The following is a 57671-nucleotide window of genomic DNA, read 5'->3' as shown; positions in this document are numbered from 1 at the left end:
GCAGCCTCCGCAACGCGGGTTTCCTCTTGCGAGGCGCCGCGCTGCACTTCTTCGCGCAGGTCATTCCAGATGGTGCGCGAGATATCGATGAATTTCTCGTCGTAGCGGATCTCGCTGGCGACGCGCGGGCGCGGAATGTCGATCGTGTAGACCGACTTGACCGTGGCCGGACCGGACGTCAGCACGTACACCTTGTCCGCCAGGGTGATGGCTTCCTCAAGGTCATGCGTGACGAACACCACCGATGCCTTCGACTGTGACCACAGGCGCAACAGCTCGTCGTGCATGAGCACGCGGGTCTGCACGTCCAGCGCCGAGAAAGGCTCGTCCATCAGCAGGATCTGCGGGCCGTTGATGAAGGTCTGCGCCAGCGAGACGCGCTTGCGCATGCCGCCCGAGAGCTGGTGCGGGAACTTGGTCTCGTGCCCGGCGAGGTTCACGCGCGCCAGCCATTGGCGGGCGCTGGCATACGCTTCCTCCTTCGACACGCCGCGAAACAGCGGCCCGGCGACGACGTTGTCGATCACGCTGCGCCACGGAAAGAGCGCATCGGTCTGGAAGGCGAACCCGATACGACTGTCGATGTCGTTGATCGGGCCGCCAAACAGGCGCACCTCGCCGGCCGAGGGTTTGGCCAGGCCGGTGATGAGGTTCAGCGTGGTGGACTTGCCGCAGCCGGTCGGGCCGACAACGGCAACGAACTCGCCGCGTTCGACGGTCATCGTGAAATCCCGGATGGCCGTCATCGACTTGCCGTCGGGCGTCAGGAAGCGACGGCTGACGTTGATCAACTCGATGGCTGGCGTGGAGGTGGTTGCCGTTGTTGCGCCCATGATCACTTCACCTTCGAGACGAACTCGGTCGTGTAGGTCTTCGCCAGGTCGACCTTCTTGCCCTTCACGTTCGGCGAGAACGTGCTCAGCACCGACAGCACCGTTTCCGGGCCACCCTTGGGCATCACGCCGTCGGCGGTGAACATGCCCTTGCCGCCGTCCAGGGCCTTGATGTAGCCGTCCTTGTCGCCCACGTAGAAGTCCTTGGGCATCTTCTCGGCGATCTCCGCAGCGCTATGGGTGTTGATGTAGCGCAGCGTCTTCACGAAGGCGTTGGCGAGCTTTTGCACGGTGGGCTTGTTCTTCTCGACCCAGTCGGTGGGCATGTACAGCGAGGCGGCCGGATAGGTGCCACCGAGCGCCTCCTTGGTCTTCTCGGCGGTGCGCAGGTCCACCAGCACGCGCGCCTCGCCGGTCTTGAGCAGGCGCGTGATGGTGGGCTCGGTGGTCATGCCGCCCTGGATCTTGTCCTGCTGTATCGCCATGATGAAGGTCGTGCCCGCGCCCACCGGCAGCGAGGTGAACTGGCCCATCGGCACGCCGGCCTTGACCATCAGGTACTGGGTGAGGAAGTTGGTCGACGAGCCCAGGCCCGTGACGCCCAGCGTCTTGCCCTTGAGGTCGGCCATGCCCTTGACCTGCGGGTACTTGTTGGACACGAGCTCGACCTCGCCCGGCGCGTGTGCCAGCTGCACCACCGACTCGATGTACTTGCCCTTGGCCTGCAGGTCGACACAGTGGTCGTAGAAGCCGACCACGCCCTGCACGGCGCCGGCGAGCATCTCGTTCTCGGCATCGACGCCTGCGCCTTCGTTGAGCAGCTCGACGTTCAGGCCTTCTTCCTTGAAGTAGCCCAGACCCTCGGCCAGCTTGGCGGGCAGGTAGATGATCTTTTCGTAGCCGCCGACCATCAGGGTGACCTTGTCGGCCGCCTGCGCGGCAGGGGCTGCGGCCATCATGCTGGCGATAGCGGAACACAGCAGGAGTTTGTCTCGGATTTTCATGAGTTCTGGGTCCTTACGTTGCAAGGTGTCAGGTGCTGGCCGGTTCATCCCGACCGTGGTCATACACTAGTCACCGAGCCTTGCTCGAACGTGAACTCTTCCTGAAAGCGCGTTCAGGTCGCACCGGATTGAGGTGGGGATTTCCCCAGGGGGACGGGGAAAATCGTCCCGCAAAGCTTTGCGCTACGGGACGGGCGCGGGCTCCACATGCCCGCTACCCCGGGGGCGCCGCAGGAATCTCGATCACCACACGCAGGCCGCGGCCGACGTCGCGGCTGGTCGCCCAGATCCTGCCCTTGTGCATCGACACGATGCTGCGCGAGATCGCCAGCCCCAGGCCGCTGCCGCGCTGGTCCTGCATCGGCGAGGGCAGGCGCACGAACCGCTCGAAGATGCGCTCGCACTCCTCCGGGGTCAGGCCCGGCCCCTCGTCGACCAGGCTTACGCGCCATACGCCGGCGGCCAGGGTCGAATCGAGGTGGATCACGCCGCCCCGCGGCGACACCCTGAGCGCGTTGGTCAACAGGTTCAGCAGCACCTGGCGCAACCGTGGGCCGTCGACGTTCACCTCGCCGTTGCCGCGGTGGCTCCAGGCAAAGACCTTGCCGTCATGCTCGGAAAGGGCCGACGCATCCTGGGCGAAGGCGCTCAGCAGCGCCACCGGGGACTGCGCCCGAAGCTCGACCAGCACCGCACCGGCGTCCGCGCGTGAGAGGAACAGCAACTCGTCGATGATGCGGTTCACGCGCCCGAGCTCTTCCAGGATGACGGCCACCGAATCCCGCTGCTGCGGGGTCAGCCCCTCGCTGACCAGCAGCCGCTCGGCATGCAGCGCCACCAGCGACATGGGCGTCTTCAGCTCATGCGACGCCTCTGCCGCGAAGCGCCGGATTTCGGCAAACGACATCTCCAGGCGGTCGAACATCTGGTTCAGGAAGGCCGCCAGCTGCGAGACCTCGTCCTTGACGTTGCCCACCGGAATGCGCTGGCTGAGGTTGTCGGAGCGGATCCGGTTGGCGGTGGTCTGGATCACGCGCACCGGGTGCAGGATCAGCCGGCTCAGCCCGTAGCCGACCACCACGCTGAGCACGAGCGCCGTGCCCAGCAGGCCGAAGAAGACGAGCCGGTAGCCCGTCATCAGTTCGCGCACCGGCGCGAGCGGCGTTGCCACGATGACATCGAACGGCGCGAGCTGGAATTCGCTCACCCGCACCTCGCCGATGTTGTCGATGGCAACCGAATACGCGCGCTCGCCGGCAATGTCGGGGATGGCCTGCCCATGCAGGTTGCTCGACTTGAAGAAGCGGTTCGTCATCGGGCCGTGCATGTCGATGTAGAACAGCGACGAGGCCGATTCGGTGGCCTGGCGGATGCGGTCGTCGATCTCCACCGGCGTCAGCTTGGCGTAGTCCCGGCCCAGCGTGGCCTTGAGATGCTTGAATTGCGCCTCGTTGAGTTCGTCGAGCTGCCTGAGCAGGTAGTGGTCGAGCAGGAAGTGGCCGGCGATGAACAGGCAGGCGAGCGTCGCCGTGAGCGTGGTGGCATACCAGAGGGTGATGCGGCTGCCGATCGACTTCATGCGGTGGCTCCCGTCTCTTGGCGCGGCGACGATCCTTCGCGCCCGGTTGAGGCAATGCGTGGTCTCGTGATGCTATGCGATCGCGCCGCCAGCTGGCTGAACGAATTTTAAGAATCACTACAGGAAGCGTACAGAGTCCGCTTCTAGACTCCATTCACGCTTCCCCTAACGGATGCGACGAATCCCATCTCAAGATTCCAACCCCAAGAACGGAGACAACCCATGAGCAAGTTCCTCAAGTGCGCGCTGGCAACAGTCATCACCGGCGCTGCCGCTTTCGGCGGCACCGCCGCCTGGGCCGCGGACAAGAACTGGACGCCGCCGACGCACAAGATCTACGGCCAGAAGCTGTCTGACGAGACCATGGCCAAGCATCCGGAGCTGCTGAGCATCACGCTGCACGGCACGCCCCCGGGCGCGACTGACGTTTTCACGATGTTCGCGGGCTCGTACCCCGAGCGCATCGGCAATGCTGATGATCCGGATGACATCGACGTCATCAAGAAGGGCATCACCATCGTCGACCCGCGCTGGAACCGCACCAAGGACAACCCGAAGAAGTTCGTTGTGCTCATGCCGATGCGCGACGCCACGGGCAACAACATCGGTCTGGTCGTGTACGCGTTCAAGAATCCGCCGGCCAACCCGAACACCAGCAGCCAGGAAATGTCCTTCTTGAAGAAGTCGAACGCACTGCGGGATGCGTTGGCCAAGAAGATCCCCAGCTACAACGCGCTGTTCGACGAAGCCAAGTGACAGTTCGCCCGGTGTGAACATCCAGAAGAGAGGACGTCAATGAAGACGAACATCCGGGCGCTGGTCGCCGCGCTGGTGCTGGCGGCGCCCATGCTGTCTTTTGCCGACACCGCACCGCTGCGGCTGCTTGGCCGCGCCGACCTGCCGACGTATCAGGGCGACTTCGACCACTTCGGGGCCGACGTCAAGGGTAACCGCCTGTTCCTTGCCGGCGAGGACGGCGGCACGCTGGAGGTCTTCGACCTGCGCAGCGGCGCGCATCTGAAGACCGTCGAGGGCATGGAGACGCCGCACGCGATCCACTACGAGCCGAAGACGAACCGCCTGTTCGTCAGCAACAGCGGCGCCAGCCTTAGCAAGGTGCTCGACGGCAAGAGCTACGCCGTGCTCGACACCGTCAAGCTGGCGCCAGGCGCCGACGTGATGAGCTACGACGCTTCCTCGCGCCGCCTGTGGTTCGTCACGGGCGGCAAGAATGCGCCCACCAAGATGGCGACGACCACGGTAGCGCGGGTGGACGTCGACACCGGCAAGATGCTCGGCGCCACCACGTTCGACACCGACTTCACCGAAGGTATCGTGGCCGAGCAGGCTGGCTCGCGCGTGTTCGTCAACGTGGCCGGCAAGGCGGAGGTTGCCGTGCTCGACAAGCGGACGGGCCAGCTGCTCGCCACCTGGCCGATCAAGGAAGGGCAGGACAACTCGCAGATCGACCTCGACGAGAAGCACAAGCGGCTGTTCCTGATCACGCGCAAGCCGTTCAAACTCGTGGTGGTGAACACGGAGACGGGGCAATCGGTGGCGAGCTTCGACGCGCCCGCCCGCACCAACGGCATGATGTTCGACGCGAAGAACCGGCGCATCTACGCCGCCGGCGACGACTACGTTGCCGTGTTCCGCCAGCGCGATGCCGATCACTACGAGGAGATCGCGCGCGTGCCCTCCGAGAAGGGGGCGAAGACGGCCTTCCTGGTGCCCGAGCTGCACCGGCTGTATGTGGCGGTGGGGGGCTCGGCGCAGACCAAGGCCGGCCTGCTGCAATACGAAGTGATGCCCGCCGACGCGAAGTAGCGCGGGCCTGCCACGGCGCGCTCGGCACCGATGCTGGAGCCGGAGCGCGCCGGCTTTCCAAGAACCCTTCGAGAGACGTTTATGCAGAAGCAGATTCCGGCCGGCCGCGCCATGCGCTGGCTGGCGTTGGCCGCGGCCGTGGCGATGGCCGGCCCCGCGCTCGCGCAAGGCGGGCCGCCGATGGTCACCGACGACCCTGAAACGCCCGGCGACGGCCATTGGGAGATCAATCTCGGTGCCATCGCCACGCGTACGCACGGCCGGCTCGAGCTGGCCGCGCCCGATGCCGACATCAACTACGGCTGGGGCGACCATGTGCAGCTCAAGGTCGATATCCCCTGGACGTTTGCGCGCGAGGATGGCCAGCGCTGGAAGTCCGGCGTCGGCACCGGCGACTTCGGTGTGAAATGGCGCTTCATCGACCAGGAGCAGGCGGGGTTCGCGATGTCGACCTACCCGCAGTACAGCCGCAGCGTGCTGGATTCTTCCACCCGGCGCGGCATTACCGGCGGCGGGCACGAGTTCTTCCTGCCGGTCGAGATCGCGACCGAAGTCGGGGGCTTCGGGGTATCAACCGAGTTCGGCCGCAACTTCATCTCGGGCGGTGCGGACAACCAGTGGATCGCCGGCGTCGTGGCCGGCCACGAGTGCGGCGATGGGCGCGAATGCATTGTCGAGGTCCGCAGGGCGCAGAGCCCCGGCGCGCGCGTGACGCTACTGAACCTCGGTATGCACTGGAAGCTCAACGACACCTACACATTGCTGGCCGCGGTGGGCCGTGAGTTTGGCGCGGCTTCCGATGAGCGGCGGCAGGTGTTGGCCTATCTGGGTGTGCAGATCACGCGATAGGCGGTACGCGCTGGTGCGCCGGCACCAATTTGCGGATGCCGCGTTCGAAACGCTGCCTGGAGGGTTTCGCCGCCGTGGCTTTCCCCGATATCGGGAGGGGATCGTCCGGCTGCGGCCTGCCGAGGCGGGCAGCATCCATCCCGGCCAAATGGAGCGTATCGGCAAAACTTGCCGGGGCGGCTGAAGCCCAGGTTGCCCCCATTGCCAGCCATGGGCACGCGGCGTAGCATGGGGAGGCCCATTTTCGGGAGACGCTCCATGTCTGCCCAGCTCGAAGACAAGGTCCGCCAACACATGGCGGATGTAGTGGCCCTCGCACGCGGACGTGCGCCCGATATCGCCGTGCTGTTCGAGCCATTCGTGCGGCATTACTACGAGCTGGCCGACCCCGAGGACGTGGTCTCGCGCAGCGTCGCCGATCTCTACGGCGCGGCGATGGCGCACTGGCAACTCGGCCAGAAGTTCGTGACCGGCCAGCCGCGCGTGCGGGTCTACAACCCGAGCCTTGAGCAGCACGGTTGGTATTGCGGCCACACGGTGGTCGAAATCGTCAACGATGACATGCCGTTCCTGGTCGATTCGGTGACCATGGAAATCAACCGGCAGGGTCTTGCGCTGCATTCGGCCTTCCATCCGGTCTATCGCATGCAGCGCGATGCGTCCGGCACGCGTGTGGCCGTGGCGGCCGGCGGCGGCGTGCAGCGCCCAGCGGCGCTCGCCGGCGACAAGCGCGCGACCACCGCCGAGGCCGATCCAGACGACGGGAGCGGCGGCACCATGCGCTTCGAGTCGTACATCCACATCGAGGTCGATCGCTTCTCCGAGCCGGAGCGGGTGCAGGCGCTGCACGACGGCCTGGTGCGCGTGCTGGGTGACGTGCGCGCGGCTGTGGAGGACTGGAAGCCGATGCAGGGCGCGGCCCAGGCCGCCATCGATGCGCTGGGTGTGCGCGCCGCGCAAGCATCGACGGGCGAAGCCGAACGCGCGGAGATCGCCGAGACGCAGGCCTTCCTGGCGTGGCTGCTCGAACAGCATTTCACGCTCCTCGGCTATCGCGACTATGCGCTCGTCACCCAGGACGACGGCCTCTACCTGCAGGGCATGCAGGGCACGGGGCTTGGCGTGCTGCGCGAGGCGCTGCGCGATCCCGCCGCCCCCGACATCTCGCGGCTGGCCCCGGGCGCCGCGAGGATCATCGACGAGCCCGCACCGGTGTTCCTGACCAAGGCCAACTCACGCGCCACCGTGCACCGGCCCGGCTATCTCGACTATGTCGGCATCAAGCTGTTCGACGCCGAGGGGCGTGTGTGTGGTCAGCGGCGTTTTCTCGGGCTGTACACGTCCAACGTCTACATGGTGCCGGCCGAGGACATCCCGTTGGTGCGGCGCAAGGTTGCCAGCGTGATCCGGCGGACGGGCTTCCTGCCCAAGGGGCATCTGGCCAAGACGCTGGTGACGATCCTCGAACAGTATCCGCGCGACGAGCTGTTCCAGATCGACAGCGAGGCGCTGCACGACATCGCGCTTGGCATCCTGCGGCTGCAGGAGCGGCAACGCACGCGTCTGTTCGTGCGGCGCGACCCGTTCGACCGCTTCGTATCGTGCCTGGTATTCGTGCCGCGCGAGAAATTCAACACCGACCTGCGCGTGCGCGTCCAGGGCCTGCTGCAGGCGGCCTACCACGGCACCAGCGTGGAGTTCACGCCGCTGCTGTCGGAATCGATGCTGGCGCGCATCCACATCACCGTGCGCACCCAGCCGGGCAACGTGCCCGAGGTGGACGTGGCCGAGCTGGAAGAGCGCATCGTGCTGGCGGCGCGGCGCTGGCAGGACGACCTGGCCGAGGCGCTGCTCGAGCGCGGCGGCGAGGAGCGCGGCAACCGCCTGCTGCGCCGCTATGGCGATGCCTTCCCCGCCGGCTTCCGGGAGGACTACGCGGCGCGCCTTGCAGTGCGCGACATTGAACTGATGGAGCCGCTGCTGGCCGAAGACGCTGCAGGCGCGGTGGAGGCTCCGGAGGCCTCTGCGGGCGGCGCGCTCACGATGCAGCTTTACCGGCCACTCGAGGCACCCGCCGGGGCGCTGCGTTTCAAGATCTACCGCACGGGCCAGCCGATCGCGCTCTCGCGCAGCCTGCCGATGCTCGAGCACCTCGGTGTGCGCGTCAACGAAGAGCGGCCCTATCGCATCGAGCCGGCCGACGCCGCACCGATCTCGGTGCATGACTTCGGCATGGTCACCGTCGACGGCAGCGAGGTCGACCTCGACGAGGCCCGCGTGCGCTTTGAAGATGCCTTCGCGCGCATCTGGAATGGCGACGTCGAGAACGACGATCTCAACCGGCTCGTGCTGCAGGCCGGCCTGACCTGGCGTGAGATCCGGATCCTGCGCGCCTACGCGCGCTACATCCGCCAGATCGGCTCGACCTTCAGCAACGCGTACATGGAGAGTGCGCTGACCGGCAATCCGTCGATCGCGCGGGCGCTGGTGCATCTGTTCCTGGTGCGCTTCGACCCGGCGACGGACGACGCTGAGCGCACGCGCCGCAGCGATACGCTGCGCGCGCAGATCGCCGAGGCGCTCGAAGAGGTGCCGAACCTGGACGAAGACCGCATCCTGCGCCAGTTCCTCGGCGTGCTGGAAGCCACGGTGCGCACCAACTACTTCCAGAGCCTGCCGGGCATTGGGCAAGCCGGGCAGGCTGGCCAGTCCAAGCCGTACCTGTCGTTCAAGTTCGACCCCGCGCGCGTGCCAGGCTTGCCCGAGCCCAAGCCGATGTTCGAGATCTGGGTGTATTCACCGCGGGTCGAGGGCGTGCACCTGCGCGGCGGCAAGGTCGCGCGCGGCGGGCTGCGCTGGTCGGACCGGCGCGAGGATTTCCGCACCGAGGTGCTCGGCCTGGTCAAGGCGCAGATGGTCAAGAACACTGTCATCGTGCCGGTCGGCTCCAAGGGCGGCTTCGTCGTCAAGCAGCCGCCGCCGGCGAGCGATCGCGATGCCTATCTGGCTGAAGGCGTGGCGTGCTACCAGACCTTCCTGCGCGGGCTGCTCGACCTGACCGACAACTACGTCGAGGGCCGCCTCGTGCCGCCGCGCGACGTGGTGCGCTACGACGGTGATGACCCGTACCTGGTGGTCGCCGCCGACAAGGGCACGGCCACGTTCTCGGATTACGCCAACGCCATCTCTGGCGAATACGGCTTCTGGCTGGGCGATGCCTTCGCCTCCGGCGGTTCGGTCGGCTACGACCACAAGAAGATGGCCATCACCGCGCGCGGCGCGTGGGAATCGGTCAAGCGGCATTTCAGCGAGATGGGCGTGGATACGCAGGCCACCGACTTCACCGTGGTCGGCATCGGCGACATGTCGGGCGACGTGTTCGGCAACGGCATGCTGCTCTCGCGCCATATCCGCCTGCTGGCGGCGTTCGACCATCGGCATATCTTCCTGGACCCATCGCCCGATGCCGCCACGAGCTTTGCCGAGCGCGAGCGCATGTTCAATCTGCCGCGCTCGAGCTGGGCCGACTATGACAAGGCGCTGATCAGCGCGGGCGGCGGGGTGTTCCCGCGCTCCGCCAAGGCGATTGCGCTCTCGCCCGAGGTGCGCGCGATGCTTGGCGTCACGGCGACCGAGATGGCGCCGAACGACCTGCTGCATACCCTCCTCAAGGCCCCCGTGGACTTGCTCTACAACGGCGGCATCGGTACCTACATCAAAGCCAGCACCGAGACGCACGCCCAGGTGGGCGACCGCGCCAACGACGGGCTGCGCGTGGACGGCGCCGAGTTGCGCTGCAAGGTCGTGGCCGAGGGTGGCAATCTGGGCTGCACGCAGCTCGGGCGCATCGAATACGCGCAGCACGGCGGGCGCATCAACACCGATGCGATCGACAACTCGGCCGGTGTCGACTGTTCGGACCACGAGGTCAACATCAAGATCCTGCTGGGGCTGGTGGTGGGCGACGGCGAGATGACGCTCAAGCAGCGCAACGTGCTACTGGCCGAGATGACCGACGAGGTGGGCGAGTTGGTCTTGCGCGACAATTATTTCCAGACGCAGGCGCTGTCGCTTGCGCGCACGCGCATGGCACAGTGGCTCGACCCGGAGGCGCGGCTGATGCGGTATCTGGAGCGTGCCGGCCGCCTGAACCGCACCATCGAATTCCTACCCGCCGACGAGGACATCGACGCCCGTCGCGCCGCCGGCGGCGGCCTCGCCACGCCCGAGCGCGCGGTGCTGATGGCCTACAGCAAGATGTGGCTGTACGACGCGCTGCTGGCCAGCGACTTGCCCGACCAGCCCTTCGTGGCCGACGGCCTGCCGGCGTACTTCCCGCAGCCATTGCAGGCACGCTGCGGCGCGACCATGCCGCGGCACCCGCTGCGGCGCGAGATCCTGGCGACGATGCACGCGAACGCGCTCGTCAACCGTGCCGGCGTGACCTTTGTGCACCGGCTCGCCGAGGAAACCGGCGCCGAGCCGCTGGCCGTGGTGTGGGCGAGCCTGGTGGCGCGCGCCGTGTATCGGCTCGATCCACTCTGGCAAGAGGTCGATGGGCTGGATGCGCAGGTGCCGCACGAGATGCAGGCCGCCTTGTTTGCGGCGTTCGCGCAGTTGCATGAGCGTGCCACGTTGTGGTTCCTGCGGCAGCGCGTCTCTGATGTGCCGGCCACGGTGGAGCGCTTCCGCGCGGCGGTCGATGCGCTCGCGCCCGAAGTCGATGGCTTGCAGGCGGAGGAGTCCGGGCACGCGGCTGCGCAACAGCAGCAGACGTTCGTGGACGCCGGGGTGCCCGAAGCCCTGGCACGGGCGGCGGCTGGCGTGTCGGCGCGTGTATCGCTGCTCGATATCGCGGAAGTTGCCGTTGCGAGCGGCTGCGATGCCAAGCTGGCCGCGCGCGTGTACTTCGCGCTCGACCAGCCGCTCGGCTACGGCTGGCTGCAGGGCGGCATCCTCGCCCTGCCGACGCAGACGCATTGGCAGATGCTGGCACGCGCGACCCTGCTTGAAGAGCTGGGGCAACTGCGCCGGCGGCTCACCAGCTCGGTGCTGCATGACGCAGCGGCTGGTGCCAGTGCCGGGGCGTTGGTCGAAGCCTGGCGGGCGGCCCGGCAGGAAGCGCTGGCACGCTACAACCGCGTGGTCGCCGACCAGGTGGCCGCCGGGTCGGCCGATCTGGCGATGCTCTCGGTGGGGCTGCGGGCGTTGGCGGAAGTGGATGCTTGAGGGGCCCAGGTGCCGCGAGATCCGTGGCCGTGCATGCGCGATGCTCTTTTGCAGTCATGCCCGAGCGGATACCATACGGCCCGCCAAGTCCACCGACCAACCCACGGAGTGTTTTCAGTGATTTCCGAGATTCAGCCGAGCAACGTATTCAAGGACAACCTCGCCCAGCTGCCCGCCATTGACGGCATCGAGCGCATCGATCTGGTCGACGGCAACGGCGCCGTGGTGGCCGATATCGAGAACATGCCCGGCAAGCAGGGATCGTTGGCGGTGTATCACTACCTGCAGCAGGCGTTTGGCCAGTTGGATGCCAAAGCGGCCGAGCACGGCCTCGCGGTGTTTGCCGAGCATACGGCCGATGCGCGCAACCGCCCGGGGGCGCACCCGAACGTCGACCGTCTGCTCGCGATCGCGGCCGGTGGGCAAGCGCTGCGCATCAACGTCATCGCCAAGGCCTGACCGTTTTGCCTGCGGCACGCCTTGATATCGCCGCAGCCGGCCGGTTCACCCGCCAGTGATGCCATGACCGACTCGGCCGACCTGCGCTTTCTGCTGGCGATTCGCGATAACCAGAGCCTAGCCGCCACGGCCAGGGCGCTCGGGCTCACGCCGTCGGCGGTGTCGCAGCGGCTGCAGCAGCTTGAGAAGAAGCTGGCGACGCGGCTGGTCGACCGCACCGCGCGCAGCCTGCGCTTTACCGACGAGGGCACGTTGCTGTGCGAGCGCGGGGCCGAGCTGGTCCGGCAACTCGATGCACTGGCGGAGGATCTGCAGACGCGGCGCGGCGGTCTGGTCGGCACGCTCAAGATCAACGCACCGCTGGGTTTTGGGCGGCGCTACCTGGCGCCCGTCATCGGCGATTTCCAGCAGGCCTACCCGGAGGTCGACATCGAGTTGACGCTGTCTGACGAGCCAATGACCGAGGCCGCCGACCGCTTCGACGTGGTCGTGCACATTGGCGCGCTGCAGGTGTCCAACCTGGTCGGCTACGCGATTGCGCCGAATGCGCGCTTCGTCTGCGCGTCGCCGGAGTTCGTTCAGCGCTTCGGGCTGCCGCAGGCGCCGGAGGACTTGGCCGCGCTGCCGTGCATCGTGCTGCGCGAGAACAAGGAAGACGTGACGCTGTGGCACTTCAGCAAGGGCCGCACGAGCCGCAGCGTGCGCGTGTCGTCCAAGCTCGGCTGCAACGACGGCGACGTGATCCGTCGCTGGGCGTGCGAGGGGCGCGGCGTGATCCTGCGCTCCGAGTGGGATGTGGCCGACGACCTGCGCGCCGGCCGCCTGGTGCGGCTGCTGCCCGGCTGGAAGGCGCCTGACGCAAACGTGATTGCGCTGACACACCACCGCGCGGGGCTGCCGCAGCGCACGCGCCGGTTCATGCAGGTGCTGCAGAGCCGCTTCAAGCCGCAGCCGCCGTGGCGCGCATGATGCAGGCAGACTGAATCTTTGAATCAATCCGGTTAAACCGAAAGCCGTGTCGCGCTGCCTACAATCCGCTGCATCGATGAACGTCGCTTGCAGGTGATTGCGTGACCCATTCCCGTGCTTCTTCCGGCTATCCCAAGGCCATCCTGTTCGATCTGCTGACCGCGCTGCTCGATTCGTGGTCGCTGTGGGACCGCGCCGCCGGTTCGCAACAGGCGGGCCGCACCTGGCGCGCGGAGTATCTGCGGCTGACGTATGGCTGCGGCGCGTATGTCGCCTATGAAGCGTTGGTGCGGCAGGCCGCCGGGAACGTCGGCCTGCCCGCCTCGGCGCCTGATGCGCTGGAGGCCGGTTGGCTGCAACTCGCCCCCTGGAGCGGCGCCATCGAAGTCCTGACGCGGCTGCAACCACACTGCAAGCTGGCCGTCGTCACCAACTGCTCGGAGCGCCTTGGGCGGCAAGCGGCCGCGCTGCTGCCCGTCACGTGGGATGCCGTCGTCACCGCCGAGCAGGCCGGCATGTACAAGCCCCACCCGAAGCCGTACCGGATGGCACTGGACCAGCTTGGGGTGGAGGCAGCCGATGCGGCTTTCGTCGCCGGTTCCAGCTACGACATGTTCGGCACCGCTGCGGTCGGTCTGCGCACGTATTGGCACAACCGTATCGGCCTGGCGCTGGTGGACGGCGCCCAGCGGCCCGAGATCGAACTACAGACCTTGGATGGGCTGTTGCCGTGGGCCCGCCGTTTTTACGCAGGTCACGCATAACGATGGAAACCACCATGACCCTGGACACGCTTGAATCGATCGACACCCCCGCTGCGCTGATCGACCTGCCTCGCATGCAGCACAACATCGCGCGCATGCAGCAACGCATGAACGCATTGGGCGTGACGTTTCGCCCGCACGTGAAGACCACCAAATGCCTCGACGTGGTACGCGCGCAGGTGGCGGCCGGCGCGCGGGGCATCACCGTGTCGACGCTGAAGGAGGCCGAGGCGTTCTTTGCCGCTGGCATCACCGACATCCTGTACGCGGTCGGCATCGTGCCGTCCAAGCTGCCGCGCGCGATGGCGCTGCGCCGGCAGGGCTGCGACCTGAAGCTGGTGGTGGACAACGCCACTGCGGCGCAGGCCGTCGTCGATGCCTGCCGGGCCGCCGGCGAAAGCCTTGAAGTCTGGATCGAAGTCGACACCGATGGCCACCGCTCCGGCATCACGCCGGAGGAGGGCACCTTGCTGGAGGTTGGCCGCATCCTGCAGGCGGGCGGCATCGGTGTCGGTGGGGTGTTGACCCATGCCGGTTCCAGCTATGAACTGAGCGATCAGCCTGCGGTGGCCGCGTTGGCCGAACAGGAACGCGCCGGCTGCGTGCGCGCGGCGCAACGGCTGCGTGAGGCGGGCATCCCGTGCGCGGCCGTCAGCGTCGGCTCCACGCCCACCGCGCTGGCGGCGGAGCGTCTGGAGGGCGTGACCGAGGTGCGCGCCGGCGTCTACGTCTTTTTCGACCTGGTCATGCATAACGTGGGCGTCTGCGCGCTGGATGAGATCGCCCTGAGCGTGCTGACCACCGTGATCGGTCACCAGCCGGACAAGGGCTGGGTCATCGTCGACGCCGGCTGGATGGCCATGAGCCGCGATCGGGGCACGGCCAAGCAGGCGCACGACTTCGGCTACGGCCAGCCTTGCGCGCTCGATGGCACGCCGTTCGACGGGCTCGTGCTGATCGGCGCCAACCAGGAGCACGGCATCCTGGCCGCGCGTGATGGCGTTGCGCAGGGGGATCTTGCCGCGCGCTTCCCGGTGGGGACGCGGCTGCGCATCCTGCCGAACCACGCGTGCGCTACGGGGGCGCAGTTTCCGGAATATCGCGCGCTGTCTGCGCGCGGCAGTATCGAGACCTGGAGCCGATTCCACGGGTGGTGAGCCGCGTCGAGATCACGACAGGGTCCGCCGCGGTGTGGGTCTTTTGCTGCCTTTTGTGTGGCGATCGATCGGCTACTGAAGCGTCGAATGGGTGCGCGCTGGCGGTGGCGTCTGGCACGGGAAGGACATGTCGGCAGACGATGTGCTCCGAGATTTCCTTGTGGTCAGAGCAACTTGCAGGCTTCGTCAAAATCCAGGCGTGGGCTGCGCGGGAACAATCCTGCCGGATCTCCGTAGCCCAGATTGCAGAGGAAGTTTGACTTGACGTGGCTGTCAGGGAAGTACTCCTGCTGGAAGGCGCCCGCCTGTCCGCTCGCAGGAAAGAACTCATGGTCAACCTTGGCATTGTCAAAACCCGACATCGGACCGCAATCCAGTCCGAGCGAGCGGGCCGCCAGGATGAAATAAGCCCCTTGTAGCGAGCTGTTGCGCCGTGCCGTGACTTCGGCCAGTTCCGGGGTATCGGCAAACCAGGCGCGCGCGTCGACGTGCGGAAAAAGCTTGGGCAGCTTGTCGTAGAACTTGCCGTCATACGCGATGATCGCGGTCACCGGCGCGCTCATCGTCTTGTCGATGTTGCCGGGTGCCAGTGCCGGCAAAAGCCGTTGCTTCGCTTCCTTTGTGCGCAATAACAGAATGCGTGCCGGGCTGCAGTTGGCGCTGGTCGGACACCATTTCATCAGTTCGTAGAGTTCGCGCAGCGTGTCGTCACTGACAGGCTTGGCCAGCCAGCTGTTGTGCGTGCGTGCCTCACGAAACACAAGGTCCATTCCTTCGTTGCTCAATCTCTTGTCCATATTCGCCTCCCGGATGAAACGGAGATTGCAGGTGCGAACGTCACGGAACGCGTCGGCCGCGTCGTGGGCGCAACCTGCTCAGACGTTATAGATTCGCGCGCAACGGTCGTGGGAAAAGTTTGGCGTGTCGGGCTCGATGCGCATCGCGCGTCCTCCGGCTGCCGTGCGATCGCTGCCTGGTCAAATCGACGCGTTGGCTCGGGTGGGGGTGGTGTGGCTGACTATCGATTGCGCGAGCCGGAGCTTCCTGTCGGCCGCTGAGAGGCTGACTTCATTGAACGCTGCATGAAGGTCCGAAGCTGGCCCAACCACGATCCGTAAAAATAAAGTCTGTCGGGAGGGGGATTTCTAACCCATTGATTTATAAAGGGTCGCCGTGCCCAAAAAAAAGCAACAAGTCTGTCGGGCACTCTCAATTTGACTCCGTGGCCCGTGCGAAATGTAGCAATAGTCTGTCGAGGCTAGGCGTGACAAGCCTTTGCGGGGAAGCACGATTGAGAAAGTGCCCCTCCTTCGCGTTCTGAGCGTTTGCTGCCACCACGGGTGTCCGAAGCGGGGCAGGAAGTCTCCACCGGCAGCGGCAGCGTCACGCAGGCGGCAGGCGACCGCATGCTGGCCGCGGGAAACTTGGCCATGAGCCACCAGGATGCCGTTGCCGGTGGGACCCAGGCCACCAGCGCGAGCGTGCGGCGCCTGCCGTGCCATACCCTCCCGACCGATGACGGCGGCAAAGGCCCGCGCGACGTCGCCGATCAGTGTGTCCCGCCGCGAGCGACAGTCGTGATCGCTGGGTCGAGGGGCGGCTCCCGCCGCCGCAGGTCCAGCAGACACTCCCCGAGCGCCGCGCGCCGACCGGCCTGTGCCCAGTGCATCGGGGCAATAACGCGCACCTGCGTCGCGTGACGACGCGCCGGCACACCAGGCGCGCAGCGGCCAGTGACGCGACTCCGCTATGGCGGCGATGGTTGAAGAATCCTGTATCGAGGCTGTCGGTCCATACCCCAGAAATGCGCCTCGCCGACGGCGCATGTTGGTGACCCAAAGATCCCTCGTGCTCGAGCCCGTTCGCGTCTGGTGGCTGGTCAACGACCATCCACAAGTTTGGCAAACGTAACGGGATACGTGCCACTCGGCCAAGCCGTCAATTCATGTGCCGGTGGGGCGAGGTCTCCAGAACGTTCAGCGTCGCGTTGGCCGGCGTTGGTGAGACGTCTCCCCCTTCCGGGATTCCCCTAGGCTGACATCTGTGTCGATATGTAATTAAATAAATCAAGATGATTTATTTATTGATGCCGGAAAACGGCGCGGCCCGGAGGAGACAGCATGAGAAGTCCGCACATCGGCCAGGGCAGCAACTCAGTCAACGTGCGCCGCTACAACGAGCGCCTGCTGCTCAAGGCGCTGCGGCGCGCTGGCAGCGCGTCGAAGGCTGACCTCGCGCGCCTGGCCAATCTCACCGGGACTGCGGTCGGCAGCATCATCACGTCACTTGTTGACGCGAAGCTCATCGAATTCACCGGCCGCCGCGTCGAAGGCCAGCGCGGCCAGCCTGCATCGCTGATCCGCCTCGATCCGCGCGGCGCGTTTGGCATCGGCGTGCGTCTGGACCGGATGCGGATCGAGACGGTTCTTGTCAACTTCGTGGGCGAAGTGCTCGGATGCCGCTCGCACGATACGCTGCTCCCGTCGCCCGCCACCGTGCTCGAAATCGTACGCCAGGACATCGACGCAATGCAGCAACTGCTGTCCGCGAGCGAGCGCCAGCGGCTCGCCGGCGTCGGTGTCGGGCAGCCATACAACCTGGGCAGCTGGCTGCGCGAGATCGGCCTTCCGGCCGACGCGTTCCGCGCATGGGCCGAGGTCGACTTCGCCGCCGAGCTTGGCCGTGCGATTGCGTTGCCAGTGTTCAGCGAGAACGACGGCAACGCAGCCGCGATTGCCGAGCTGTTCTACGGCTGCGGCCGCCAGCACGACAACTTCGTCTATCTGTTCCTTGGACCGGTGATCGGCGGCGGCATTGCGGTCGACGGCGATTGCCTGCGGGGGGGCACCGGCAACGCCGGCGACTTCGCGGTGATGCCCGTGCTGCCAAGCTGCCTGCCGTCCGCTCCCGCGCCAACCGGCGCGTGGGACATCCTGCTCACCCGCAGTTCGTTGAGCGCGCTGATTCGCCATTTGCGCTATTGCGGCGAGACTGTCGAGACCCGCGCGGATCTCGAAGCATGCATCACGCGTGGCGCGCGGGCCGTCGACGAATGGGTCGACGACTGCGTTGACGCGCTTGCCCCCGCGCTGCGCTCGGTGCTGTCGGTGATCGATTCGTCGGTCGTCGTGTTCGACGCCGACACCGACGCGGGCCTGATCGACACGCTGATGCGACGCCTGTTCGAGGCGCTTGCGGCCATCACGCCGGAAGCGCGCGGCATGCCGGAATTCGTTCGCGGTTCGTTTGGCCCGGACGCCGGCGCGATTGGCGCCGCGACGCTGCCGATGTTCTTCAACTTCTCGCCGCGTGCCGGCATCCTCCAAGGTGCCAGCGTGCAAACGCAGGAGGTCAGCTATGTTGCATTCTGAGGCGCTGCGCCCCTTGCTGGAGATGCGGGGGATCAGCAAGACGTTCCCCGGCGTGCGCGCGCTGGACAACGTCAGCCTGACCGTCTACCCCGGCGAAGTGCATTCGCTGATGGGCGAGAACGGCGCCGGCAAGTCGACGCTGATGAAGATCCTCTCGGGCGCATACCAGGCCGATCCGGGCGGCGAAATCATGATCGACGGCAAGCCGCTCGTCGTTGACGGCCCTCTCGCCGCACGCGACGCCGGTATTGCGGTGATCTACCAAGAGCTTTGTCTCGCGCCGAACCTCACCGTGGCGGAGAACATCTACGTTGGCCGCGAACTGCGTCGCGGCAACAGCCGTTGGGGCATGATCGACCGCCCCGCGATGGCGCGTGGCTGCATGGATGTACTCCAGCGCCTGGGCGCGAGCTTTGGGCCCGAAACGCTGGTCGGTACGCTGTCGATCGCCGAGCAGCAGCTGGTCGAGATCGCGCGCGCGGTGCACACGAAGGCGCGTGTGCTGGTGATGGACGAGCCCACGACGCCGCTATCGTCACGCGAGACCGAACACCTGTTCGCGCTGATCCGCCAATTGCGTGTCGAAGGCCTCGCCATCATCTACATCAGCCACCGGATGGACGAGATCTACGCATTGTCCGACCGCGTGTCGGTGCTGCGCGACGGCGCCTACGTCGGCTCGCTGGACCGCGAGTCGCTGTCGGCCGAGCGGCTCGTTGCCATGATGGTCGGCCGCGACATCTCCGGCTTCTACAAGAAGGAACACGCACCGTACGATCGGGGCCACCTGCTCTTGTCCGTGCGCGACGTCGCGGACGGCGCCCGCGTGCGTGGCTGCGACCTCGACCTGCACGCTGGCGAGGTGCTCGGCATCGCGGGCCTGGTCGGCGCGGGCCGTACCGAGCTTGCGCACCTGATCTTCGGAGGGCAACCGCGCACGCGCGGCGAGGTGAAGCTGGGCGACAAGACGTTCGGCGCACATTCGCCGCGCGATGCGATCGATGCAGGCCTCGTCTACTTGACGGAAGACCGCAAGCGCCAGGGCCTGTTCCTCGATATGAGCGTGCGCGACAACATCAATATTTCCGTCGCCAACCGCGATGCGCAAGGCGGCGTACTCAACCTCGCACGCGGCGCCGAACGCGCACGCGATGCGATCTCATCGCTGTCGATCCGTGTACCGCATGCAAATGTGAACGCTGGCGCGCTGTCGGGCGGCAATCAGCAAAAGGTGCTGCTGTCGCGCTTGCTGGAAACGAAGCCGCGCGTGCTGATTCTCGACGAGCCGACGCGCGGCGTGGACATCGGCGCCAAATCGGAAATCTATCGAATCATCAACCAACTCGCGCGCGCCGGCGTCGGCGTGATCGTGATCTCCAGCGAATTGCCCGAGCTGATCGGCATTGCCGATCGCGTGCTCGTGATACGCGAAGGCACGATTGCCGGCGAGCTCGGCGGTTATACCGGCCAGCCGATCACGCAAGAGGCAATCATCGCACTGGCCACCGGCTCGCAAACAGCGTTGGCGCAAGCGCACTGAATTGCGCCGCGAAGCGCCATCCCACCTACAGGTGAACGATATGAATCAGATCAAGCAGCGCGACCTCGCGCCCGCGCCCGCGCCCGCGCCCGCCGCCGCGGCCCCCGACCGTGCGTTGCAAGCACGCCTTGTAACGCATCGTGCTCGCATGCAATCACTGATGCGCACGGCCGGCATGCTGCCCGTGCTGATGATTCTCTGCATCGGCTTCGGCGTCATGACCGACGGATTCCTCACATTGCAGAACCTGTCGATCGTCACGCAGCAGGCGTCGATCAATATCGTGCTTGCCGCTGGCATGACTTTTGTGATCCTGACGGGTGGCATCGACCTGTCCGTCGGTTCGGTCCTCTCGGCCGCCGCGGTCGCCGCGCTCATCGCGTCGAACATCCCCGGCTGGGGCGGCCTTGGGGTGCCGGCGGCACTGCTCGTCGGACTCGGGTTCGGGCTCGTCAATGGCGTGCTCGTTGCGTTCCTTCGCCTGCCGCCGTTCATCGTCACCCTCGGTGCGTTGACCGCCGTACGCGGCATCGCACGCCTGATGGGCAACGACACGACCATCTTTAACCCGAAACTGCCGTTCGCTTTCATCGGCAACGACTCGATTCTGGGCGTGCCGTGGCTCGTCGTGATCGCCGTCGCGGTGGTTGCGGGCTCGTGGTTCATCCTGCGCCGCACCGTGCTCGGCATGCGCATCTACTCGGTCGGCGGCAACCCCGAAGCCGCGCGCCTAGCGGGCATCAACGTGCGGGCGATCGAACTCTTCGTCTATGCGACGTCGGGCCTGCTCGCCGGGCTCGGCGCGCTCATGTCGGCGGCCCGCCTCTATGCGGCAAACGGCCTGCAGCTCGGCCAGTCGTACGAGCTCGATGCGATCGCTGCGGTGATCCTCGGCGGCACGAGTTTCGTCGGCGGCGTCGGCTCGATCGTCGGCACGCTGGTCGGCGCGCTGATCATCGCCGTGCTGTCGAACGGCTTGGTGCTGCTGGGCGTGTCCGACATCTGGCAATACATCATCAAGGGCCTCGTCATCATTGGCGCGGTCACGCTGGACCGCTACCGTCGGCGCGAATCGGCTCGCACCTGATCGACTGCCCAATTTTTTCAATACCGGCGCCCACGCACGTCCACGTGTGCGTCTTAACCATGGACGATCCGGAGACAACAACATGCACAAGTTCAAGAGTAAGGTTTTGCAAGCTGGCATCGCATGCGCGATGGTGTTTGCGGGCGCCGGCGCTCACGCGGCAGATAAGCCGCTGAAGTCGGTCGGCGTGACGGTCGGCTCCCTCGGCAACCCGTACTTCGTCACCGTTGTAAAGGGGGCCGAGGCGCGCGCGAAGGCAATCAACCCGAACGCGAAAGTCACCACCGTCTCGGCGGACTACGACTTGAACAAGCAGTTCACGCAGATCGACAACTTCATCTCCGCGCACGTCGACCTGATCCTGTTGAACGCGGCCGATGCGAAGGCGATCGAGCCGGCCGTGAAGAAGGCGCAGGCAGCGGGTATCCCGGTCATCGCGGTCGACGTGGCGGCTGCCGGCGCCGACGCGACCGTGCAGACGAACAACGTGAAGGCCGGCGAGATGGCGTGCGACTACCTGGCGAAGAAGCTGGGCGGCAAGGGCAACGTGATCATCGAGAACGGCCCGCAAGTGTCCGCCGTCATCGATCGGGTGAACGGCTGCAAAGCGGTGCTTGCCAAGAATCCGGGCATCAAGCTCCTGTCCTCCGACCAGGATGGCAAGGGGTCGCGCGAAGGCGGCATGAGCGCGATGCAGGGTTACCTGACACGCTTCCCCAAGCTTGACGGCGTATTCACGATCAACGATCCGCAGGCCATCGGCAGCGATCTCGCCGCTAAGCAGCTCAACCGCAGCAACATCGTCATCACGTCGGTCGACGGTGCGCCGGACATCGAGACCGCGCTGCAAAGCAATACGCTCGTGCAGGCATCAGCCAGCCAGGATCCGTGGGCAATGGCGCAGAAGGCCATTGAGATTGGCTACGGCGTCATGAACGGCAAGAAGCCTGCCGACCCGATGGTTCTGCTCGATCCGCAGCTGGTCACGCGCGACAACGTGAAGACCTACAAGGGCTGGAGCGCGCACTAAGACACGCTAGCCAATGATTCTGGCGGTGCTGCGGCGCTTTTTCTGGGCGACGGGTATTGTCTGCGGCTCCGTCGGCCCGCCAGAACCGCTTTGCAGCGTTTTGACAACGCTTGCAACCCATCACAAGCCGCATTCTGGCTAGACGTTCAGACGACCATGCCCTTACTGACCCAGATGCCTGCGTGGCAAGCGCTCGCTAGCCATCGTGACGCGCTGTCCCGCATCTCCATCCGCGCGTTGTTCGCGCGCGATCCGGAACGCGCGGCAAAGTTTTCGCACGAGGCAGCGGGGCTCTTCGTGGACTACTCGAAGAATCTGATCGACGAGCATACGATTGCGTCGCTTATCGCGCTTGCGCGCGAAGCCGGCGTGGGTGCCTATCGCGACGCGATGTTCTCGGGCGAGCGGATCAATCGCACCGAGAACCGCTCGGTGCTGCACGTTGCGCTGCGCGATCGGTCGGGTCAGCCGCGCATCGTCGACGGCGTCGACGTAGCGCAACAGGTCGCGGCCGTGCTCGCCCGGATGCGCAGTTTCTGCGATGCCGTGCGTGCCGGCGTGTGGCGCGGCCACACCGGCCGCGAGATCACCGACATCGTCAACATCGGCATCGGCGGCTCGGACCTCGGCCCGAAGATGGTTTGTGAGGCGCTGAAGCCGTACGCGCATGAGCGGCTGTCGATGCACTTTGTGTCGAATGTCGATGGTGCGGACATCGCAGAGGCGCTCAAACGCCTGAACCCGCAGACAACGCTGTTCATCGTGTCGTCGAAGACGTTCACGACGCGCGAGACGCTCGCGAATGCACGCTCCGCACGCGCTTGGCTGCTCGCATCAGGGGCGCCCGAGGCCGCCATCGCAAAGCATTTTGTCGCGGTGTCGACGAACGCGGACGCGGTGGCGCAGTTCGGCATCGATACCGCGAACATGTTCGAGTTCTGGGACTGGGTCGGCGGACGCTACTCGCTGTGGTCGGCGATCGGATTGCCGATCGCGGTGCAGATCGGCATGGATGCGTTCGAATCGCTGCTCGATGGCGCGCACGCGATGGACCGCCACTTTGCCCAGACGCCGCTCGACAGCAATCTGCCGGTGCTGCTTGCGATGATCGGCATCTGGCATCAGAACTTCCTTGGTGCGACGAGCCAGCTCATCGCGCCGTACAACCACTATCTGCACCGACTGCCCGCATATCTTCAGCAACTCGACATGGAGAGCAACGGCAAGTCGGTGACGCTCGACGGCAAGCGCGTCGACCATGCGACCGGCTCGGTGATCTGGGGCGAGCCTGGCACCAACGGCCAGCATGCGTTCTTCCAATTGCTGCACCAGGGCAGGGCGCTGATTCCGGCCGATTTCATCCTCGTTATGCGGCCGCACCACACGCTCGACGCGCATCACGACATTCTCGTCGCCAACTGCTTTGCGCAGACCGAGGCGCTGATGAACGGCTCGCGTGCGACCGACGAACCGCATCGCAATTTTGAAGGCAACCGCCCGACCAATACGATCTGTCTCGACACGCTCGACCCCGCGTCACTCGGTGCGCTGATTGCGCTGTACGAGCACAAGGTGTTCGTGCAGGGCGTGGTCTGGGGCATCAACTCGTTTGACCAATGGGGCGTCGAACTCGGCAAGAAGCTCGCGGTCGCGATTGAACCGGAGCTTGCTGCGCCCGGCCCGGTCGAGTCACACGATGGCTCCACGAATCAACTGATCAACCGTTTCAAGGCGCGGCGCCGTGCCGCTGCCTGACTTGTCTGACACAACAATGAACCTGCCTCGACTGCTCGTCTTCGGCGAAGCGCTGACCGACTTTATCCGCGACGACGCTAATCATTGGCGCAGCCTTGCCGGCGGCTCGTGCTGGAACGTCGCGCGCGTGGGCGCGCGGCTCGGCGTGCCCACCGGCTTTGCCGGGACCGTGAGCAACGACGTGTTCGGCGACGAGCTGATGCAAAAGAGCGCCGAGGCCGGCCTCGACCTGCGCTTCATCCGGCAGGTCAACCGCCCACCGCTTCTGGCGATGGTCGTGTCGAAGCAGCCGCCCCAGTATTTTTTTATCGGCGAGCACAGCGCCGATCTCGCGTTCGATCCGTCCGAACTGCCCACAGGCGCGCTCGATGCGGCCGAAATCGTGCACTTCGGCTCACTCGGCCTGGTGCGCGAGCCGCTCGCCTCGCGCCTGATCGAAGTTGCGCAGACCGTGCGTGCGGCAGGCAAGCGGATCTCGTTCGATCCGAACTTCCGCGCGCCAATGGCCGAACCGGCGTATCGCACGACGCTACGGCGCATGGCCGGCCTTGCCAGCCACATCAAGGTTTCGGACGAGGATCTGCGCGGCCTCTTCCCCGACCTCGATGAAGCCGCCGCACTCGCGCAACTCCGCGAATGGGCGCCGGGTGCGGGCGTGCTCGTGACGCGCGGCGCGTCGGGCATGACGCTTTTTGAAGGCGACAACGTACTGTTCCAGCCAGCATTCCAGACCGTGGTCGCCGATACGGTGGGCTGCGGCGACGCAAGCGTCGGCGGCTGGATGGCGAGTCTGCTCACGCACCCGGAGGCTCCTGCGGCCGAGCATCTGCGCTATGCAGCCGCGTGTGCGGCGGTCGTCTGCGGGAATCCCGGCGCGTACGCGCCCACCGCTGCCGAGGTGGCGTCCCTACTCGACCCGGCGAGCCCCTCCACCCATCTGACGCGATAAACACGATGTCAGCCCGCTCCAGTTCCCTCGACTCGTTCGCATTCGTGCTCTTTGGCGGTACGGGTGACCTCGCGATGCGCAAGATCTTGCCAGCGCTGTACGCCGCGCACCGTGATGGGCTGCTCGCGCCCGATGGGCGGATCGTTGCGGTCGCGCAGAACCCGCACGACCAGGCCGGCTATCTGCGCTGGGTCAACGAATCGGTCAGAGCGCACGTAAAAGCCCTCCCAGGCGACGAATCTGCATGGCAGGGGTTCATCGAGCGGCTGACTTACGTTGAACTCGACGCGAGTCAGCCAGACGCGTTCTCGCGCCTGGGCGACGTGCTGGAGCGCATGCCAAACGGACGCATTTTCTATCTTGCAACGGGGCCGTCTCTGTTTGTGCCGATCTGCCGCGCGCTTGCGCAAATCGGCCTCGTGACGCCGTCGTCGCGCGTGGTGCTGGAGAAACCGCTTGGCTACGATTTCGCGTCGTCGGCCGCGATCAACGATGCGGTCGGCTTGATCTTCACCGAAGAGCAGATCTACCGGATCGATCACTATCTCGGAAAAGAAGCCGTGCAGAACCTGTTCGCGCTGCGCTTCGGCAACGTGATGTTCGAACCGTTGTGGCGCCGCGAATGGATCGACAACATCCAGATCACGGTCGCGGAAGAGCTTGGCGTCGGTGGCCGCGGAGCGTTCTACGATCAGACCGGCGCACTGCGCGACATGATCCAGAACCATCTGCTGCAGTTGCTCGCGATCGTCGCGATGGAGCCGCCGCAATCGATGGAGGCGGATGCCGTACGCGACGAAAAACTGCGGGTGCTGAGCGCGCTGAAGCCACTGTCGGAAGACGCGCTGCATCAGTGCGTCGTGCGAGGCCAATATCGTGCAGGCGCAATCCGCGGCACGGCGGTGCCAGGCTATCACGAAGAACCGGGCATCCGGCCCGACAGCACGACCGAGACGTTCATCGCGTTGAAGGCCGAAGTCGACAACTGGCGCTGGGCCGGCGTGCCGTTCTTTCTGCGTACCGGCAAGCGGCTTGCCGAGCGCATGGCCGAGATCGTTGTCACGTTCCGCCCGGTCCCGCATTCCGCCCTCGGGCCTGCGGCGCTACGTCTCGGCTCGAATCGTCTGACGATTCGGCTGCAGCCTGACGAAACGATCCGACTCAACACGCTCGCGAAACAGCCGGGGCTCGGGATGACGCTACAGGGCGTCCACCTCGATCTCGCGTTCGACCGCTTCTTCCAGCAGGATCGCATGGAGGCCTATCAGCGGCTGCTGCTCGACGTGATTGCCGGCCGGCTGGCGTTGTTCGTGCGGCGCGACGAGCAGGAGGCTGCGTGGCGCTGGGTTGCTCCGATCCTCGATGTGAAAACCGCGCCAAAGCCATATGCGGCCGGCACGTGGGGACCACCGCCGGCCAGCGCACTGCTTGCGCGCGCTGGTGTGTGCTGGGTTGAAGAGGAGGGTTAGTTTCGACCTTGCACCGGCCCATCCCCCACAACACTGTGCCATGCAGCACGCTACCCCATGCATGGCCGACTCGAACACGGCGGGGCGATTTGGGTGGGCGTTCCGGTTCCGTGTTGAGCGCGGGCCGATTTAAGACTTAGCAAACGACTTTCTGTTGTGCAGTCCGCGTGATGCAGCAATGCATCGCGCGGCGGGCGGAGCCATGCCCGTTTTTCGACTGCGCTGCCGTTCGAGCGGCGCACTAGCACGATTTAGCGACGATGCGTCGCTACCGCAAGGCAGGCGGATTACCTGCTTATTAGAGGAGATGGAGTCAATGCGTATGACGAATCGAACCCTGCGAATCGCCGATAGGAAGCTGGTCATGAGTGCTGCCATCGCGGCACTGTTGGCAGGCGCCAGCGGCCTTGCGGCAGCACAGAGCAGCGTCACAATCTATGGCCGAGTGGGCGGCGGCGTCGACTATACGAACAAGATTGCAACGCCAAACGGTACCGCCGGCAACCTGCAATACGGTGGCAATCAATGGGGGACCAGCATGTGGGGCCTGAAGGGCTCCGAAGATCTGGGTGGCGGGCTTAGCGCTGTGATGAATCTCGAGAACGGCTTCAACTCGGGCACGGGCAGATCTGACGCGCTCTTCAATCGCTACGCCGCCGTGGGGCTGTCGAGCACGACGTATGGCACGTTGTTGCTGGGCCGGGCCATGGGCATTCCCGATGGCGAAACGTGGTCGATCGATCCGATGGGTCTGCAGAACATGAGCGCAGCGACCCTGCAGGCCAACCGCACCTGGGGCTCGCGCACCAATGCGATCACCTACAACTCGCCGACCTGGGGCGGTTTCTCGTTCCGCGGGCAGGCTGGCCTGAACGGCACGGCAGGGAACTTCAACGCTGGCCGGCAACTCGCTGGCGCGGTGGCTTACCAGAGCGGCCCGTTGATGCTCAAGGCGTTCTACGAAGAAATTCGTGATGCCAATGGAGAGTTCACCGGGCTGTACACGGCTTCCCGCCTGTTCACGACGGGCGGCACGTACCAGATCGGCGACCTCAAGCTCTTTGGCGGCTACAGCATCATGCGCTCTGGCAGCCAAACCGTGGCGGACGCGGACAACCCGAACGGCGCGACGCGGCAGCAGACCTACTGGCTCGGCGCCAACTACCAGATCAGCCCGGCTGTGACGCTGATTGGCGGCGCGTTCCGGGCCAACCGCAACCAAGGCGCCGGCAATGGCACCTTGCTGACGGCAGGCGTCAACTACTACTTCTCGAAGCGGACGCTGCTGTACGGCACCATCGGCACCGTGATCAATGGCAGCAACGCGTCGTTCTCGGTGGAGGCGGGCGGTGGCAAGCCGACTCCGGGATCCAGCCAGCAAGGCGTCTACACCGGGATCATGCACTGGTTCTGATCTGAGCCTCAATGGTAGGGATGACGGAGTTGGCCGGGTCCAGGCCGGCTCCGGATTCCTTCAATGTGCCTGCGTGTCGCGTGATGTGCTTGCATGGGTGCGTTCGGCGGCGGCAAACGCAAAACTGACGCGCGAATTCTTGAATCACAAAAAACGTTCTGCCAATCGACCATGGAAACTGTCTGGCATCTCGAATGGACGCACGGCGCGTTCGATGTTTACGCGAAGGGCGGCATGCTCGGCGGCGCCGCGTTCATGGTTGGCGGGCGCGTCATCCGGCCGTTCTACGAAGCGCCCTGGCTCGGCGAGCCCGAGCCGCAGCCGCCTGGCCTGCTCGGCGTGATGCGCAACGAGTTTCCATGCGTGCCGTTTGGGGTGCCGTACTTGCCCGACGGCTTGCCGGCCGGCTGGCGCGAGGCGGTTGCAACGCCGGTTGTCGCGCAGGACACCGCGCTCGACGCAAGCGATGATCTTCAGCATGGCTACGGCTGCATCGGCGAATGGGCTCTCGTGCGGCAGACTGCGCATGAGATCGAGATCGCGCTCGACTACCCGGACGGCTCGCCGATCACCCGGCTGACGCGTGTCATCCGCGCCGATCCGCAGCGTCCTGCGCTCGATATCGTGCTACGAATCGACGCACGCGTCGACGCTCGCCGCCCCATGGGGCTGCATCCGAACCTCGCGCTACCCGCGCTGACCGGTGCGTTCAGGATCGAGCCAGGCGCGTTTCGCTTCGGTATGGTCCATCCGGGCGGCCCCGAGCGCGGCGTGTCGCGCGCTGCCGCAGGCGCGACCTTCGACGCGCTCGACAGCGTGCCGCTACGCGATGGCGGCACCGGCGCGTTCGACCGTCTGCCGCTTTGCGCTGCGACCGAAGAAATCGTGCAGCTCTGTGGGATCGGCGGCGCCGTCACACTCACCGACGATGTTGCGGGCACCGCGTATCGCCTCAGTTGGGACGCCGACAAACTGCCGTCGCTGCTGCTCTGGATCAGCAATCGTGGCCGCACGTATGCGCCCTGGAACGGACGCAACCTGTGCGTCGGAGTCGAACCTGTTGCGAGCGCATTCGAGCTTGGCTGTGCGGCATCGCTCGCACCGAATCCGATCAACGCACGTGGCGTGCCGACTGCGCTGTCGATCAGCGCGCAGCGGCCGACCGAGATCGCCTATCGGTTCGAAGTGCTCGATCACCATTGAGCGGCAAGCGGTCCGTCGTAGACCGCAATAAAGTTGTCACCGGCGGTTCGCTACGTAGGTGTCAAGACCGCCGAAACGGGGAACGTGTGAGCTGTTGTGGTCAAGCCGTTTTCAGCCGCTGGCCATTGAGAGCGGATTGCCGCTCGTTTTGCTGATCAACGCGCACATACGGTCATCCATCCGCTGTCGCTCCGACGGACTTTATTTTTAACGATCACTCTGATCCGTAAAAATAAAGTCTGTCTGGAAGGAGATTCCTAACTCATTGATTTCTAATGGGTTGCTGTGCTTAAAAAAGAGGCAGAAAGTCTGTCGGGACCCTTCTATTTGGCTCTGTGGATCGCGAGAAATTTAGCAATAGTCTGTCGAGGCCAGGCGTGGCAAGCCTTTGCCGGGAAGCCTGATTGAGGGAGTGCCCCATGCGCACTCTGATCGTTTGTTGCCACCCCGAGCACCCAAAGTGGGGCAAGACCACATCTGGAACGGCAATCGTGAAACGCTCGATAGGCAGGAGGCTCTACTTCCGCACGGCCTAGTGCGGTCAACCTGCTTCGTAACCTGGTCGCTGCTTGCGAAGGCGATCCCGAGCGGATCACTCGATGCGTCAAGCTGAACGGATTCGTGAACTGCTCTGCGGACTTTGTTCAGCAGCCTCAGGTGATCAATGGGGCATCAGATCTGCTGGTGAAGGTGCTAGGCGAGAAGGGGCAGCACGCGCGTAGCGCTGTTGGGGTCAACGTGCTTCCGTTCAATGCATCTGTCGAGGTCGAAGCAATTTTTGAAGTGATACGGCACGGGCGAGAAACCGGTATCGGCCGCGCTGGTCGAATCGGTGCTGTCGCGCCAGCTTGACGATCTGGAGCCAACACTGACGCGCCACGGCTACCGCATCAAGGGCCTGGTGGAACAGTTCGACGCCAAGCCGGCTGAGATCAAGGCGTTGTTCAGCAACTCGCTCGAACCGGTGCGGGCCGCAGCGCTGCGCGACAGGATGCTGGCGGCTGGTCTGCCGATCTGAGCCCCGTCATTTGCAGATAATGCTGGTCCGCGTGCTTGAAATGCAGGTCTCCGTCTGCCGCCCTCAGCAAATCGCGAAAGCCAATGTCGTCTGGATGCTCTTTATGCGAACGACGCTGGATCAGCGTTGCCTCCGCAGATGATCACGGCGATTTTCTCACCGGGCGAGCGAACATAAGCGCCCGAAACCAGCGCCGCGAAAGCGGTCGCGCCTCCGGGCTCCGAGGCGATCCTGAGCTTTTCCCACAGAACCCTCTGCGCATCGCGGATCTGCTCATCCGACACCAGCACGGAATCGCTCACGGCCGGAAGAAGAACGGAAAACGGCACATTGCCGATACGCTTGCACCCGAGAGAGTCCGCGGCAATGCCCCCCGTTTCGACGTCGACAGGCATGCGAGCCTGCAATGCGCGATTCAATGTTGGACATTGCTCCGGTTCGACAGCGACGACCTTTACCCGCCCAGAAAACCACGCTGCGATACCGCCAATAAAGCCGCCACCGCCAACGGAAACCAGCACGGTGTCGATGTCTGGTAGCTGCGCCTCGAGTTCCATCGCAATGGTTCCTTGCCCTGCTACCGTCGCGGCATGGTCGAACGCATGCACGCTCAGAGCGCCCGTTTCAGCGGCGCGCGCTTCGCTGGCCGCGAGTGCCTCGACATAGGTATCGCCGGCTACAACGACCTGCGCACCGAGATCCGTCAGCATCTTCCGCTTGAGCGCAGTCGCAAGGCTCGGCACATAGATCTCCGCACGGACGCCGAGCTTTTGCGCCGCGTAGGCGACGGCGATGCCGTGGTTTCCACCAGACGCCGCGATAACGCCCGAAGGAGGAATCGCCTCACTAAGCAGACGACTAAACGCACCACGTGGCTTGAACGAGCCGGTGACCTGAAGAGATTCGAGCTTCAGGAACGTGTCGCCGGGAACGTCGAACCAACTGTCCTCGAGCCGGATGACGGGCGTGGTACGAATGTACGGGGCGATACGCTGCGCGGCCTTGCGGATGTCTTCACTCGTGATCATTTGGGCAGATCCTCTCAATTGGCGTCATGTTCGCGCGTCGAAGGGATGACAGTCACCGGCGCCTGACGACGCTCGTCAACCGTCAGACGAAAAATGTCCGGGCGGCTGTAGTGGCCTGTCACGTCGAAATCAAACTTGCCCCGTGCAATGTTTCGCAGATCAATTTCTGCCGTGAGAATGGCTTCTTCGCCGAACGCTGGACCTGCCAGAATTTGCCCAAACGGATCGATGATGCAGCTTCCCCCAGCCTGAACCACCGTTTCGGGATCGTCCCCGAACAGACTTGTGTAGGTGTCAGGGAAATCGCCTCGCCGGAGAAACTGATTGCTGGCAAGGACATAGCATCGGCCCTCGATTGCAATGTGTTGCATCGACGCGACCCAACTCGGCCTGGAATCGGCCGTCGGGGCGCAGTAGAGCTGAATTCCCTTGGCATACATAGCGGTGCGCATCATCGGCATGTAGTTCTCCCAGCAGATCACGGCGCCGAGTTTTCCAAGTGCGGTGTCCAGTACGGGCATCGTTGAGCCGTCGCCATAACCCCAGATAAGACGTTCGGAACCGGTCGGCATCAGCTTGCGGTGTTTGCCGAGGAAATCCCCGGTCGGACCGAAAAAAAGAACACAGCAATAGAGCGTTCCCGCATCGCGTTCGATCACGCCGATCACCATATGAACGCCGTGACGCCCTGCAATTGCGGCAAGTTCGTCCACGCACGGCCCTGGTACGTCGATCGCCGATTCCCAATACTCGCGATAGGCGTCCCTCCCCTCGTCGCTGCGTCCGCCAACGTACGATCCAAACGCTTGCCCCTTGGGATAACCGCCCACGAACGCTTCCGGGAAAACGACCAGCCTGGCGCTTCGGGATACGGCAGAAGCAACCAGATCGTCGACCTTTGCCAAGGTTCGGCGTTGGTCAAAAGGAATGGGCGTTCCCTGGATGACGGAAGCGATCCATGGCGCCTCCATGTTCGACTCACTCATTGCTATCTCCTTGTGTATCAGTAGTGAACATGATAGTATCAGTATCGAACATGGTAGGCGCTTGCCCGATCTTAGGCAAGTGGCGCGTGTTCTTTTGCGTCTACTGTTGAGGAGAGGGGTGATGGGAGAGATTGCGACAGTCAATAGCGTTGACCACGCCATCCGTCTCGTCGAGTTGATGGCCAGTTCGGAGAACGTTCTTGGCGTCAGTCAGATGGCACAGTCTCTTGAACTGCCGCGGGCGACGGTTTATCGGCTGCTCAAGACGTTGGCCCAGCGGGAGTGGGTCATTCAGGACGACAAAACATATCGTCTGAGCTTTCGCCTGACAGGGCTTTTTCGTGGCGCTAGTGCGGGCGCGCAGGCGGCTTTGGCCGAGCAAGTGACGCCGCTATTGCATCGCCTGGTGAATGCAACGGGGGAAACGGCTCACTTTGCCGCGCTCGACGGCGATCGCGTCGTCTACCTTGCGAAGGTCGATTCCCCGCATCCCATTCGCATGTTTTCCCAGATCGGCTGGCGCGGACCGCTACATGCAACCGGTGTGGGCAAGGTCCTGCTTGCTTCGACAGAAGCGAAGTTGCTTTCGCGAGTTTGCGATCAGGGACTGGAGCGATTCACGCGAAACACGATCGTTGAAAAAGAGCAGCTCCAGGCAGAACTGGCGCAAATCCGCAAGCAAGGATATGCGCTGGATGCCGAAGAGCTGATCGACGGCCTGACGTGCGTTGCGGTGCCGGTGATGAGCGGAGAACAGGTCCGCGGAGCGATATCGGTTGCCGGCCCAACGGCCCGACTTGGGAATCCAAAAGCATTGGCAAAGATCCTGCAGGCAGCTGCGAAAACGTTGCCGACATCCTTGTAGTGCTCGACGCACTGCAATGGGTTCGTATGTCCGGTATCGAGCGCCTCGACCGTCCCCTACGAGGGTCGGCCGCTATTCGTAAATCATCCGCCACATCCCCGCCAAGCTACTGATTTGTATAAAAATCCGACGTCTCACATGGTCAAATTTCGGCGAGCTGCCTGTCGCGGCATACCGAGATAGCGGTGGCGCTGACAAGCCGAGCGAGCAAGGGCAGAGCCCACCGATGAACTGCCCCCGCACCCCATCTACGTCGAGACCAGACAACCACGTCTGCCCGGCGTTGGAGACTCCTACAGTGGCGGCCACGAAGCGCCGCCGCAGAGCGGGCAGCAGCAACACTCCCGCCGCCACCAGCAGCTACGCGGAGGACTGCCGCAGCACCTCGCTATCCAGCCCGATTGCCTCTCTCTTCAAGCAGCACGGAGCGATCGGCCTTTCCTTACACGCGGTTGAACTTCCAGAAGGTTCTGATATTGAGCGAGGAGAATGCGCCTCGGGGTCGATGCCATTGAGTTCTGCCGTGTTAATCAGGGGCTGTAGATGGCAGCCGCGCGTTCACCACCGGAGTCGGCGCCTGCGAACAGGTAATTTCGGGACCCAATGGCCACTCCACGCAGCGCGCGCTCGACCGGTAGGTTGTCGCCTTCTAGGCGCCCGTCGTCGCAATAGCGGGTGAGCTCCTCCCACCGAATCAGCGCATAGAGGATCGCCTGGCTCGTGTCGGATTTGCGAGAGAGCGTCTCCAGCGTGGCGCCCTGCCGCGCATGGGGCTCGAGCAAGGACATGGCGTGAGTTTGCCGGTAGTGTCGCTATGTTTCGATGTGACGCGTCTCGGTACCGAGTTGCCGCGCCTGCCCTGGCGTAAGGCCAAAGAACTCCCGAAATGCGGCACCAAAGGCCGCCACGCTCCGGAACCCTGCGATCGCGGCTGCTTTCGCAGGAGGAGCACCCACCGTCAATGCACTTAGGGCCTCTGTGAGGCGAGCTTGCTGTCGCCACTGACGGAAACTCAGTCCTGTCTCTACGCGAAATTTCCGCGCCAACGTTCGACTCGAAGCATTGGCCAGCTCCCCCCACTCTTCAAACGTTCTAGCATCGTCAGGTCGTTCTCGAAGCGCGGTAACAACTTTGCGTAGTCGCGGATCGCGGGGCAATGGCAATGCAAGCGGTAGCGGCGTGGCCCTCGCGATCTCGTCCAGAGCCAGTGCCGCCAGGTGGTACCCCCTGCCCCGGGGCGCCCACTCATAAGGTTCGGCGCAAGCAGCAACAATGACCTCGCGCAGCAACGCGGACACGGCAATGACTTTGGGCTCGGTCCCGATCTTGGCCGCGGCGTCCTTCCTGAGAAAAAGCTCGCGCATGGCGACCGGTCCATCCATGCTCACGGCGTGCTCGGCATCTGCGGGCAGGAACAGGGCCGTCGTCGGCGGAATGATGAAACTCGAACCCATGGTCTCCACCCGCATGACCCCCGAGATTGCATACAGCAGCTGCGCTCTCGCGTGATTGTGAAAACCGGATGACGTACCCGACCCGTAGTCGCAAGCGAACCCAACAATGGGGCGCCGGGCGCTCTCGAAGGGGGGCACTTGGGTGTGTCTCATTGGCGATAGAAATTGGCCAGTTATCTCCGAATGAACAGCTTAAGGTTGCCATGTTCCAGATGCAAGCAGGAACGTTCAACCACTGTGAGGAAAGAGAGCGATGAGCACCGGACTGTTCAAGGAGATTGGCTTTATCAAAGCGGACCAGTTGGAGATGGGTCCGCACACGCCAGGCCAAGTGCGCAAGAAAGCACTGGAAGTTGGGGATCTGTGGGTTGGCCAATGCCACGTGACGGCGTTGGATGCACCAAGCCAATGGCACCACCACGAAGAGTTCGACAGCGTGATGTTCATGCTGTCCGGGCGCATTCGCGTGGACTACGGCGAAAACGGGGTGCAGTCCTTCGAGATCGGCAAAGGCGACTACGCGTACTTCCCCCGCCGAGCCATTCATCGATGCCAGATTCTGGAAGGCGGGGACAGCGTCCACTACGTCTTCGTTCGCGTTGGCGAAGGGGAAACGGTCGTGAACTATGACGGCCCAGGCATGTTTGCGCCGGCAAAGAGCAATTAAAGCGCAGAAGGCTTACAGAGATCAGCCTCAAAGACGAGAAGCGACGAGCGGGACGTGCCGCTTCTCGACTTACGCATAACGACAGGGCGCACACGCAACCCACAGGCGCGCGGGAGCGTTCCCAAAGGAGGAAACACGGCCGAAGCTACCATCTGCTTTGGAGCAATCCAGACACGCTCAACCACTGCAAGAGGCACCATCGTCGCGGCGACGCTGGGGAACATCTTGGAGTGCTTCGATCTGTACATCTACGGCATCATGGCTGGGACCATTGCCAAGCTGTATTTCCCGGCGACCAACGACACTGCATCCCTGCTGCTGTTCCTTGGGACGTTTGGTGTCACGTTCGTTATGCGGCCGTTGGGTGCCATCTATCTGGGCAATCTCGGCGACCGTCTCGGCAGAAGGCAGGTGATGAGCCTATCGCTGCTGTTCATGACAGTGGGCATGCTGATCGTCGCGCTGACGCCCACCTACGCCGCCATTGGCGTGGCGGCTCCCATCCTGATCGTTGGCGGGCGCATGCTGCAGGGCTTCTCGGCGGGGGGAGAGTTCGGAAGCGCGACGGCGCTATTGGCTGAGCACAATCCACATCGGCGTGGCTTTATCGCGAGCTGGCAAACCGCAACGCAGGGGCTTGCCATGATGATGGCGTCGGGGTTCGGCGCGCTCCTGGCCTGGTCGCTCACACCGGACCAATTCAGCAGTTGGGGGTGGCGCGTCCCTTTCGTCTTCGGCGCCCTTCTTGGTCCGCTCGGCATGTACATCCGTCGCGCCACCAATGAATCGACAGAGTTCACGGGGATCCAGCCGGCAAAGCACCCTATGGCAGCGATGCTCAAGTATGAGAAGGTGCGTGTCCTGATTTCGGCCGGCTTGATCATCGTGGCCACTATCACGATCTGGATGTCGGTGTTCATGCCGACCTATGCTGCGAAGCAATTTCATGTCGACGCCGCTACGGCATTTGTCGGAACAGTCATGACGGGTGGGGTCATTTTTCTGCTCTCCCCGTTGATTGGCTTACTCTCCGACCACATCGGCAGAACGAAGACCATGATTGCCGGTGCCGTTGCCACATTCCTGCTGGCGTATCCGGCCTTTGCGCTGCTCCAGCAATCTCCTTCGTTGGCAACACTGATCACGGTCCAGAGCCTCCTTGGCCTGCTGATTACGCTTTATTTCGCTCCACTGCCTGCCCTAATGGCGGAAATTTTTCCCGCGAACATGCGCACGAGCGGGCTATCCCTGAGCTACAACCTCGGCGTGACGCTATTCGGCGGATTCGCTCCATTCGTCCTGACAGGTCTGGGTTCCATCACAGGCGACCCGCTTTCCCCAAGTTATTACGTGATGTTTGGGGCAATCGCCAGCGGCTGGGCTATCTGGGGCGCAAGGCGTCGTCTAAATCTTCAGTAAGTTTCTTTACAACCTCTCGCAGCCGCATCCATCGCAATGGGGCGGCTGATTCTGAACTGCGGAGTCTTTATGTCTATCCTGTTGAATGAATTCCAGCAACCCATCGGCACCCCTCTACCTGGTTGGACAGCTCGCCGGCCTCCCGAGCGGGTTACCCTTACTGGCAGACTTTGCAAGGTGGAGCCTCTTGACGCGGCTCGACATGCCTTGGACTTGCACACCGGTTATGTGCTCGCGACGAACAATCAAGATTGGACTTACATGACAATGGGCCCATTTCGGAGCGCGGATGATTACCGCTCGTACGTCGAATCCATCGTCAGCAGCTCCGATCCCATGCACTTTGCCGTTGTGGATATCGCGACTCAGCGAGCAGTGGGTACGTTGGCGCTCATGCGGATCGATGTCGCAAACGGAGTCATCGAGGTCGGCAGCGTCATGTTCTCGCCGTTGCTGAAGCGCACGCCTCTATCAACTGAAGCGCAGTACCTTTTGATGAAGTACGTCTTTGAGGATCTCCAATACCGCCGATACGAATGGAAGTGTGATGCCTTCAATGAGCCGTCCCGACGCGCGGCAGCGCGCCTCGGATTCCAGTTCGAGGGTGTATTCCGCCAAGCTGTCGTCTACAAGGGCAGGAGCCGAGACACTGCGTGGTTCTCAATCATTGATGCTGAATGGCCCGCACGCCGGAGTGCTTTCGAGCGTTGGCTGGATCCCAAAAACTTCGACCAAGAGGGCAAGCAATTGAGCTCTCTTGATGAAATGGCGGGCGACAATTGAGCGGAGAGCCACAAAGCACTCCTGATGCGGATTGGAGCGGCCCCCTGAGTCTCGGGACATGAGGACCTGCGTGAACAGCAGGTTCATAGGCCGCTCTTTGGGTTGGTTGGCAGACATTGCCGGCTTGCCGCGATGGGCCAAAGGGCGGTCCATGCGGAAGCTGGCGCTTGAGCATTCGCGGCGCCCTCACGCCCCCGCAAGCTCGACCGCGTCGGCACCCGCCGGTATCCGCATTGGCGCTGCGGGATCGGTGACCGCGCGCCACACGGCCTCGGCGACATCCTGTGCGTGCGTAACCGGTGTGGTGCTGTCCTGCACGGCGGCGAACACACGTTGCGTGAAGTCTGCATAGGCGTCGGGCGCGCTGTCACCAATCAGCCGACGGGCGTTGTCGCCGAAGCTCGTTCCCGGCGCCCGCCCCGGCAACACGAGTCGCACGCGGACATCGAAGGGGGCCAACTCCAACGCGAGCGATTCCGTGAACGCATTCACCGCCGCCTTGCTGCCCGTATAGACCGACAAGAGCGGCAACGGCTTCAGCGTTACGCTTGACGTCACATTCACGACAACGCCCGCGCGACGCTGCCGGAACTGAGGCAGTACGGCCTGCGTCATCGCGATCGTGCCGAGCGCGTTGGTCTCAAAAACCTCGCGAGCACTGGCCAGCGCGACGCCTTCCAGTGGCTTCAGCAGGCCGACACCGGCGTTGTTGACCAAGGCGTCGATCGGCCCAACTGCCTCGACGCAGCGGCGGATGCTCTCGGCGGCGGTGACGTCGAGCGGTAGCACGCGAAGCCGGTCCGAGCGCGGCATCAGGTCTTCGCGTGGCGTGCGCATCGTCGCGACGACGCGCCAACCCTTGTCGAGGAAGAGTCGCGCCGTTTCGAGGCCGAAACCGGAAGAGCAGCCTGTGATCAGGATGGTGGGAGTGGGGGACATTGGGAACTCCTTGGGGTTGATGGTGCTTCTACGATAGAGGCGAGAGTCCGGACCATCTATAATCTAAAGTCCGTTTATTTGTTGAGATCGTCCAAGATGACCGACCCACTGGCGGAAGTCGTGTCGTTGTTGCGGCCCGGCGCGCCATTCTCGAAGCTCGTCGTCGCATCGGCGCCCTGGGCGGTGCGCCGCACCGAGACGGGCCGCCCGTTCTACTTCGTCGTACTCGAAGGTCGCTGCCATCTGACGGTAGACGGCCCGACGCACAGCGAGACGATCACGCTGAGCGAAGGCGACTTTGCGCTGATTCCCGCCGCGCGTAGCTTTGCGACGTCCAGCCTTGATCGGCAGCCACCGCGCGAAGGGGAAACGGTCACCACGCCGATTGCGCCGATGCTTGGCGGTGCGCGCGTAGGCGATCCGGACGGCGCGGTGGACGTGCGCATGCTGGTGGGCAATTGCGTGTTCGGGTCACCGGATTCGGCCCTGCTGGTGTCACTGCTGCCACAGTATGTGCACGTGCGTGGCGAGCATCGCTTGTCGACACTGGTGCAGATGGTGGGCGACGAATCCCGCGCCGATCGGCCCGCGCGCGACATCGTGATGGCCCGTCTGCTTGAGGTGCTGCTGATCGAGGCACTCCGGTTGACAGCGAGCACGGCCGAGGCGCCGGGTCTGGTGCGCGGGTTGGCCAATCCTAGACTTGCGGTGGCGCTCCGCTGCATGCATGAGCGCCCTGCGGCCCAGTGGAGCGTCGCGCAATTGGCAGGCGAGGCAGCGATGTCGCGTTCTGCCTTCTTCGAGCGCTTCAGCCGCGCCGTCGGGGTCGCACCGATGGAATACTTGCTGGCATGGCGCATGGCACTCGCGAAGCAGTTGCTGCGGCAACGTGAACGCGCGATGGCGGAGATTGCTGAGCACGTCGGCTACAGCTCGGTCAGCGCCTTCGGCGTGGCGTTCACGCGGCACGTCGGCATGCCGCCCGGGCGCTATTCAAAGAGTGACGTCGATGAGGCGCGGGGCTAACAGCTGTCCAAAGCGATGGATCCAGTCGTGCGTATTCTTGCGCTCCGCCTCATTTTTGCTGTGTCATACGTTGCAATGTCGCTGACAGGTGCATCTATGCAGCGTTGGCCAAGTCGGGATACGAACATGGGACGCTCGGGCGCGTCGTGAATCCACCCAACGATCGAAATCATGGGAACTCCATCACTTGCCTTGCACGTCGCGCTGGCTGCACGTCTAGCGGACGAAATCGAGCAGGGGCTCTGGGTCGCTGGGCAGCGGTTGCCGTCGGTGCGCGAATTGAGCCGTAGCCATGGTGTCAGCATCACGACGGTGCTGGCCGCGTATCGAACACTGGAAGACCGGCGGCTGATCGAAAGCCGTTCGAAGAAAGGTTTTTTCGTGAGTTCGGGGCCGCGCCGACGCAGGTGTTCCGACAATTCCGCCGTAGCATTGGAGCAGGCTGATGGACCGACTACGCACGACGCGCTTAACGGGATGGACAACCTGCCAGGAGTGGTGTCATTCGGTACGGCGCTATGCGGTGAAGCACTCTTTCCTGCGGGCGCACTCGCCCGCTGTATTGCCGCGACCGTGCGGCGTCATAGCGCGCTTCTTTCCACAGTGTCGTTTTCACCGGGGGCACAGCGACTGCGCAACAGCCTTGCGTCACACGCGGCAAACTGGAACTGCCAGCTAGAGGCTGACGACCTCCTGGTTACGAACGGCTGCGTAGAAGCCTTCAGTCTGTGTCTCCAGACCGTGGGGAAGCCGGGCGATGCGGTCATCGTCGAATCGCCTGCCTACTACGGCTACCTCTCCACAATTTCACAACTCGGCATGTATCCGGTGCCCGTACGGTTCCATGGGCGCGAGACCGAAGCCCTGACGGAGGTGGCGCAGATAGCGCGTGAGCACCGCGTCGCAGCCTGTCTTGCTGCGACGGCGGTGAGCAATCCAACCGGCGTGAGCATGACAGACGAGACTCGCCAGGCACTTGTGGCGCTGCTCGAATCCCTGGCGATTCCGTTGATCGAGGACGCGACTTTCAGCGATCTGCATTTCAACGCCGTGCAGCGCGCGGCAAAGTCATACGATCGTACTGGCAATGTGCTCCTTTGCAGCTCTCTGTCCAAAACGCTTGCGCCAGGATTGCGTGTCGGCTGGGTCGCCGGCGGGCAGCGTCACCGGGAAATCGTTTCCTTGAAGCGCGCAATGAGCGTTGGCCAGCCTCTGATCATTCAAGAGGCGATAGGCGAATTTCTGGAGGGCGGAAGTTACCAGCATCATTTGCGGCGGCTGCGAAAGCAGTGCTGCATCCAAGTTCGGGAGACGGTCGAATACATCCGTGAGCATGCGCCGCGAGGCACGTTCGTGCGCGAGCCGGACGGTGGCTATTTGTTGTGGATTCGCCTGCCGAGCGGCTTGTCGGCGATGCCACTTGCTCGGCGCGCTTATCGGGAGGGCATCACCGTTGCGCCCGGCCCGCTGTTCGCTCCGGGAGGGGCCTTCGACGACCATATACGACTCAATTGCGGCAATCCGCTCGACGAGCGTCGGCGCTCCGCGTTGGGGCGTCTGATCAATTTGATGCGCGAAATGGTTGGCTGATGTCTGTGGCGTGGGGCTGGTATCGCGATGCAAAGATTCAGCGACCGATCGTGGGTACATCGCCTGCCATTCTTGTGAAGCCGAGAAGTTGCGCCAGATTCCATCTCTCGCCACTAAAGGCAAAGATTGCCTTCGGAGACAATCACGGCAAATCCGCCAATCTCGATCCGTCTCAAGCCATCTGGTCCACGCCAATAGATGCTTGCGTCGCGGCCAACATGACGGCCTTGGGTTGCTATGGCATTCGCCGACCCTTCGCGCCATCCATTCCGTGACGCGATCAGAGCGGCCGCACATGCATTTCCACCTCCGCACGCAGCGTCTTCGGCAACCCCGATGGCTGGCGCAAACGAGCGCAGTTCATAGTGTGCGTCTGCGCGATCGGTGCGCGCAACGACGGTGATGCCCGAGACATCGTGAACGCGGCTTAGGCCGTCGATGGAACGCAGGTCAGGCGTCAGACGATCGATAGCGTCCGGGCGGTCGAACAGCGCAACAAGCCAGCGCGCACCAGCGTCCACGAACGAGACGGCGCAACCAGCGGCATCGGCTCCAAGTGCCGCTGTCACGGCGCGAGTATCGTCCACACCAAACGGTATGACGCGCGGCGCGGGTGTTTCGAACGCGATGCGCCCGGAGGACGCATCACACGTGCGCATCGGTACCAGGCCCATCGGGCATTCTTGCAGCAGCCCCCCGTCATGAGGCACTGCGATGCCCTTCGAAATCAGGACACGCGCGGCGCCGATGGATGGGTGCCCTGCGAACGGGAGCTCCCGCATGGGGGACCAGATGCGCACTCGGTAATCGGCACGCACATCGGCCACGTGTGGCATCACGAAGACGGTTTCCGGCATTCCGATCCACTCGGCGACCGCTTGCATCGTACCGGCGTCCGGTTCAGTCTGCGGGATCACTACGGCTACGGGATTGCCCCGCAATGCACGCCGAGTGAATACATCAACGAGAAAGAGTTTGGCGCCAGCGCTCTCTATGAAGTCCATTCCTCTGCGACAGAGATAAGCGTGGCTGCTGCCAGTTCACACGATTCGCGCATCACATCCAGATGTGTCGTCGCGCGAATCCTGCCGTCGTCGAGCACCCGCACCCGTACCCCGCGTGCAAGTACATGGTCCGCGAATGCTCGCACATCGATCCGCAGGTTCTGCACGCGAAAGAGCAGTATGTTTGACTGCGGCGGATCCGTATCGAGAGCAAAGTAGGGACTATTCGCAAGCAGGCCGGCAATCAGCTTCGCGTTCGCATGATCGTCTGCAAGTCGCTCAACATGATGTTCAAGCGCATAGAGCGCGGCTGCAGCAAGAACACCCGACTGACGCATAGCGCCACCAAGCCGGTACTTCCACGTCCACGCATCCTGGATAAAATCTTCGCTTCCGCACAGTACGGCGCCAACGGGACAACCCAGGCCCTTGCTGAAATCGATCCACGCACTATGCCAGCCTGCCGTGTATTCGGCGGGAGCGATTCCAGTGGCCGCCGATGCGTTGAGCAAGCGCGCACCGTCGATGTGAGTGAAAAGGCTCGCGTCGTGTGCGACATCGCGAACCGCTCTGAGCGTACAGATTGGCCAAACAGCGCCACCGCTGAAGTTGGTCGTTTGCTCGACCGATACCATTGCAGATCTTGGTGCCGTTCGGGACGGCACTCGGATTGCTGAGCGACACTGCTCTGCGGAAAACACCCCATTGCGCGTCGTGAGGGGGGCGATAGCCACACCTGCAATTGCCGACGCGCCAGCACCTTCGGTCGCGCAGATGTGTGCGCCGGCGTCGGCGATAAGTTCGTCGCCAGGGCGCGTATGCACGAGCGTGGCGACAAGATTGCACATCGTTCCCGAAGGCATGAAGAGTGCGGCCTCATATCCTAGTAACGACGCGACGTGCGCGCACAGTGCTCGCGTGGTCGGATCTTCGTCCGCCTGCTCGTCGCCCACCACGGCAGAAGCCATTGCCTCGCGCATGCCTGTGGTGGGCTTTGTCTTTGTGTCGCTGTAGAGGTCAATCATCGCGTGGTCATCAAAGACTGCTGTGTACGGGCTCATTGCTTTGGCCGTAAGTATCGCCATCGGGCGTGTAGGGTGCGTAAAGCACGTCGTTGGCGTGCAACGTTGAGGCATCGTCTGCGAATCCTGCGGGGGTGAGTGCACGACGATTGACCTGCAGATTGAAGACGTCGAAGCGGTTGTAGTAGCCCACTACATCCTGGAACTGCTTGGGCACCACACAACGGGCGAGGTCAATATCAGCGTACACGATGCCCTCGTCGTCGCGCAGCGTGTCGCTGATGACTCGGCCATCAGGACCGAAAATCATCGAGACGCTCTTCGGTGACTCCTCCAGCAGTTGCCGCGCACGTGGGTTGTCGCGGGCGACAAGGTCGATAGCCTGCGACGGCAAAAATCCGGAAGCGACAATGTTGAATACCTTGCCCTCGAATGCATGCGCCCCTGCACGCAAGCGAATGGCGCCTTCGAGGTCATAGCCAGACTCTCCGGGCGGGTGAGTTGGCCAGCGCGGAGAAAAGGACGAGATGTGGACGCTTTCGCCTTGGGCCAGCAGCGCGAATCTGGCAAGCGAGTTCGTGTTTTCGCCGCAGACGAGTGCGCCGACGCGGCCGACGGACGTGTCGACCACGCGCAATCCACTGCCATCGCCATTGGCCCAAGTCAGCTTTTCCCAATACGTCGGCACCAGTTTGCGGTGCCGATTGAGCAAACGGCCGTCCTCGCCAATGAGCAAATTGGTGTCCCAAATGCACGCTGGACTGATTGGCGTCCCCTCATTGATGCCAATCGACACGACGACACCGTGGCGGCGAGCAGCCTCCTGCAGCTGCCGTACCTCTGGCCCGGGAACTTCGATTGCACTCGAGGCCAGCCGATGGAAGAAATTATGTACGTCGACGGGGGCATAGACGCCCGACCAGACGGGGAAGCATGACACGAAGGCCTCGGGGAACGCGACGAGTGCAGCACCATGGCTGGCAGCCTCCGCGATCAAGGCGCAAGCCTTGTCGATCGTGCGCGGCGTGTCGAAGTAATACGGGGCGACGTGACAGGCCGCCGCCCGAAATGCAGGGTAGGTTTTCATCGGTGCGCCATTCGGTTGCAACTAGACCCATTGTCTGGGGAAGCGCAGAGCGAAGTCGATGCACAGAGATACCCAAAAATCGTGGAACAGCTCGGACGACCAGCAATGACATGACCAGCATCTCGGTCAGGCCGGTGGGGAGGAGGTCATGTTTCGGCGCCACCCGACGGAAGCATGAGCAGTTGAGGGGCGTTGCTGCGCTAGGCCAAGCGACTACAAAAGGAGTGCTGGCCGCCATGATTGAAGCATCGGGGGATTGGGCTTTGTGCTGTCAGAAGTGCGGTATGGACTACCTTGGGTTCTCTAACGGTACAGCTGAACAAAGGATCCTAACTAAAGGGGGAGGGCAATTAGCTCTCATTGCCGGGTATTGTGCTGAGCAACGTGTCATATGGCCGCCCACCCGCTGGCGCTCCGACAGACTTTATTTTCATCCGACCGACTTTATTTTTAGCGATCACTCGCCAGCAGAACGTCAGTGATTCCGGTAGACTAATGATTGACGCATCAATCGTTGATGTATCATTTGTCTCCCCCGCCATGGCCGTCCACACCGCGCTACCGCATTCCCATACCCAGGTCTTGCCGTTCAAGGAATCGCTGCTGGCGATGCTCGGCATCTGCTTTGTCGTCGTGCTGGTGGCGCTGGACCAGACCGTGGTCGGCACCGCGCTGCCAACAGTGGTGGCTGAGCTCAAGGGCTTCGAGCTCTATGCGTGGGTGGCGACGTCCTATCTGCTGACGTCCGTCGTGACCGTGCCGATCTTTGGACGGCTGGGCGATTTCTACGGGCGCAAGCCGTTCGTGATCGCCTCCATCGTGGTCTTTACGCTCGCCTCCGTGATGTGTGGCATGGCGGGCAGCATGACCTTCCTGGTGTGGTCGCGCGCGCTGCAGGGCATCGGCGGCGGCATGCTGGTCGGCACGGCCTATGCCTGTATTCCCGATCTGTTTCCCGACGCGCGCGTACGTTTGCGCTGGCAGGTGATGCTCAGTGCCTCGTTCGGCATCGCCAATGCCATCGGCCCGACGCTGGGCGGGTGGATGACGCAGGCGTTTGGCTGGCGCTCGGTGTTCTACGTGAACGTGCCGTTTGGCGTGCTGGGGCTGTGGTTTGCCTGGCGCTTCCTGCCGCATCTGCGCCAGAACGCGCACGTTGGCCGCATCCGCCTGGACTGGCAGGGCGCGGTGCTGATCACCGTGGCGCTGGGCGCGCTGCAGCTCTTCGTTGAATGGCTGCCGCGCCATGGCTTGTCGCTGCCGATGCTGGGCTGGCTGGTGCTGTCGGTGGTGGCCTTTGTGGGCCTGTGGTGGTGGGAACAACGTGCCGAGCAGCCGCTGCTGCCATTCGACATGCTGCGCAACCCGTCGCTGGCAGCGCTGTTCATGCTGGCGATGCTGTCGGGGTTCTCGATGTTCGCGGTGCTGTTCTATGCGCCGCTGCTGTTCCAGGGCGGCTTCGGTATGTCGCCGCAGGAGGCGGGGCTGGTCATCACGCCGCTGGTGGTGTGCATCACGCTGGGCAGCATCATCAACGGGCGCATCGTCACGCGCATTCCCAAGCCCAATGTCATGCTGTACGCGGGCTTCGTGCTGCTGACGCTGGCGCTGGCCGGCATGTCGGTCTCGTCGCGCACGACGTCGCATGGGATGCTCACCTTCCTGATGCTGCTGGCGGGCCTGGGCCTTGGCTTCGTGCTGCCCAACCTGACGGTGTTTGCCCAGCAGAGCGCCGGCCGCGCGCATTTGGGTATCGCCACGGCGCTGCTGCAATCGCTGCGCATGGTGGGCGGCATGGTGGGCACCGCGCTGGTCGGCACGCTGGTCAGCGAGCGCTTTGCCTCCGGCGTGGGCGATGCCCTGCGCGCCGATAATGCGACGCAGTGGCTGCACCGCCTGTCCGATCCGGAAATTCTCATTGACCATGAAGCGCAGACCGCCTTGCTCGCGCAGATGCACGCGGCCGGCCACGACGGCGCCGCGCTGCTCGAGGTGGCGCGCCATGTGCTGGTGGGCGCGATCCACATTGGCCTGATCGCGGCGACGGTGGTGGCGGCCATCGGCCTGTGGCGCGTGCGCCGGGTGCCGCCGGTGGTGCTGCATCACGTGGAGCCCGTCCAACACACGGACTCAGCAACGCGCTCAAGGTGATCCCAGCGGTCCAGCGGCGCTAGGCCGGCGAAATGACTTCACATCATCTTGACAGCGTTTCTAAGACGTTCGTGACCCGAACCGGTTACGATGCGCGCATTCCCGCAATTTCACGCCTGATCGATGACCTCTGAACGCGAACGCTTCGCCGTCATGCACCAGTTCGGCCGCACCTACCGTGCGTTCATGGCCGCCTTCGAGGTGCACGTCGGCCAGCCCATGCCACGCTGGCGCATCCTGCTGGCGCTGCACGACCAGTCCGGCGGCGGCCTCGCCCAGAAGCAGCTGGCCGAGCGCCTGCAGATGGACCCCGGCGCGCTCACCCGCCAGCTCAAGGTGCTCGACCAGCTCGGCTGGATTGAACGCACCACCGACGCGCGCGACAACCGCCTGACCAACGTCTCCCTGTCCGATGCCGGCCTGGCGATCGTGCTCGAATGCATGCCGCGCCGTGTCGCTTTCCTCAATGCCACGCTCGACGGGTTGCCCGACGATCTCGTGCACGCGCTGTCCGAGGCGTTGGCCCAGATCGAGGCGCGCATCGCTGAGGTGCCGCTGTTGCCGGGTGCGGCCGGCGCTCCGGCTGCAGGCCAGACCGATCAAGCCGAAGCGCGCTGACTGCGTTCAGCCGCGCAGATTCAGGAGACTTCGCATGTCCCGCTGCTGCTGGGTCAACGACGACCCGCTGATGATCGCGTACCACGACACCGAATGGGGCACGCCCTCGCACGACGATCGCCATCTCTACGAGATGCTCGTGCTCGAAGGCGCGCAGGCCGGGCTGTCCTGGCAGACCATCCTGCGCAAGCGGGCGCGCTACCAGGGGGTGTTCGACGGGTTTGACCCGGCGCGGGTGGCGCGTTTCACGCCCGCGCGCATCGAGAAGCTGCTCGCCGACCCCGGCATCGTGCGCAACCGCGCCAAGGTGGAGGCGGCCGTCATCAACGCGCGCAAGGTGCTGGAGGTGCAGGACGAAGTGGGCTCGCTCGATGCGTTCCTGTGGGGCTTCGTCGGCGGCAAGCCGGTGGTCAATCGCTGGGAGAGCTACCGTGACGCGCCCGCCGCCACCGATACCTCCAAGGCGATGAGTAAGGCGCTCATTGCACGCGGCTTCAAGTTCGTCGGCCCGACCATCTGCTACGCCTTCATGCAGGCGACCGGGATGGTGGACGACCACGAAGCCGGCTGCTTCCGGGCCGGCAAATCGAAGAAGGCGAAATAACGGGCGCCTGATGGGTGCCTATTGGTCGGCGTGCAACGTGCGATTGCGGCCGGCCAGCATGCCCGCTGTAATGGACGCCAGCGCGATCGCGCTGAACAGCCAGCCCATCACCGCCCAGCTGCCGGTCAGGTCGTGCAGCACGCCCATCAGATAGGGCCCGGCTGCGGCCACCGTGTAGCCAATGCCCTGCGTCATCGCCGACAGGCTGCCCGCCACGCGCGCGTCTGCCGAGCGCAGCACGATCAGCGACAGCGCCACGCTGAAGTTGCCGCCCTGGCCCAGGCCCAGCAGCACGGCCCACCACCACAGCGTGGAGAGCGGCGCATACAGGCAGCCGAGCAGGCCAGCCCAGCACATCAGCATCATCAGCAGCACGGCGGGCCGCTGGTCGCGCCCGAGCCGCGCCACGAAGGGTCCACCCAACGCGGTGATGAGCTGCACCATGATCGACACGGCCACCACCATGCCCGACTGCACGGCAGACAGGCCGCGGTCCTGCAGGATCACCGGCACCCAGCCGAACACGCAGTACGCCAGCGACGACTGCAGCCCCATGTACAGCGTCACCTGCCACGCGATCGGCTTGTTCCATAGCGAGACACGCTCGATGCGCGCGGCTGAGCCCTTGCCGTGCGCATGCCGCATGTGCGGCCACCAGGCGACAAAGGCGAGCAGCACCGGAATGGCCCAGAACGCCAGCGCCGGTTGCCAGCCTCCGAGCCATACGGACAGCGGCGCACTCGCGCCCGCGGCAACCGCCGCGCCCAGGCACAGCGCCATGGTGTAGACGCCGGTCATCAGGTCCGCCTGGCGGCCGAAATCGCGCTTGAGGATGCCCGGCAGCAGGATGCCCGTCACGCCGATGCATGCGCCTGCCGCCAGCGTGCCGGCAAACAGCGGCACCACGCCGCCCGCGCTGCGCAAGGCGATGCCCGCGGCCAGCGCAATCAGCAACCCGCCCACGGCGCGTTCGGCGCCAAAACGGCGGGCCAGCACGGCAGCCGCCGGCGCGAACACGCCCAGGCAGACCACCGGCAGCGTTGTCAGCAGGCCAGCCGTCGCGCCCGACAGCCCGGTCCCCGCCGCCACCTGCTTGAGCACCGGTGACAGGCTCGACAGCGCTGGCCGCAGGTTCACCCCCACCAGCACGAGCCCCACCACCAACAGGGCCAGTGCGCTTGTCGAGCGGACACTGGCAGTGTCATGGAGGGGAGAGGCGGTGGGCTGCGGTTGGCGGGACATGGCGGCAATGGAGGCAAATCAGCCGCCGATGGTAACGCGCGCGCCGTAATGGTGCATGCGGCCACGCCAATCGCCACGCTGCCGGAATTGCTATTGCGTTCCGGGCAGGCGTGCCGCGAGGTCCTCAAGGACCGCTGCCGGAGGATTGCCGCGCTCGGCGGCCAGGGCCAGGGCGCGACGCGTGAGCGCGGCGTACAGCGCGGCATGGTCGGCGCCGAGCGCATCCAGCGCCTGCACGTGGCGATCGATCACGCCGCCATCGCCACGCGAAACCGGCCCAGACAGCGCCCCAGTCAGACCACGCGCACGCGCGGCGGCCAGGGTGCCGTCCACCAGCGGCCACATGGCGGCGATGGCGTCATCGCGGTCGATACCGGCGGCTTGCCATAGCGTGGCCGCCTCGTGCAGCGCGCACAGCAGGAAGCTGGCGGCGTAGTTGGCGCCCGCGTGGTACAGCGCGCGCTGGCCGGCGCGCACGCGCAGCGGTTTGCAGTCGAGCCGGCGGGCCAGATCGGCCAGCGCGGCGTCGTGCGGCGCATCGGCATCGATGGCGATGGAGGCGCCGCCCAGGCGCTCGGCATCGTCCGGCAGGCCCGCAAAGAGGAAGAGCGGATGGAAGCTGGCCGTGGCGGCGCCGGCCTGCCGCGCGAGCTCCAGCACGTCGCGTTCGCTTGCGCCGCTGCAATGGATGACGAGCTGGCCCGGCCGCCACCGCACGCTCGCCGCCACCGCAGCGATCGCATCGTCCGGCACGGTGATGAAGACCCAGTCCGCGCGGTCGGCCACGCCTTGCGCGTCGAGCGGCTGTGCCGCCAGCACCTGAGCCAGCGCGGCCGCATGCGTCTGCGTCCGGCTCGCGACCGCTACGCTGCGTACGCCCGCGCGGTGCGCGCGCTCCGCCAGCGCGCGCGCCAGCCGCCCCGCGCCAATCCATCCGACCGATACCGGCGATTCCACCGCAGACGCAGCCACCATATCCACCACCTGAAAAGGAACGCCCGGATCATATGTCGCGGGGAGCGCTCACTATGCAATTAACCGACAGCGCGTTAGGCCGCCCCCCAAGGCTGCTGGCAGCAGAAACGGGGGATGCTAAGCGACGTGGACAGGCTTAGCCACCCCGCCGGGCGAGGCGTAGCGGACCGGCTGACGATCGACTGATGCACCGAACCACCTTATCGTGTCGTAACACGCAGCCCCCTACGATTGATGCATCATCTGGGCCGATGAAAACGGACCCCCTCGTGCCGGGAAATGCGTCCCGGCCCTACCCGACTGGGCATAATTCCGCCAGCGCCGCGAGGCGCAGTCCAAAGGATGAGCCCATGGAATCAGGTCGACCCGCCGGCACACGGTTGTACGGCGGCCTTGCCCGATGCGCCGCGCCCGTGTTGCTGGCGCTGGCCGGCTGCGCGGTCGGGCCGGATTACCGCACGCCCCAGCTGGGCGGCACCGAGGCGCCCACCGGCTGGCACGCGACGCTGCCGCATCACGGCGATCGCATGCGGCTCGCGCGCTGGTGGGAGCAGTTCCGCGATCCCGCCCTCACGCAACTGATTGAACAGGCCGATGCCACCAGCCCCACGCTGGCGCAGGCGGTCGGCCGCGTGCGCGAGGCGCGTGCGTCGGTGTCGAGCAGCCAGGCCGCGCTGTTTCCGCAATTGAAAGGCAGCGGCTCAGCCAGCCGGCAAGGCGGTTTTGGTGGCAGTCAGTTCACGGGCGGGCTGGGCGGAGCGGGGGTGTCTTCTACCAGCCTGAGCCCGACGCTGGGGCTCGGCACCTTCACCACGCTGGCCGCGACCGCCGATGCGTCGTGGGAACTCGATCTCTTTGGCGGCAAGCGACGCAGCCTGGAAGGCGCCGACGCGCGCTTCGATGCCAGCCTCGCCGATTGGCACGATGCCCGCGTCACGCTGTCGGCGGAGGTGGCCAACACCTATCTGCAGCAGCGCCAGTGCGAGGCGCTGGTCGCCATCGACGAGACCACGTTGCACTCGCGCCAGGAGACCCTGCAGCTGACCGAGCGCAAGTTCAGCGCTGGGTTTGTCGCCCCGGCCGACCTGGCGCAGGCACAGGCGACCGTGGCCGATGCGACCAACGTGCTGGAGGGCCAGCGCGCCCAGTGCGCGCAGGGTCTCGACCGGCTGGTGACGCTTACCGGTCTCGACCATGCAGCGATGGCGGCATGGCTGGCGCCGGGCAGCGGCCGCATTCCCGCACCGCCCGATGCCGGCGCGCCCGAGGTGCCGGCCCAGGTGCTGTCGCAGCGGCCCGATGTATCGTCGGCGGAGTGTGCGGTGGCGGGGGCCAGTGCGGACATTGGGGTGGCGGTGGCGAGCCGCTTGCCGTCGCTCACGCTGGCGGGCTCGATCGGCATCAATGCATTCCGCATCAGCGGGCAATCGTTGACGACCAAGTCGTGGTCGTTCGGGCCGTCGGTGTCGTTGCCGGTCTTCGACGGCGGTGCCGGTGCCGCGCGGGTGGAAACCGCGCGTGCCCGCTACGACCAGGCGCTGGCGGGCTACCGTGCCAAGGTGCGCCAGGCCGTGCAGGAAGTCGAGGATGCACTGGTGCGCCTGGATGCGGCGGACCGCCGGCTCGATGCGGCGACCGTCGCCGACGCGCAATACGCCAAGGTGCTGGAGGCCGCCAGCGCGCGCTATCGCCTTGGCGCTGGCAGCCTGCTGCAACTCGAAGATGTGCGGCGCACCACGCTGTCCGCATCGCAATCGCTGGCGGCGGTGCAGCTCGAACGCGCGCAGGCGTGGGTCGCGCTGTACAAGGCCGTGGGCGGCGGCTGGCGTGATGACGCTGGCGTCGCCATCCCGTCGACCACGACTTCCCCCAATGCTTCGGCGCCGGCTGCGAGCCGCAGCGCGACCTCCGGAAACGCTTCATGACTGCAAAACGAGTTTGGATGGCCGCAGTGGCTTCGGTCTTGGCGGGTTTGCTTGCCGCATGCGGACAGCGCGGGCCGGACGCCAAGGCCGCAGCGGCCAAGCCAGCGCTGACCGTCAACGTGGTCCACGTGAGCCAGCGTGACTGGCCGCGTACGGCCATGGCCAGCGGTGCCGTGCAGGCATGGCAGGAGGCGAGCATCGGCGCCGAGGTGAGCGGCCTCAAGCTGGCGGACGTGCTGGTCAACGTGGGCGACGTGGTCAAACAGGGCCAACTGCTCGCGCGCCTGTCGGACGAGACCGTGCGCACGGACCTGGCCGCGCAGCGCGCCGCGCTGGCCGAAGCCGAGGCCGCCGCCGCGCAAGCTGCCGGCGAGGCGCACCGTGCGCACGAGCTCGACAAGAGCGGCGCCATCAGCCAGCAGGACCTGACTCAGTACGACACGCAGGCCAAGACGGCGGCCGCCAAGCTGGCCTCGGCCCGCGCGCAGTTCGACAGCCAGCAGATCCGCTTGCGCTACACGCGCGTGGTGGCGCCGGACGATGGCGTGATCAGCGCGCGCTCGGCGACGGTGGGGGCGGTGGTGTCGGCCGGCACCGAGTTGTTCAAGCTGATCCGCAAGAACCGCCTGGAGTGGCGTGCGGAAGTGCACGGCGATCTGCTGCCGCGCATCCAGCCCGGCCAGACGGTGCGTCTGCACAAGATGGACGGCGGCGTCGTGACGGGCCGCGTGCGCCAGATCGCGCCCACGGTGGACCCCAACACGCGCAACGGCCTGGTCTACGTCGACTTGCCGCCCGATGCTGGCGCGCCCGGTGGCGTGAAGGCCGGCATGTACCTCTCCGGCGAGGTGCTGTTGGGCAACGCGCCCGCCACGACCCTGCCAGAGACTGCTGTCTTCTCGCGCGACGGCTACGACTACGCCATGGTGATCGGCCAGCAGAACCACGTGCGCCAGACCAAGGTGACGATCGGCCGCCGCCAGGATGGGCAGGTGGAGGTCACGCAGGGCATCGGCGCGGCCGACGCCGTGGTCGCCGTCGGTGCCGCGTTCCTGACCGATGGCGATATGGTGCGCGTGGCCGCCGCTGGCGAAGCCGTGAGTGGACCAATTTCGGCGCCGGCAGGGGCCGCGCGATGAACTTCTCCGCCTGGGCCATCCGCAAGCCCATCCCGTCGATCCTGCTGTTCATCCTGATCACGGTGGCGGGGCTGGTGTCGTTCCGGATGCTCTCCATCCAGAACTTTCCCGACATCGACTTCCCGGCGGTGTCCGTCACCGCCAGCCTGCCAGGCGCAACGCCCACGACGCTTGAGACCGAGGTCACGCGCAAGATCGAAGACAGCATCGCCAGCATCGGCGCGATCAAGCACATCACTTCCACCATCAACGACGGCGTGTCGGTCACGATGGTCGAGTTCCAGCTTGAGAAGGACGTGCAGGAGGCGGTGAACGACGTGCGCGATGCCGTCAGCCGTGTGCGTGCGCAGCTGCCATCGGACGTGCAGGAGCCGGTCATCTCGCGCGTGACCTTCGCCAGCCTGCCGGTGCTGACCTATGCGGTGGAAGCGCCGGGCATGGACGCGGAAGACCTGTCCTGGTACGTCGACAATACCGTCAGCAAACGGCTGCTGTCGGTGAAAGGCGTGGCCAAGGTCACGCGCCAGGGCGGCGTCGACCGCGAGGTGCGCGTGCAGCTTGACCCGGTGCGGCTGCAGGCGCTGGGCGCCACGGCGGCCGATGTTTCGGTGCAGGTGCGCGGCATGCAGCAGGAGGCGCCGGGCGGGCGCGGCAACATCGGCGGGCAGGAACAGGCGGTGCGCACGCTCGGCACCGTCACGAGCGCGCGCGACCTGGCGCAGATGAACATCCCGCTGTCGGATGGTCGGCGCATCCGCCTGTCGGATGTGGCCGACGTGCGCGACACCGCCGCCGAGCCGCGCCAGATGGCGCTGCTCGATGGCAAGCCGGTGGTGAGCTTCCAGGTGTTCCGCTCGCGCGGCGCCAGCGAGATCTCGGTGGCCGAAGAGGTGCGTGCGGCCATCGCCAAGCTGCAGGCCGAGCGCCCCAACGTGCACATGACCGAGGTCTACAACATGGTCAAGCCGGTGGTGGATGCCTACGCCGCGTCCATGCACGCGCTGTACGAGGGTGCCATCCTGGCTGTGCTGGTGGTGTGGCTGTTCCTGCGCGACTGGCGGGCGACGTTCGTCTCGGCCGTGGCGCTGCCGCTGTCGATCATCCCGACCTTCGCGGCCATGGACCTGCTGGGCTTCACGCTCAATGGCATCACGTTGCTGGCGCTGACGTTGGTGGTCGGCATCCTGGTCGACGATGCCATTGTCGAGGTGGAGAACATCGTGCGCCACCTGCGTAACGGCAAACCGCCATTCGAGGCGGCGATGGAGGCCGCGCAGGAGATCGGGCTGGCGGTGATCGCCACCTCGCTCACGCTGGTGGCGGTGTTCCTGCCGACGGCCTTCATGAGCGGCATCTCGGGCAAGTTCTTCAAGCAGTTCGGGTGGACGGCGTCGCTGGCGGTGCTGGCCTCGCTGCTGGTCGCACGGCTGCTCACGCCGATGATGGCCGCCTACCTGCTCAAGCCGCTGGCCGAGCCCAACCGCGATAGCTGGATCATGGTGCGCTACCTGAAGGCGGCGCGCTGGTGCCTGGCGCATCCGTGGAAGACCAGCAGCATGGCGGCGGCGTTCTTTGTTGCGTCGGTCGCCATCATCGGCCTGATTCCAGCCACCTTCCTGCCACCGGAAGATTGGGCGCAATTGCAGATGACGGTGGAAGCCCCGCCCGGCAGCACCATCGCGCAGACGCGTGAGGCCAGTGAACGTGTGCGCCAGGTCGTCATGCAGCACAAGGAGGTGCACCGCGTATACACCGCCATCGGCTCTGGCGTGATGGCCGGCGTGCCCGGCTCCAGCGCCGGCGAGGTGCGTACCGCCACGCTGACGATCTCGCTCACCCCCCGGCGCAGTCGTCACGCCAGCCAACAGCAGATCCAGCGTGAGTTGCGCGAACAGCTGGAGAGCGTGCCGGGCGTGCGCATCTCGTTTGGGGCGGTCGGCTCGGGCGAGCAGTTGCAGGTGGTGCTGGCCGGCGACGATCCGTCCACGCTGAAGAACGCGGCGCGCGACGTGATCCGTGACCTGCGCACGGTGCCAGGCCTGGGGGCCGTCACGTCGTCGGCGAGCCTGCTGCGGCCGGAGATCATCATTCGCCCGGACTTTGCCCGCGCGGCGCAGCAGGGTGTGACGGCCGCGGCCATCGGCCAGGCCGTGCGCGTAGCCACCGCCGGCGATTACGACGTCAACCTGCCCAAGATGAACCTGCCGGAGCGGCAGGTGTACATCCGCGTCGAGCTGGACCCGAAGGCGCGCAACCAGATCGAGACCATCCGCCAGCTGCGCGTGCCCGGCCGCGATGGGGCTGTGCCGCTGGCGAACATCGCCGACATCTCGCTGGCCAGTGGCCCCGCGCAGATCGACCGCTATGACCGCAGCCGCAACATCACCATCAGCGTGGGGCTGGAGGGCAGGGCGCTGGGCGAGACCAACCAAGCGGTGGAGGCGCTGCCCTCCATCAAGAACCTGCCGCCGGGCGTGCACCGCATCGCCGCGGGGGATGTGGAAGGCATGCAGGAGCTGTTCGGCAGCTTCCTGCTCGCCATGTTCGCGGGGGTGCTGTGCGTGTATGCGGTGCTGGTGCTGCTGTTCCACGACTTCACGCAGCCGGTGACGATCCTGGCGGCGTTGCCGCTGTCGGTGGGCGGGGCGTTCGGGCTGCTGGCGCTGTTCGGCTTCAGCCTGTCGCTGCCGGCGCTGATCGGTTTGCTGATGCTGATGGGCATCGTGACCAAGAACTCGATCCTGCTGGTGGAGTACGCCATCGTGGCGCGGCGCGACCTCGGCATGTCGCGCACCGAGGCCATCCTCGATGCGTGCCACAAGCGTGCCCGCCCGATCGTGATGACCACGGTGGCGATGACCGCCGGCATGGTGCCGATGGCGCTGGGCCTGGAGGGCGACGCGGGCTTTCGTGCGCCGATGGCGGTGGCGGTGATCGGCGGGTTGCTGACGTCCACATTCCTGAGTCTGCTGGTGGTGCCGGTGGTGTTCGAGAAGGTGGATGACATCAAGGAATGGGCGTGGCGCAAATATCGTGGTGCGCGTCATCACGCGCCCAAGGCGGAGCCCGCTTCGAAACCCGCTTCGAAACCCTCCTCGCCGCAGGTGTAGCATCGGGCGGCCAGCCAGAACGACCCGCAACAGGAGACCGCCGATGCCCGCCGCCGTGTTGTTCCAGACCGATGGCCCGGTCTGCACGATCCAGCTCAACCGGCCCGACTGCCGCAACGCGGTGGACGGGCCAACCGCCGCCGCGCTGCTTGCGGCGTTCGAGCGCTTTGAGGCGGATGACGCGCTGCGGGTGGCGGTGCTCGGCGGCACGGGCGGACACTTCTGTGCCGGGGCGGACCTGACCGCTGTTGGCGATCCCGCCAGACGCAATCACCTCGACCCTGACGGCGCGGCCCCCGGGCCGATGGGGCCGTCGCGCATGGCATTGTCCAAACCGTTGATCGCGGCGGTCAGCGGTTATGCCGCGGCGGGTGGGCTGGAACTGGCGCTGCTGGCAGACCTGCGCGTGGTCGAGCACGATGCCGTGTTTGGCGTGTTCTGCCGGCGTTGGGGGGTACCGCTCATCGATGGCGGTACGGTGCGCTTGCCGCGCATCGTTGGGATGGGGCGCGCGCTCGACATGATCCTGACCGGCCGTGCGGTACAAGCTGATGAGGCACTCGCCATGGGCCTCGCCAGCCGCGTGGTCGAGACGGGGCAAGCGCTGGTCGTCGCACAGCAGCTCGCCCGCGAGATCGCCGCGTTTCCGCAGCAATGCATGCTGGCCGATCGTGCCTCAGCCTACGGGCAGTGGGATCTACCGCTGGCACAAGCGCTGCAGCAGGAGGGCGCGCGTGGCACACCGATGGTGTTTGCCGAAGGCGTGGCCGGTGCGGCCCGGTTTGCAGCAGGTGCTGGGCGGCACGGGCAGTCGAGTTAAGTTGATTGCTTTCAATTTTTAAAAGTCAACCCGCAATTCGGGGGAAAAGCTTTCGCTCGGTTTTAAGTTTTCTGAATAACGTCCGATTAACGGTAAAATCCACCGTTCGGCGCCAGCGGGTTGGGTGTCGTCAAAAATATAAGCAGGTACTCAGGGGTAGTTGTTGGGAGTGGTGTGCCACGTCGCGGGCTTGCGCTGCAGCGTCGGGCGCGCCTTGTCGCCAGCGCGTTGCTGCGGGCTTGCGCTGCCAGACATCCGCCGGTCTTCATGCACGGCGCGTCATCCCGTTCTCTTCCTTGTTTGTCTGATGCGCGTGACACGCTGCGCCGATGCTTTTTGCGCAATTTGCGCAAATGCGTCGCGCGTAGATGTAAGTATTTTGGAATACTGACTTAAGAAATTTTCAAGGGGAGAAATCGAGTGAAGGCAATCTCGACAGTGGTGTTTGCCGGCGCGGCTGCGCTGGCATTGGGCATGCTCGGCGGCTGCGCGACCGAAACGTCGCAGGCGCTGCCGGTGCAGCAGGTGGCAACGGCCGGCCAGGCATACACCGGTGTGCGCACGCCGATCGCCGTGGGCAAGTTCGACAACCGTTCGGCCTACATGCGCGGCGTGTTCTCGGACGGCGTGGACCGCCTGGGCGGTCAGGCCAAGACCATCCTGATCACGCACCTGCAGCAGACCAACCGCTTCAACGTGCTTGATCGCGACAACATGGCCGAGATCAAGCAGGAAGCGACCATCAAGAACACCGCGCAGAAGCTCAAGGGCGCCGATTACGTCGTGACTGGCGACGTGACCGAGTTCGGCCGCAAGGAAACCGGCGACCAGCAGCTGTTCGGCATCCTGGGTCGCGGCAAGGAGCAAGTGGCCTACGCCAAGGTCGCCCTGAACGTGGTCAACATCTCGACCTCGGAAGTCGTGTACTCGGTGGGCGGCGCGGGTGAATACAAGCTGTCGAACCGTGAAGTGATCGGCTTTGGCGGCACTGCCAGCTATGACTCGACGCTCAACGGCAAGGTGCTGGACCTGGCCATGCGCGAAGCCGTGAACAAGCTGACCAGCGCGATCGACAGCGGCGCCTGGAAGCCGGGCGCGCAGTAACACAACAAAACGAAAAATCAGACAGGGGTAACAACACTCATGAGCAAGCTGTTTGCGATGTGGCGTGTGGCGGCCGGCGTGGCCGTCGGGAGTGCAACGCTGGCCGGTTGTGCCGGCCCGAAGCCGCTGTACCAGTGGGAAGGCTACCAACCGCAGGTGTACGGCTACTTCAAGGGCGAAGCGAAGGAAGCGCAAGTCGCAGAACTCGAGCGCGGCCTGGAGAAGATCAAGTCCAATAACGGCGCGGTGCCACCGGGCTATCACGCCCAGCTGGGTCTGCTGTATTCGGGTCTGGGCAAGGACGACCAGATGGTGCAGGAATTCCAGAGCGAGAAGGCACTGTTTCCGGAGTCGACCTCGTACATCGACTTCCTGATGAAGAACGTGAAGAAGGGGACCAACTGATGGCCAAGCGCTTTTTGAAACTGGCGGCCGTGGCCGGCGTGGTGGCCCTGATGGCGGGTTGCGCGGCACCGACCAAGAACGTTGACTATGCAGCCTTCAAGGCCAGCAAGCCGCGCTCGATCGTGGTGTTGCCGCCGCTGAATGAATCGCCGGACGTGGGCGCCACCTACGGCATGCTGTCGCAAGTGACGGTGCCGCTGGC

48 protein-coding genes and 1 pseudogene (1 of these 49 running past the window's edge) are annotated in these 57671 nt (G+C 64.8%); 35 read left to right on the top strand and 14 right to left on the bottom strand.

Annotation, left to right across the window (positions count from 1 at the left end):
* The 3 genes from QZ609_RS01930 to QZ609_RS01920 form a co-directional block, all read right to left on the bottom strand.
* On the bottom strand, window positions 1-833 hold the 5' portion of the coding sequence (locus QZ609_RS01930) for an ABC transporter ATP-binding protein (protein WP_295490295.1). It extends 7 nt beyond the left edge of the window; 833 of the gene's 840 nt are visible here — the first part of the coding sequence; the start codon lies at window positions 831-833; the stop codon falls past the left edge of the window.
* A 2-nt stretch (window positions 834-835) separates the two neighbouring features.
* Window positions 836-1837, bottom strand: coding sequence for an ABC transporter substrate-binding protein (locus QZ609_RS01925; RefSeq protein WP_295490292.1), 1002 nt, complete (start codon window positions 1835-1837; stop codon window positions 836-838).
* A 214-nt stretch (window positions 1838-2051) separates the two neighbouring features.
* On the bottom strand, window positions 2052-3416 hold the full coding sequence (locus QZ609_RS01920) for an ATP-binding protein (protein WP_295490290.1): 1365 nt from the start codon (window positions 3414-3416) through the stop codon (window positions 2052-2054).
* Window positions 3417-3638: 222 nt separating this feature from the next.
* Here QZ609_RS01920 and QZ609_RS01915 point away from each other — a divergent pair, with 222 nt between their 5' ends.
* From QZ609_RS01915 to QZ609_RS01880, 8 genes are all read left to right on the top strand, one after another.
* Complete coding sequence (locus tag QZ609_RS01915; RefSeq protein WP_295490287.1) at window positions 3639-4172, top strand: hypothetical protein; 534 nt, start codon at window positions 3639-3641, stop codon at window positions 4170-4172.
* Window positions 4173-4211: 39 nt separating this feature from the next.
* On the top strand, window positions 4212-5243 hold the full coding sequence (locus QZ609_RS01910) for a hypothetical protein (RefSeq protein WP_295490285.1): 1032 nt from the start codon (window positions 4212-4214) through the stop codon (window positions 5241-5243).
* Between the two features lie 81 nt (window positions 5244-5324).
* The gene (locus QZ609_RS01905; protein WP_295490282.1) at window positions 5325-6092 is read left to right on the top strand and encodes a hypothetical protein; all 768 of its coding nucleotides are present in this window, start codon (window positions 5325-5327) and stop codon (window positions 6090-6092) included.
* A gap of 258 nt (window positions 6093-6350) precedes the next feature.
* Window positions 6351-11321 (top strand): NAD-glutamate dehydrogenase, encoded by a 4971-nt coding sequence (locus QZ609_RS01900; protein WP_295490279.1) that lies wholly within the window; start codon window positions 6351-6353, stop codon window positions 11319-11321.
* Window positions 11322-11438: 117 nt separating this feature from the next.
* Complete coding sequence (locus tag QZ609_RS01895; RefSeq protein ID WP_295490276.1) at window positions 11439-11780, top strand: DUF2322 family protein; 342 nt, start codon at window positions 11439-11441, stop codon at window positions 11778-11780.
* A 63-nt stretch (window positions 11781-11843) separates the two neighbouring features.
* Entirely contained in the window at window positions 11844-12749 is a 906-nt protein-coding gene (locus QZ609_RS01890) for a LysR family transcriptional regulator (protein ID WP_295490273.1), read from the top strand.
* Between the two features lie 101 nt (window positions 12750-12850).
* Window positions 12851-13513, top strand: coding sequence for an HAD-IA family hydrolase (locus QZ609_RS01885; protein WP_295490271.1), 663 nt, complete (start codon window positions 12851-12853; stop codon window positions 13511-13513).
* A 14-nt stretch (window positions 13514-13527) separates the two neighbouring features.
* Entirely contained in the window at window positions 13528-14670 is a 1143-nt protein-coding gene (locus QZ609_RS01880) for a DSD1 family PLP-dependent enzyme (protein WP_295490268.1), read from the top strand.
* A gap of 164 nt (window positions 14671-14834) precedes the next feature.
* Here QZ609_RS01880 and QZ609_RS01875 read toward each other — a convergent pair whose 3' ends face one another.
* Entirely contained in the window at window positions 14835-15467 is a 633-nt protein-coding gene (locus tag QZ609_RS01875) for a malonic semialdehyde reductase (protein WP_295490265.1), read from the bottom strand.
* 1323 nt (window positions 15468-16790) lie between these two features.
* Between QZ609_RS01875 and QZ609_RS01870 the strand changes: the two genes are divergently transcribed.
* The 11 genes from QZ609_RS01870 (at window position 16791) to QZ609_RS01825 (ending at window position 29506) form a co-directional block, all read left to right on the top strand.
* The gene (locus QZ609_RS01870) at window positions 16791-18041 is read left to right on the top strand and encodes an ROK family protein (protein WP_295490262.1); all 1251 of its coding nucleotides are present in this window, start codon (window positions 16791-16793) and stop codon (window positions 18039-18041) included.
* Window positions 18028-19581 carry a sugar ABC transporter ATP-binding protein gene (locus tag QZ609_RS01865; protein ID WP_295490259.1) on the top strand — a complete coding sequence of 518 codons (1554 nt, stop codon included), beginning with the start codon at window positions 18028-18030 and terminating at the stop codon, window positions 19579-19581. Before QZ609_RS01870 ends, QZ609_RS01865 begins: the two co-directional genes overlap by 14 nt.
* A gap of 40 nt (window positions 19582-19621) precedes the next feature.
* Window positions 19622-20668 carry a ribose ABC transporter permease gene (locus QZ609_RS01860; RefSeq protein ID WP_295490257.1) on the top strand — a complete coding sequence of 349 codons (1047 nt, stop codon included), beginning with the start codon at window positions 19622-19624 and terminating at the stop codon, window positions 20666-20668.
* A gap of 82 nt (window positions 20669-20750) precedes the next feature.
* A complete protein-coding gene (locus tag QZ609_RS01855) occupies window positions 20751-21698 on the top strand; it encodes an ABC transporter substrate-binding protein (protein WP_295490255.1) in 948 nt (315 codons plus the stop codon).
* A 156-nt stretch (window positions 21699-21854) separates the two neighbouring features.
* Window positions 21855-23453, top strand: coding sequence for a glucose-6-phosphate isomerase (gene pgi, locus QZ609_RS01850; RefSeq protein ID WP_295490251.1), 1599 nt, complete (start codon window positions 21855-21857; stop codon window positions 23451-23453).
* Between the two features lie 16 nt (window positions 23454-23469).
* The gene (locus QZ609_RS01845) at window positions 23470-24402 is read left to right on the top strand and encodes a carbohydrate kinase (protein WP_295490324.1); all 933 of its coding nucleotides are present in this window, start codon (window positions 23470-23472) and stop codon (window positions 24400-24402) included.
* Window positions 24403-24407: 5 nt separating this feature from the next.
* Window positions 24408-25871 carry a glucose-6-phosphate dehydrogenase gene (gene zwf / locus QZ609_RS01840; RefSeq protein WP_295490248.1) on the top strand — a complete coding sequence of 488 codons (1464 nt, stop codon included), beginning with the start codon at window positions 24408-24410 and terminating at the stop codon, window positions 25869-25871.
* A 322-nt stretch (window positions 25872-26193) separates the two neighbouring features.
* Window positions 26194-27285 (top strand): porin, encoded by a 1092-nt coding sequence (locus QZ609_RS01835; RefSeq protein ID WP_295490323.1) that lies wholly within the window; start codon window positions 26194-26196, stop codon window positions 27283-27285.
* A gap of 93 nt (window positions 27286-27378) precedes the next feature.
* On the top strand, window positions 27379-28488 hold the full coding sequence (locus QZ609_RS01830) for a hypothetical protein (protein ID WP_295490245.1): 1110 nt from the start codon (window positions 27379-27381) through the stop codon (window positions 28486-28488).
* Between the two features lie 546 nt (window positions 28489-29034).
* The gene (locus QZ609_RS26720) at window positions 29035-29340 is read left to right on the top strand and encodes a RidA family protein (RefSeq protein WP_365900742.1); all 306 of its coding nucleotides are present in this window, start codon (window positions 29035-29037) and stop codon (window positions 29338-29340) included.
* On the top strand, window positions 29321-29506 hold the full coding sequence (locus QZ609_RS01825; RefSeq protein ID WP_295490243.1) for a phosphoribulokinase: 186 nt from the start codon (window positions 29321-29323) through the stop codon (window positions 29504-29506). Before QZ609_RS26720 ends, QZ609_RS01825 begins: the two co-directional genes overlap by 20 nt.
* 101 nt (window positions 29507-29607) lie before the next feature.
* Here QZ609_RS01825 and QZ609_RS01820 read toward each other — a convergent pair whose 3' ends face one another.
* Together QZ609_RS01820 and QZ609_RS01815 are read right to left on the bottom strand one after the other, a co-directional pair.
* Complete coding sequence (locus QZ609_RS01820; RefSeq protein ID WP_295490240.1) at window positions 29608-30534, bottom strand: threonine/serine dehydratase; 927 nt, start codon at window positions 30532-30534, stop codon at window positions 29608-29610.
* A gap of 14 nt (window positions 30535-30548) precedes the next feature.
* A complete protein-coding gene (locus QZ609_RS01815) occupies window positions 30549-31520 on the bottom strand; it encodes a nitrilase-related carbon-nitrogen hydrolase (protein ID WP_295490237.1) in 972 nt (323 codons plus the stop codon).
* A gap of 121 nt (window positions 31521-31641) precedes the next feature.
* Between QZ609_RS01815 and QZ609_RS01810 the strand changes: the two genes are divergently transcribed.
* Complete coding sequence (locus QZ609_RS01810) at window positions 31642-32385, top strand: IclR family transcriptional regulator (RefSeq protein ID WP_295490235.1); 744 nt, start codon at window positions 31642-31644, stop codon at window positions 32383-32385.
* Window positions 32386-32874: 489 nt separating this feature from the next.
* On the opposite strand, the pseudogene QZ609_RS01805 reads toward QZ609_RS01810, so the two are convergent.
* Both QZ609_RS01805 and QZ609_RS01800 read right to left on the bottom strand, forming a co-directional pair.
* Window positions 32875-33134 (bottom strand): annotated as a pseudogene (locus QZ609_RS01805) (transposase); the annotation flags it as partial.
* Window positions 33135-33197: 63 nt separating this feature from the next.
* Window positions 33198-33839, bottom strand: a complete 642-nt coding sequence (locus tag QZ609_RS01800; protein ID WP_295490233.1) for an AraC family transcriptional regulator — start codon at window positions 33837-33839, stop codon at window positions 33198-33200.
* A gap of 253 nt (window positions 33840-34092) precedes the next feature.
* On the opposite strand from QZ609_RS01800, the gene QZ609_RS01795 reads away from it, so the two are divergent.
* From QZ609_RS01795 to QZ609_RS01785, 3 genes are all read left to right on the top strand, one after another.
* The gene (locus QZ609_RS01795; RefSeq protein ID WP_295490231.1) at window positions 34093-34506 is read left to right on the top strand and encodes a cupin domain-containing protein; all 414 of its coding nucleotides are present in this window, start codon (window positions 34093-34095) and stop codon (window positions 34504-34506) included.
* Between the two features lie 54 nt (window positions 34507-34560).
* Window positions 34561-35925, top strand: coding sequence for an MFS transporter (locus QZ609_RS01790; protein ID WP_295490227.1), 1365 nt, complete (start codon window positions 34561-34563; stop codon window positions 35923-35925).
* A 69-nt stretch (window positions 35926-35994) separates the two neighbouring features.
* The gene (locus QZ609_RS01785) at window positions 35995-36708 is read left to right on the top strand and encodes a GNAT family protein (RefSeq protein WP_295490224.1); all 714 of its coding nucleotides are present in this window, start codon (window positions 35995-35997) and stop codon (window positions 36706-36708) included.
* Between the two features lie 186 nt (window positions 36709-36894).
* Here QZ609_RS01785 and QZ609_RS01780 read toward each other — a convergent pair whose 3' ends face one another.
* Complete coding sequence (locus QZ609_RS01780; protein ID WP_295490221.1) at window positions 36895-37647, bottom strand: SDR family oxidoreductase; 753 nt, start codon at window positions 37645-37647, stop codon at window positions 36895-36897.
* 96 nt (window positions 37648-37743) lie between these two features.
* On the opposite strand from QZ609_RS01780, the gene QZ609_RS01775 reads away from it, so the two are divergent.
* Window positions 37744-38673, top strand: a complete 930-nt coding sequence (locus QZ609_RS01775; RefSeq protein ID WP_295490217.1) for an AraC family transcriptional regulator — start codon at window positions 37744-37746, stop codon at window positions 38671-38673.
* Between the two features lie 171 nt (window positions 38674-38844).
* Window positions 38845-40263, top strand: a complete 1419-nt coding sequence (locus tag QZ609_RS01770; RefSeq protein WP_295490214.1) for a PLP-dependent aminotransferase family protein — start codon at window positions 38845-38847, stop codon at window positions 40261-40263.
* Window positions 40264-40376: 113 nt separating this feature from the next.
* On the opposite strand, the gene QZ609_RS01765 is transcribed toward QZ609_RS01770, so the two are convergent.
* Genes QZ609_RS01765 through QZ609_RS01755 form a run of 3 tightly spaced genes read right to left on the bottom strand, consistent with a single transcriptional unit; the run spans window position 40377 to window position 43376 of the window.
* Complete coding sequence (locus tag QZ609_RS01765) at window positions 40377-41267, bottom strand: PhzF family phenazine biosynthesis protein (RefSeq protein ID WP_295490211.1); 891 nt, start codon at window positions 41265-41267, stop codon at window positions 40377-40379.
* Window positions 41255-42292 (bottom strand): threonine aldolase family protein, encoded by a 1038-nt coding sequence (locus QZ609_RS01760; protein ID WP_295490208.1) that lies wholly within the window; start codon window positions 42290-42292, stop codon window positions 41255-41257. The genes QZ609_RS01765 and QZ609_RS01760 overlap by 13 nt, the downstream gene beginning before the upstream one ends.
* Before the next feature lie 10 nt (window positions 42293-42302).
* Window positions 42303-43376 (bottom strand): carbon-nitrogen hydrolase family protein, encoded by a 1074-nt coding sequence (locus QZ609_RS01755; protein WP_295490205.1) that lies wholly within the window; start codon window positions 43374-43376, stop codon window positions 42303-42305.
* Between the two features lie 540 nt (window positions 43377-43916).
* Here QZ609_RS01755 and QZ609_RS01750 point away from each other — a divergent pair.
* The 3 genes from QZ609_RS01750 (at window position 43917) to QZ609_RS01740 (ending at window position 46749) form a co-directional block, all read left to right on the top strand.
* A complete protein-coding gene (locus QZ609_RS01750) occupies window positions 43917-45527 on the top strand; it encodes an MFS transporter (RefSeq protein ID WP_295490203.1) in 1611 nt (536 codons plus the stop codon).
* A gap of 123 nt (window positions 45528-45650) precedes the next feature.
* Window positions 45651-46145: a MarR family transcriptional regulator gene (locus QZ609_RS01745; RefSeq protein WP_295490200.1), complete on the top strand. Its 495-nt coding sequence runs from the start codon at window positions 45651-45653 to the stop codon at window positions 46143-46145.
* Window positions 46146-46179: 34 nt separating this feature from the next.
* Entirely contained in the window at window positions 46180-46749 is a 570-nt protein-coding gene (locus QZ609_RS01740; protein ID WP_295490197.1) for a DNA-3-methyladenine glycosylase I, read from the top strand.
* Between the two features lie 18 nt (window positions 46750-46767).
* Here QZ609_RS01740 and QZ609_RS01735 read toward each other — a convergent pair whose 3' ends face one another.
* A complete protein-coding gene (locus QZ609_RS01735) occupies window positions 46768-47991 on the bottom strand; it encodes an MFS transporter (protein WP_295490193.1) in 1224 nt (407 codons plus the stop codon).
* A gap of 90 nt (window positions 47992-48081) precedes the next feature.
* Entirely contained in the window at window positions 48082-48966 is an 885-nt protein-coding gene (locus tag QZ609_RS01730) for a DUF2520 domain-containing protein (protein WP_295490192.1), read from the bottom strand.
* 350 nt (window positions 48967-49316) lie between these two features.
* Between QZ609_RS01730 and QZ609_RS01725 the strand changes: the two genes are divergently transcribed.
* The 7 genes from QZ609_RS01725 to QZ609_RS01695 form a co-directional block, all read left to right on the top strand.
* The gene (locus QZ609_RS01725) at window positions 49317-50891 is read left to right on the top strand and encodes an efflux transporter outer membrane subunit (protein WP_295490189.1); all 1575 of its coding nucleotides are present in this window, start codon (window positions 49317-49319) and stop codon (window positions 50889-50891) included.
* A 17-nt stretch (window positions 50892-50908) separates the two neighbouring features.
* Entirely contained in the window at window positions 50909-52030 is a 1122-nt protein-coding gene (locus QZ609_RS01720; RefSeq protein ID WP_295490187.1) for an efflux RND transporter periplasmic adaptor subunit, read from the top strand.
* On the top strand, window positions 52027-55140 hold the full coding sequence (locus QZ609_RS01715) for an efflux RND transporter permease subunit (RefSeq protein ID WP_295490185.1): 3114 nt from the start codon (window positions 52027-52029) through the stop codon (window positions 55138-55140). The genes QZ609_RS01720 and QZ609_RS01715 overlap by 4 nt, the downstream gene beginning before the upstream one ends.
* 43 nt (window positions 55141-55183) lie before the next feature.
* On the top strand, window positions 55184-55960 hold the full coding sequence (locus QZ609_RS01710) for a crotonase/enoyl-CoA hydratase family protein (RefSeq protein WP_295490183.1): 777 nt from the start codon (window positions 55184-55186) through the stop codon (window positions 55958-55960).
* A gap of 420 nt (window positions 55961-56380) precedes the next feature.
* Complete coding sequence (locus QZ609_RS01705; protein WP_295490180.1) at window positions 56381-57064, top strand: CsgG/HfaB family protein; 684 nt, start codon at window positions 56381-56383, stop codon at window positions 57062-57064.
* A gap of 39 nt (window positions 57065-57103) precedes the next feature.
* Complete coding sequence (locus QZ609_RS01700) at window positions 57104-57469, top strand: DUF4810 domain-containing protein (RefSeq protein WP_295490177.1); 366 nt, start codon at window positions 57104-57106, stop codon at window positions 57467-57469.
* Window positions 57469-57671 (top strand): GNA1162 family protein (locus tag QZ609_RS01695; RefSeq protein ID WP_295490174.1); only part of this gene is annotated, 203 nt, incomplete at its 3' end. The genes QZ609_RS01700 and QZ609_RS01695, both read left to right, overlap by 1 nt.

The organism is uncultured Ralstonia sp., assembly GCA_913056305.1.
Taxonomy (GTDB): Bacteria; Pseudomonadota; Gammaproteobacteria; order Burkholderiales; family Burkholderiaceae; genus Ralstonia.
The sequence above is the reverse complement of the archived record's forward strand: the minus strand, read 5'-3'. Positions and strand labels throughout refer to the sequence as shown.

Bases quoted from the DNA above. Each gene is read 5' to 3' on its own strand.
- QZ609_RS01830 (WP_295490245.1), top strand. From the start codon at position 27,379: ATGGGTGCGTTCGGCGGCGGCAAACGCAAAACTGACGCGCGAATTCTT.
- QZ609_RS01860 (WP_295490257.1), top strand. From the start codon at position 19,622: ATGAATCAGATCAAGCAGCGCGACCTCGCGCCCGCGCCCGCGCCCGCG.
- QZ609_RS01855 (WP_295490255.1), top strand. From the start codon at position 20,751: ATGCACAAGTTCAAGAGTAAGGTTTTGCAAGCTGGCATCGCATGCGCG.
- pgi (WP_295490251.1), top strand. From the start codon at position 21,855: ATGCCCTTACTGACCCAGATGCCTGCGTGGCAAGCGCTCGCTAGCCAT.
- QZ609_RS01740 (WP_295490197.1), top strand. From the start codon at position 46,180: ATGTCCCGCTGCTGCTGGGTCAACGACGACCCGCTGATGATCGCGTAC.
- QZ609_RS01820 (WP_295490240.1), bottom strand. From the start codon at position 30,534: ATGATCACGAGTGAAGACATCCGCAAGGCCGCGCAGCGTATCGCCCCG.
- QZ609_RS01870 (WP_295490262.1), top strand. From the start codon at position 16,791: ATGAGAAGTCCGCACATCGGCCAGGGCAGCAACTCAGTCAACGTGCGC.
- QZ609_RS01920 (WP_295490290.1), bottom strand. From the start codon at position 3,416: ATGAAGTCGATCGGCAGCCGCATCACCCTCTGGTATGCCACCACGCTC.
- QZ609_RS01700 (WP_295490177.1), top strand. From the start codon at position 57,104: ATGAGCAAGCTGTTTGCGATGTGGCGTGTGGCGGCCGGCGTGGCCGTC.
- QZ609_RS01765 (WP_295490211.1), bottom strand. From the start codon at position 41,267: ATGGACTTCATAGAGAGCGCTGGCGCCAAACTCTTTCTCGTTGATGTA.
- QZ609_RS01745 (WP_295490200.1), top strand. From the start codon at position 45,651: ATGACCTCTGAACGCGAACGCTTCGCCGTCATGCACCAGTTCGGCCGC.
- QZ609_RS01865 (WP_295490259.1), top strand. From the start codon at position 18,028: ATGTTGCATTCTGAGGCGCTGCGCCCCTTGCTGGAGATGCGGGGGATC.
- QZ609_RS01710 (WP_295490183.1), top strand. From the start codon at position 55,184: ATGCCCGCCGCCGTGTTGTTCCAGACCGATGGCCCGGTCTGCACGATC.
- QZ609_RS01725 (WP_295490189.1), top strand. From the start codon at position 49,317: ATGGAATCAGGTCGACCCGCCGGCACACGGTTGTACGGCGGCCTTGCC.
- QZ609_RS01795 (WP_295490231.1), top strand. From the start codon at position 34,093: ATGAGCACCGGACTGTTCAAGGAGATTGGCTTTATCAAAGCGGACCAG.
- QZ609_RS01815 (WP_295490237.1), bottom strand. From the start codon at position 31,520: ATGAGTGAGTCGAACATGGAGGCGCCATGGATCGCTTCCGTCATCCAG.
- QZ609_RS01905 (WP_295490282.1), top strand. From the start codon at position 5,325: ATGCAGAAGCAGATTCCGGCCGGCCGCGCCATGCGCTGGCTGGCGTTG.
- QZ609_RS01785 (WP_295490224.1), top strand. From the start codon at position 35,995: ATGTCTATCCTGTTGAATGAATTCCAGCAACCCATCGGCACCCCTCTA.
- QZ609_RS01800 (WP_295490233.1), bottom strand. From the start codon at position 33,839: ATGGGTTCGAGTTTCATCATTCCGCCGACGACGGCCCTGTTCCTGCCC.
- QZ609_RS01880 (WP_295490268.1), top strand. From the start codon at position 13,528: ATGACCCTGGACACGCTTGAATCGATCGACACCCCCGCTGCGCTGATC.
- QZ609_RS01845 (WP_295490324.1), top strand. From the start codon at position 23,470: ATGAACCTGCCTCGACTGCTCGTCTTCGGCGAAGCGCTGACCGACTTT.
- QZ609_RS01755 (WP_295490205.1), bottom strand. From the start codon at position 43,376: ATGAAAACCTACCCTGCATTTCGGGCGGCGGCCTGTCACGTCGCCCCG.
- QZ609_RS01720 (WP_295490187.1), top strand. From the start codon at position 50,909: ATGGCCGCAGTGGCTTCGGTCTTGGCGGGTTTGCTTGCCGCATGCGGA.
- QZ609_RS01835 (WP_295490323.1), top strand. From the start codon at position 26,194: ATGACGAATCGAACCCTGCGAATCGCCGATAGGAAGCTGGTCATGAGT.
- QZ609_RS01900 (WP_295490279.1), top strand. From the start codon at position 6,351: ATGTCTGCCCAGCTCGAAGACAAGGTCCGCCAACACATGGCGGATGTA.
- QZ609_RS01910 (WP_295490285.1), top strand. From the start codon at position 4,212: ATGAAGACGAACATCCGGGCGCTGGTCGCCGCGCTGGTGCTGGCGGCG.
- QZ609_RS01735 (WP_295490193.1), bottom strand. From the start codon at position 47,991: ATGTCCCGCCAACCGCAGCCCACCGCCTCTCCCCTCCATGACACTGCC.
- QZ609_RS01775 (WP_295490217.1), top strand. From the start codon at position 37,744: ATGACCGACCCACTGGCGGAAGTCGTGTCGTTGTTGCGGCCCGGCGCG.
- QZ609_RS01715 (WP_295490185.1), top strand. From the start codon at position 52,027: ATGAACTTCTCCGCCTGGGCCATCCGCAAGCCCATCCCGTCGATCCTG.
- QZ609_RS01810 (WP_295490235.1), top strand. From the start codon at position 31,642: ATGGGAGAGATTGCGACAGTCAATAGCGTTGACCACGCCATCCGTCTC.
- zwf (WP_295490248.1), top strand. From the start codon at position 24,408: ATGTCAGCCCGCTCCAGTTCCCTCGACTCGTTCGCATTCGTGCTCTTT.
- QZ609_RS01780 (WP_295490221.1), bottom strand. From the start codon at position 37,647: ATGTCCCCCACTCCCACCATCCTGATCACAGGCTGCTCTTCCGGTTTC.
- QZ609_RS01925 (WP_295490292.1), bottom strand. From the start codon at position 1,837: ATGAAAATCCGAGACAAACTCCTGCTGTGTTCCGCTATCGCCAGCATG.
- QZ609_RS01915 (WP_295490287.1), top strand. From the start codon at position 3,639: ATGAGCAAGTTCCTCAAGTGCGCGCTGGCAACAGTCATCACCGGCGCT.
- QZ609_RS01770 (WP_295490214.1), top strand. From the start codon at position 38,845: ATGGGAACTCCATCACTTGCCTTGCACGTCGCGCTGGCTGCACGTCTA.
- QZ609_RS01750 (WP_295490203.1), top strand. From the start codon at position 43,917: ATGGCCGTCCACACCGCGCTACCGCATTCCCATACCCAGGTCTTGCCG.
- QZ609_RS01890 (WP_295490273.1), top strand. From the start codon at position 11,844: ATGACCGACTCGGCCGACCTGCGCTTTCTGCTGGCGATTCGCGATAAC.
- QZ609_RS01875 (WP_295490265.1), bottom strand. From the start codon at position 15,467: ATGGACAAGAGATTGAGCAACGAAGGAATGGACCTTGTGTTTCGTGAG.
- QZ609_RS01760 (WP_295490208.1), bottom strand. From the start codon at position 42,292: ATGATTGACCTCTACAGCGACACAAAGACAAAGCCCACCACAGGCATG.
- QZ609_RS01730 (WP_295490192.1), bottom strand. From the start codon at position 48,966: ATGGTGGCTGCGTCTGCGGTGGAATCGCCGGTATCGGTCGGATGGATT.